The sequence below is a fragment of the Bacillus sp. 179-C3.3 HS genome, assembly GCF_047229225.1.
In the GTDB taxonomy this organism is placed as follows: Bacteria; Bacillota; Bacilli; order Bacillales; family Bacillaceae; genus Bacillus.
Genome location: NZ_JBFEFT010000001.1, coordinates 173,015 through 230,685, shown reverse-complemented (window position 1 = coordinate 230,685; position 57,671 = coordinate 173,015). Strand labels below are relative to the sequence as shown.

Annotated in this window: 57 protein-coding genes (2 of these 57 running past the window's edge); 18 read left to right on the top strand and 39 right to left on the bottom strand. The window is 41.2% G+C overall.

The features are described 5' to 3' along the window. Positions 1-1,049: the 5' portion of a peptide chain release factor 1 gene (gene prfA / locus AB1K80_RS01165; RefSeq protein ID WP_412854788.1), read on the bottom strand. It extends 19 nt beyond the left edge of the window; the window shows 1,049 of its 1,068 coding nt (coding positions 1-1,049); the start codon lies at positions 1,047-1,049; the stop codon falls past the left edge of the window. A gap of 205 nt (positions 1,050-1,254) precedes the next feature. On the opposite strand from prfA, the gene racA reads away from it, so the two are divergent. Then, positions 1,255-1,803 carry a chromosome-anchoring protein RacA gene (gene racA, locus AB1K80_RS01160; protein ID WP_412854787.1) on the top strand — a complete coding sequence of 183 codons (549 nt, stop codon included), beginning with the start codon at positions 1,255-1,257 and terminating at the stop codon, positions 1,801-1,803. Positions 1,804-1,846: 43 nt separating this feature from the next. Here racA and AB1K80_RS01155 read toward each other — a convergent pair whose 3' ends face one another. The 10 genes from AB1K80_RS01155 to AB1K80_RS01110 all read right to left on the bottom strand — a co-directional run bounded on the left by AB1K80_RS01155 (position 1,847) and on the right by AB1K80_RS01110 (position 12,220). Then, positions 1,847-2,803, bottom strand: a complete 957-nt coding sequence (locus tag AB1K80_RS01155; RefSeq protein WP_412854786.1) for an AEC family transporter — start codon at positions 2,801-2,803, stop codon at positions 1,847-1,849. Between the two features lie 86 nt (positions 2,804-2,889). Further along, positions 2,890-4,590 (bottom strand): oxaloacetate-decarboxylating malate dehydrogenase, encoded by a 1,701-nt coding sequence (malS, locus tag AB1K80_RS01150; RefSeq protein WP_412854785.1) that lies wholly within the window; start codon positions 4,588-4,590, stop codon positions 2,890-2,892. 276 nt (positions 4,591-4,866) lie between these two features. Next, complete coding sequence (locus AB1K80_RS01145; RefSeq protein ID WP_412854784.1) at positions 4,867-5,469, bottom strand: thymidine kinase; 603 nt, start codon at positions 5,467-5,469, stop codon at positions 4,867-4,869. Positions 5,470-5,556: 87 nt separating this feature from the next. Further along, positions 5,557-5,757: a 50S ribosomal protein L31 gene (gene rpmE / locus AB1K80_RS01140; RefSeq protein WP_003215407.1), complete on the bottom strand. Its 201-nt coding sequence runs from the start codon at positions 5,755-5,757 to the stop codon at positions 5,557-5,559. Between the two features lie 132 nt (positions 5,758-5,889). Continuing rightward, positions 5,890-7,173: a transcription termination factor Rho gene (gene rho / locus AB1K80_RS01135; protein WP_412854880.1), complete on the bottom strand. Its 1,284-nt coding sequence runs from the start codon at positions 7,171-7,173 to the stop codon at positions 5,890-5,892. A 358-nt stretch (positions 7,174-7,531) separates the two neighbouring features. Further along, entirely contained in the window at positions 7,532-8,497 is a 966-nt protein-coding gene (gene glpX, locus AB1K80_RS01130; RefSeq protein WP_412854783.1) for a class II fructose-bisphosphatase, read from the bottom strand. A 31-nt stretch (positions 8,498-8,528) separates the two neighbouring features. Then, positions 8,529-9,818 carry a UDP-N-acetylglucosamine 1-carboxyvinyltransferase gene (locus tag AB1K80_RS01125; protein WP_412854782.1) on the bottom strand — a complete coding sequence of 430 codons (1,290 nt, stop codon included), beginning with the start codon at positions 9,816-9,818 and terminating at the stop codon, positions 8,529-8,531. A 248-nt stretch (positions 9,819-10,066) separates the two neighbouring features. Further along, complete coding sequence (fsa, locus tag AB1K80_RS01120; protein WP_412854781.1) at positions 10,067-10,705, bottom strand: fructose-6-phosphate aldolase; 639 nt, start codon at positions 10,703-10,705, stop codon at positions 10,067-10,069. Positions 10,706-10,816: 111 nt separating this feature from the next. Continuing rightward, positions 10,817-11,674, bottom strand: a complete 858-nt coding sequence (locus AB1K80_RS01115) for a class II fructose-bisphosphate aldolase (protein ID WP_412854780.1) — start codon at positions 11,672-11,674, stop codon at positions 10,817-10,819. Positions 11,675-11,845: 171 nt separating this feature from the next. Beyond that, positions 11,846-12,220, bottom strand: coding sequence for a response regulator (locus AB1K80_RS01110; RefSeq protein ID WP_412854779.1), 375 nt, complete (start codon positions 12,218-12,220; stop codon positions 11,846-11,848). A 180-nt stretch (positions 12,221-12,400) separates the two neighbouring features. Between AB1K80_RS01110 and AB1K80_RS01105 the strand changes: the two genes are divergently transcribed. Continuing rightward, the gene (locus AB1K80_RS01105; RefSeq protein ID WP_412854778.1) at positions 12,401-12,931 is read left to right on the top strand and encodes a DUF2529 domain-containing protein; all 531 of its coding nucleotides are present in this window, start codon (positions 12,401-12,403) and stop codon (positions 12,929-12,931) included. A 36-nt stretch (positions 12,932-12,967) separates the two neighbouring features. Here AB1K80_RS01105 and pyrG read toward each other — a convergent pair whose 3' ends face one another. Then, the gene (pyrG, locus tag AB1K80_RS01100) at positions 12,968-14,575 is read right to left on the bottom strand and encodes a glutamine hydrolyzing CTP synthase (RefSeq protein ID WP_412854777.1); all 1,608 of its coding nucleotides are present in this window, start codon (positions 14,573-14,575) and stop codon (positions 12,968-12,970) included. A gap of 234 nt (positions 14,576-14,809) precedes the next feature. Next, positions 14,810-15,346 (bottom strand): DNA-directed RNA polymerase subunit delta, encoded by a 537-nt coding sequence (rpoE, locus tag AB1K80_RS01095; RefSeq protein WP_412854776.1) that lies wholly within the window; start codon positions 15,344-15,346, stop codon positions 14,810-14,812. 388 nt (positions 15,347-15,734) lie between these two features. Here rpoE and AB1K80_RS01090 point away from each other — a divergent pair, with 388 nt between their 5' ends. Then, entirely contained in the window at positions 15,735-16,214 is a 480-nt protein-coding gene (locus AB1K80_RS01090) for a DUF2798 domain-containing protein (RefSeq protein WP_412854775.1), read from the top strand. 61 nt (positions 16,215-16,275) lie between these two features. Here AB1K80_RS01090 and AB1K80_RS01085 read toward each other — a convergent pair whose 3' ends face one another. The 5 genes from AB1K80_RS01085 to AB1K80_RS01065 form a co-directional block, all read right to left on the bottom strand. Then, positions 16,276-17,418: an acyl-CoA dehydrogenase gene (locus tag AB1K80_RS01085; RefSeq protein ID WP_412854774.1), complete on the bottom strand. Its 1,143-nt coding sequence runs from the start codon at positions 17,416-17,418 to the stop codon at positions 16,276-16,278. 16 nt (positions 17,419-17,434) lie between these two features. Next, positions 17,435-18,547: an acyl-CoA dehydrogenase family protein gene (locus tag AB1K80_RS01080; protein WP_412854773.1), complete on the bottom strand. Its 1,113-nt coding sequence runs from the start codon at positions 18,545-18,547 to the stop codon at positions 17,435-17,437. A gap of 11 nt (positions 18,548-18,558) precedes the next feature. Continuing rightward, on the bottom strand, positions 18,559-19,422 hold the full coding sequence (locus tag AB1K80_RS01075; RefSeq protein ID WP_412854772.1) for a 3-hydroxybutyryl-CoA dehydrogenase: 864 nt from the start codon (positions 19,420-19,422) through the stop codon (positions 18,559-18,561). Between the two features lie 17 nt (positions 19,423-19,439). Further along, positions 19,440-20,615, bottom strand: a complete 1,176-nt coding sequence (locus AB1K80_RS01070; RefSeq protein WP_412854771.1) for an acetyl-CoA C-acetyltransferase — start codon at positions 20,613-20,615, stop codon at positions 19,440-19,442. 103 nt (positions 20,616-20,718) lie between these two features. Next, on the bottom strand, positions 20,719-22,830 hold the full coding sequence (locus AB1K80_RS01065; RefSeq protein WP_412854770.1) for a heterodisulfide reductase-related iron-sulfur binding cluster: 2,112 nt from the start codon (positions 22,828-22,830) through the stop codon (positions 20,719-20,721). Between the two features lie 144 nt (positions 22,831-22,974). On the opposite strand from AB1K80_RS01065, the gene cls (AB1K80_RS01060) reads away from it, so the two are divergent. The 3 genes from cls (AB1K80_RS01060) (at position 22,975) to AB1K80_RS01050 (ending at position 25,473) form a co-directional block, all read left to right on the top strand. Further along, the gene (cls, locus tag AB1K80_RS01060) at positions 22,975-24,171 is read left to right on the top strand and encodes a cardiolipin synthase (protein WP_412854769.1); all 1,197 of its coding nucleotides are present in this window, start codon (positions 22,975-22,977) and stop codon (positions 24,169-24,171) included. A 12-nt stretch (positions 24,172-24,183) separates the two neighbouring features. After that, positions 24,184-25,146 carry a UV DNA damage repair endonuclease UvsE gene (uvsE, locus tag AB1K80_RS01055; RefSeq protein WP_412854768.1) on the top strand — a complete coding sequence of 321 codons (963 nt, stop codon included), beginning with the start codon at positions 24,184-24,186 and terminating at the stop codon, positions 25,144-25,146. A gap of 72 nt (positions 25,147-25,218) precedes the next feature. After that, positions 25,219-25,473: a general stress protein gene (locus AB1K80_RS01050; protein ID WP_412854767.1), complete on the top strand. Its 255-nt coding sequence runs from the start codon at positions 25,219-25,221 to the stop codon at positions 25,471-25,473. Positions 25,474-25,543: 70 nt separating this feature from the next. On the opposite strand, the gene cls (AB1K80_RS01045) is transcribed toward AB1K80_RS01050, so the two are convergent. Further along, complete coding sequence (gene cls / locus AB1K80_RS01045) at positions 25,544-27,046, bottom strand: cardiolipin synthase (protein ID WP_412854766.1); 1,503 nt, start codon at positions 27,044-27,046, stop codon at positions 25,544-25,546. Positions 27,047-27,708: 662 nt separating this feature from the next. Between cls (AB1K80_RS01045) and AB1K80_RS01040 the strand changes: the two genes are divergently transcribed. Beyond that, the gene (locus AB1K80_RS01040) at positions 27,709-29,739 is read left to right on the top strand and encodes a P-loop NTPase fold protein (protein ID WP_412854765.1); all 2,031 of its coding nucleotides are present in this window, start codon (positions 27,709-27,711) and stop codon (positions 29,737-29,739) included. 233 nt (positions 29,740-29,972) lie between these two features. Here AB1K80_RS01040 and argS read toward each other — a convergent pair whose 3' ends face one another. The 3 genes from argS to AB1K80_RS01025 all read right to left on the bottom strand — a co-directional run bounded on the left by argS (position 29,973) and on the right by AB1K80_RS01025 (position 32,551). Continuing rightward, a complete protein-coding gene (argS, locus tag AB1K80_RS01035; RefSeq protein WP_412854764.1) occupies positions 29,973-31,646 on the bottom strand; it encodes an arginine--tRNA ligase in 1,674 nt (557 codons plus the stop codon). After that, positions 31,643-32,065, bottom strand: coding sequence for a DUF1934 domain-containing protein (locus AB1K80_RS01030; RefSeq protein WP_412854763.1), 423 nt, complete (start codon positions 32,063-32,065; stop codon positions 31,643-31,645). Before AB1K80_RS01030 ends, argS begins: the two co-directional genes overlap by 4 nt. Positions 32,066-32,203: 138 nt before the next feature. Further along, on the bottom strand, positions 32,204-32,551 hold the full coding sequence (locus AB1K80_RS01025) for a hypothetical protein (RefSeq protein ID WP_412854762.1): 348 nt from the start codon (positions 32,549-32,551) through the stop codon (positions 32,204-32,206). A gap of 87 nt (positions 32,552-32,638) precedes the next feature. On the opposite strand from AB1K80_RS01025, the gene AB1K80_RS01020 reads away from it, so the two are divergent. Then, on the top strand, positions 32,639-33,553 hold the full coding sequence (locus AB1K80_RS01020) for a hypothetical protein (RefSeq protein ID WP_412854761.1): 915 nt from the start codon (positions 32,639-32,641) through the stop codon (positions 33,551-33,553). 62 nt (positions 33,554-33,615) lie between these two features. Here the strand turns inward: AB1K80_RS01020 and speB are convergent, their stop codons facing one another. Next, complete coding sequence (gene speB / locus AB1K80_RS01015) at positions 33,616-34,488, bottom strand: agmatinase (protein WP_412854760.1); 873 nt, start codon at positions 34,486-34,488, stop codon at positions 33,616-33,618. A 69-nt stretch (positions 34,489-34,557) separates the two neighbouring features. Further along, positions 34,558-35,388, bottom strand: a complete 831-nt coding sequence (speE, locus tag AB1K80_RS01010) for a spermidine synthase (RefSeq protein WP_412854759.1) — start codon at positions 35,386-35,388, stop codon at positions 34,558-34,560. 205 nt (positions 35,389-35,593) lie between these two features. Here speE and AB1K80_RS01005 point away from each other — a divergent pair, with 205 nt between their 5' ends. Beyond that, the gene (locus AB1K80_RS01005; protein WP_412854758.1) at positions 35,594-37,663 is read left to right on the top strand and encodes a transglycosylase domain-containing protein; all 2,070 of its coding nucleotides are present in this window, start codon (positions 35,594-35,596) and stop codon (positions 37,661-37,663) included. Positions 37,664-37,786: 123 nt separating this feature from the next. Here the strand turns inward: AB1K80_RS01005 and AB1K80_RS01000 are convergent, their stop codons facing one another. Next, positions 37,787-38,305, bottom strand: coding sequence for a YwhD family protein (locus AB1K80_RS01000; protein ID WP_412854757.1), 519 nt, complete (start codon positions 38,303-38,305; stop codon positions 37,787-37,789). A 13-nt stretch (positions 38,306-38,318) separates the two neighbouring features. Then, positions 38,319-38,975, bottom strand: coding sequence for a site-2 protease family protein (locus AB1K80_RS00995; RefSeq protein WP_412854756.1), 657 nt, complete (start codon positions 38,973-38,975; stop codon positions 38,319-38,321). Between the two features lie 111 nt (positions 38,976-39,086). On the opposite strand from AB1K80_RS00995, the gene AB1K80_RS00990 reads away from it, so the two are divergent. Next, entirely contained in the window at positions 39,087-39,272 is a 186-nt protein-coding gene (locus tag AB1K80_RS00990) for a 2-hydroxymuconate tautomerase (protein ID WP_012011601.1), read from the top strand. Positions 39,273-39,321: 49 nt separating this feature from the next. On the opposite strand, the gene AB1K80_RS00985 is transcribed toward AB1K80_RS00990, so the two are convergent. The 4 genes from AB1K80_RS00985 to AB1K80_RS00970 form a co-directional block, all read right to left on the bottom strand. Further along, a complete protein-coding gene (locus tag AB1K80_RS00985) occupies positions 39,322-40,128 on the bottom strand; it encodes a zinc-dependent metalloprotease (RefSeq protein WP_412854755.1) in 807 nt (268 codons plus the stop codon). A 213-nt stretch (positions 40,129-40,341) separates the two neighbouring features. Then, positions 40,342-40,842: a YwgA family protein gene (locus tag AB1K80_RS00980; protein ID WP_412854754.1), complete on the bottom strand. Its 501-nt coding sequence runs from the start codon at positions 40,840-40,842 to the stop codon at positions 40,342-40,344. Positions 40,843-40,872: 30 nt separating this feature from the next. Continuing rightward, complete coding sequence (locus tag AB1K80_RS00975) at positions 40,873-42,174, bottom strand: HD domain-containing protein (protein WP_412854753.1); 1,302 nt, start codon at positions 42,172-42,174, stop codon at positions 40,873-40,875. 171 nt (positions 42,175-42,345) lie between these two features. Next, complete coding sequence (locus AB1K80_RS00970; RefSeq protein ID WP_412854752.1) at positions 42,346-42,567, bottom strand: DUF1450 domain-containing protein; 222 nt, start codon at positions 42,565-42,567, stop codon at positions 42,346-42,348. 240 nt (positions 42,568-42,807) lie between these two features. Here AB1K80_RS00970 and AB1K80_RS00965 point away from each other — a divergent pair, with 240 nt between their 5' ends. Continuing rightward, positions 42,808-43,614 (top strand): RsfA family transcriptional regulator, encoded by an 807-nt coding sequence (locus AB1K80_RS00965; RefSeq protein WP_412854751.1) that lies wholly within the window; start codon positions 42,808-42,810, stop codon positions 43,612-43,614. Positions 43,615-43,648: 34 nt separating this feature from the next. Here AB1K80_RS00965 and AB1K80_RS00960 read toward each other — a convergent pair whose 3' ends face one another. The 7 genes from AB1K80_RS00960 to pta all read right to left on the bottom strand — a co-directional run bounded on the left by AB1K80_RS00960 (position 43,649) and on the right by pta (position 49,168). Beyond that, positions 43,649-43,882, bottom strand: coding sequence for a DUF5970 family protein (locus tag AB1K80_RS00960; RefSeq protein ID WP_412854750.1), 234 nt, complete (start codon positions 43,880-43,882; stop codon positions 43,649-43,651). Beyond that, the gene (locus AB1K80_RS00955; RefSeq protein WP_412854749.1) at positions 43,872-44,747 is read right to left on the bottom strand and encodes a biotin/lipoate A/B protein ligase family protein; all 876 of its coding nucleotides are present in this window, start codon (positions 44,745-44,747) and stop codon (positions 43,872-43,874) included. Before AB1K80_RS00955 ends, AB1K80_RS00960 begins: the two co-directional genes overlap by 11 nt. 602 nt (positions 44,748-45,349) lie before the next feature. After that, positions 45,350-45,730, bottom strand: coding sequence for a phosphoribosylaminoimidazole synthetase (locus AB1K80_RS00950; RefSeq protein WP_412854748.1), 381 nt, complete (start codon positions 45,728-45,730; stop codon positions 45,350-45,352). A gap of 33 nt (positions 45,731-45,763) precedes the next feature. Beyond that, complete coding sequence (locus AB1K80_RS00945; RefSeq protein WP_412854747.1) at positions 45,764-47,326, bottom strand: ribonuclease YeeF family protein; 1,563 nt, start codon at positions 47,324-47,326, stop codon at positions 45,764-45,766. An 11-nt stretch (positions 47,327-47,337) separates the two neighbouring features. After that, positions 47,338-47,616: a YwqI/YxiC family protein gene (locus AB1K80_RS00940; protein ID WP_412854746.1), complete on the bottom strand. Its 279-nt coding sequence runs from the start codon at positions 47,614-47,616 to the stop codon at positions 47,338-47,340. Next, the gene (locus AB1K80_RS00935) at positions 47,617-48,024 is read right to left on the bottom strand and encodes a DUF5082 family protein (RefSeq protein WP_412854745.1); all 408 of its coding nucleotides are present in this window, start codon (positions 48,022-48,024) and stop codon (positions 47,617-47,619) included. It abuts the gene before it with no gap. A gap of 172 nt (positions 48,025-48,196) precedes the next feature. Continuing rightward, positions 48,197-49,168: a phosphate acetyltransferase gene (gene pta, locus AB1K80_RS00930; RefSeq protein WP_412854744.1), complete on the bottom strand. Its 972-nt coding sequence runs from the start codon at positions 49,166-49,168 to the stop codon at positions 48,197-48,199. Between the two features lie 238 nt (positions 49,169-49,406). Between pta and hemQ the strand changes: the two genes are divergently transcribed. Further along, positions 49,407-50,174, top strand: coding sequence for a hydrogen peroxide-dependent heme synthase (gene hemQ, locus AB1K80_RS00925; RefSeq protein WP_412854743.1), 768 nt, complete (start codon positions 49,407-49,409; stop codon positions 50,172-50,174). A 37-nt stretch (positions 50,175-50,211) separates the two neighbouring features. Here hemQ and AB1K80_RS00920 read toward each other — a convergent pair whose 3' ends face one another. Continuing rightward, positions 50,212-50,691, bottom strand: coding sequence for an Lrp/AsnC family transcriptional regulator (locus AB1K80_RS00920; protein WP_412854742.1), 480 nt, complete (start codon positions 50,689-50,691; stop codon positions 50,212-50,214). Between the two features lie 145 nt (positions 50,692-50,836). Between AB1K80_RS00920 and AB1K80_RS00915 the strand changes: the two genes are divergently transcribed. The 6 genes from AB1K80_RS00915 (at position 50,837) to AB1K80_RS00890 (ending at position 56,922) form a co-directional block, all read left to right on the top strand. Beyond that, positions 50,837-52,069 carry an MFS transporter gene (locus AB1K80_RS00915; protein WP_412854741.1) on the top strand — a complete coding sequence of 411 codons (1,233 nt, stop codon included), beginning with the start codon at positions 50,837-50,839 and terminating at the stop codon, positions 52,067-52,069. Between the two features lie 136 nt (positions 52,070-52,205). Next, positions 52,206-52,808, top strand: coding sequence for a bacilysin biosynthesis protein BacA (locus AB1K80_RS00910; protein WP_412854740.1), 603 nt, complete (start codon positions 52,206-52,208; stop codon positions 52,806-52,808). Between the two features lies 1 nt (position 52,809). Continuing rightward, on the top strand, positions 52,810-53,517 hold the full coding sequence (locus AB1K80_RS00905; protein ID WP_412854739.1) for a cupin domain-containing protein: 708 nt from the start codon (positions 52,810-52,812) through the stop codon (positions 53,515-53,517). Then, positions 53,514-54,275, top strand: a complete 762-nt coding sequence (locus AB1K80_RS00900) for a glucose 1-dehydrogenase (protein ID WP_412854738.1) — start codon at positions 53,514-53,516, stop codon at positions 54,273-54,275. Before AB1K80_RS00905 ends, AB1K80_RS00900 begins: the two co-directional genes overlap by 4 nt. 14 nt (positions 54,276-54,289) lie before the next feature. After that, complete coding sequence (locus AB1K80_RS00895) at positions 54,290-55,711, top strand: ATP-grasp domain-containing protein (protein ID WP_412854737.1); 1,422 nt, start codon at positions 54,290-54,292, stop codon at positions 55,709-55,711. A gap of 17 nt (positions 55,712-55,728) precedes the next feature. After that, the gene (locus AB1K80_RS00890) at positions 55,729-56,922 is read left to right on the top strand and encodes an aminotransferase class I/II-fold pyridoxal phosphate-dependent enzyme (protein ID WP_412854736.1); all 1,194 of its coding nucleotides are present in this window, start codon (positions 55,729-55,731) and stop codon (positions 56,920-56,922) included. A gap of 13 nt (positions 56,923-56,935) precedes the next feature. Here AB1K80_RS00890 and AB1K80_RS00885 read toward each other — a convergent pair whose 3' ends face one another. Next, positions 56,936-57,671: the 3' portion of an SDR family oxidoreductase gene (locus AB1K80_RS00885; RefSeq protein ID WP_412854735.1), read on the bottom strand. The gene runs 62 nt beyond the window's last position; only the last 736 of its 798 coding nucleotides appear in the window; its start codon lies beyond the right edge, outside the window; it ends in the stop codon at positions 56,936-56,938.

Here is a 57,671-nt window from a genome sequence, read left to right as displayed (position 1 = left end):
TTTCTTGCTTGGTCTTCCATAATTAATGCATCAATGACCTCGTCAAGTTTTCCTTCTAAAATTTGATCAAGCTTCTGAATGGTTAGCCCAATGCGGTGATCTGTTACACGGTTTTGCGGGAAATTGTACGTACGGATACGCTCTGAACGATCCCCTGTTCCAACAGCCGATTTACGTGTTTGATCATATTCAGCTTGTGCTTCACGCTGGAATTTATCATAAATTCTCGCACGTAATACTTTCATTGCTTTTTCTTTGTTTTTGATTTGTGATTTCTCATCTTGACAGGAAACCACGACGCCTGTTGGTAGATGCGTTAATCGAACAGCAGACATTGTCGTGTTAACACTTTGTCCACCTGGTCCGCTTGATGCGAATGTATCGACTCGAATATCCTTTTCATGAATATCAACTTCAACTTCTTCCGCTTCAGGCAAAACAGCAACTGTGGCAGTCGATGTATGAATTCGTCCACCTGATTCCGTTTCAGGAACACGTTGTACACGGTGCGCGCCATTTTCAAACTTCAGCTTGGAATAAGCGCCTTTCCCGCTGATCATAAAGATAATCTCTTTATAACCACCCGTTCCAGTGACATTCGCTTCCATAACTTCCGTTTTCCAGCCTTGCATTTCAGCAAAACGGCTGTACATGCGGTAAAGGTTTCCAGCAAAAAGAGCAGCCTCTTCTCCACCCGCTGCACCACGAACCTCCACAATAACGTTTTTATCATCATTCGGATCTTTCGGGATGAGCAAGATTTTCAGCTCAGCTTCTAAACGTTGCGTTTCATCTGTGAGCTCTGAGATTTCTTCCTTTACCATATCGCGCATATCGGCATCCAGTTTCTCTTCTAGCATCGCTTTTGCGTCACTTAGTTGGTCGGACGCCGCACGATATTGTCTATATACCTCAACAGTTTCTTGAATATCCGATTGTTCTTTTGAATATTCGCGAAGCTTCTTAGGGTCGTTCACCACTTCTGGATCACTTAAATATTCATTTAGCTTTTCATAGCGTTCTTCGATTGATTTTAAACGGTCTAACATGGTCTTCACCTCTGTTTTGTGCGTAACAGTCTAATTATAGTATAGCGAGGTATGACAGTCAAAAAAATTCTAAAACAATTTTCTCTGTCATTTCGCTAGAAAACACGATCTTTGGCGATTGATTACTTGTTTTGTCTAACGTGAAGGAACAATCCACTAATCAAGAGAATGATACTTGTAATTGAAAAAAGGGAGGGCATTTGGTTTGAATACAAATGAGGTTGCAAAGGAAATTGGTGTCTCTTCAAAAACGATTCAGCGTTGGGTCAAACAACTCAACATCCCTGTCGCCCGGAACGAACTTGGTCATTACGAATTTCATGAGGACATTGTGCAGCTACTTAAACAAGTAAAACAACAAATGAACGAGGGGGTACTTCTGCAAGAAGTTCAATTACCTTTTCATGAAGAAACGGTACATCAGTTATCTGCTACGATAGAGACGGATGCTTCCGCCCAAAGATTGGACGTATTAGAACACCAACTGAAACAATTGATCCAACAACAATCAGACGTCACTGCTTTTGAAAAACGTTTATGTGAGCTTGAGCAAACATTATCAAAAAAAGCAGATGAAGGTGTCTCTTATCAGTTGCTCCAACACAGAAGAGAGATTGAAGAATTAACTGCCACACTTGAACGCCTCACCAAAAAAGTCGATCAATCGCCCACAGTAAAAGAAGAAAAAGATGTGACACATACTGAAATCAAAAAGAAACGTGCACTCTTCCCGCTCTTTCATTCATTTCGTTAGAAAAGGCTGCTTCAATCAGCAGCCTTTCTCCATTTCCACCATTCTATACGGTGAGTGCAATAATAATTGGTAGTGAAATCAATGACATGATGGCACTGATCACAAATGCGGATGCGGTTTCCGCTTCTTGTTTTTCAAATCGTGTGGCGATCATCGCTGCCACGGCAGACCCTGGGAAAGCAACAAGCAATACAGCTTTTGTTATTTCATCAGACGAAAGGCCGATCATAACCGCAATAAAATACATGATAAGTGGTTGTACAGCTACTTTTAGAAAGGCGATACTAAATGCCGGTAAACTCAATTTAATTTTGCGAATACCAACGGTCACGCCGACCGCAAATAGCGCAACCCCTGACGTCACACTCCCAATTTCCTCTAACATGTCATGTCCAATTTCAGGTAGCTGAAATCCTAAAAGGACAAGGATAATACTGACTATCGGTGCGAGTGCAAGCGGCTCTGATAATCCATGGAAAATCGCTTTCGTTGTCATTTTTAAGAAGCTTTCGCCATCTTTAGCTTTTCCTTTTGTTTTTTCACCGACAGTTGACACAATAATAGCAATTGGATCAAGCAATGCATTTACAACTATTCCGGTAATTGCAATCGGAATTGCAACCTCTTGAGCCCCAAATAAACTTCCTAGGACGGGAATCCCCATAAATGCAAAGGTCGGTTGAGCCGAATTTAGCGAAAATACCGATGAATCGGTTAAATCATAACGAAAAGCAAATTTCGTGACGAGAAGAATCAGGATGTAAAACCCGACAATTCCTAATACCAATGCGATGAAAAATGGAATTTGACTATAAAATTCATCTTTTGACGTTGACAGAATGCTTGCAATAAAGTGCGCTGGCAAAGCATACTTTGTGACAAGTGTGCTGACACCTTTTGCAGACTTAGCGTCATAGCTGCCGAAGTTCCCTGCGAACCAACCCAGCGCGATAACGAAAAAAATCGGTGCTAGGAGGATCAAAATATTTAAAAAGTCCATTTTACTCTGCCTCCTTAAATCCTTAGCAAATATCTATGATAAACAGCACTGTTTAAGTTACCCTAAACAGTGCTGTAGTCACACCATTAAGCTCTTACAATCTTTTTATATTCCGGCGTCCACATTGCATCTTTGATGGCTTGTTCGATATTCTCAGGAATATGTCTTGCCACGCCATCTTCAATTGCTGCTTTCGCTACTTCAATTGCAACGTGTATTGATACTTCTTGTAATTTATCAATACTTGGCAATAGACCAGCACCTGGCTTTTCATGATCAACCATTTCTGCAATTGCATTAGCAGAAGCGACGAACATTCCTTTTGTGATGATTTCTGATGCTGTCACGATCGAACCAAGACCTAGACCTGGGAAAACAAACGCATTGTTTGACTGCCCAATTTCGTGTTCGATTCCGTTATACTCAACGTTTTCGAACGGACTTCCTGTTGCGACAAGCGCACGTCCGTCTGTCCATTTGAATAGGTTCTCTGGTACTGCCTCAGCAAGTGGTGTAGGATTAGACATTGGCATAATGACAGGTCGCTCTGTATGAGCTGCCATTTCTTTAATGATCTCTTCCGTAAATGCTCCACCTTGACCTGATGTACCAATTAAGATCGTTGGCTTCACTTGACGAACTGTTTCAGCAAAGGAGATTTGTCCTTTTTCATCACGAGCCCAGTCTTTCACTTCATCCGATGTACGAAGATATGGCTTTTGGAAATCAAACACTTCGTCCTCAAATTGATCTGTTAACAAGCCTCTGTAATCTAATGTCCAGAATGCACGATTTGCTTCTTCTTCAGATAGACCTTCAAGAACCATTTTGTCGCGCATTTGATCTGCAATACCGATACCAGCTGATCCAGCACCAAAGATCACGACTCGATGATCTTTCAATTGCGTACCTGTTTTCTTGACAGCTGCAAGAACTCCCGCTAAAGTAATGGCACCAGTACCTTGAATATCATCATTAAACGTCAGAATTTGATCGTTGTATTTCTTCATAATGTTACGTGCATTTTTATTTCCAAGGTCTTCCCAGTGTAGGAGTGCTTTCGGGAAGAACTTCAATGCTGCTTTTACATATGCATCAATGAACTCATCATACTTTTCACCTTGTACTCGTTTATGGTGATTTCCAATGTATAATGGGTCATTTAATAGTTTTTCGTTGTTTGTTCCAACATCTAATACGACTGGAATCACGCGGCTTGGATCAATACCTGCTGCAGCCGTGTACACAGCTAATTTACCGATGGCGATGTTAATTCCGCCAACTCCCCAGTCACCAATACCAAGAATGCTCTCAGAGTCAGTTGCAACAATTAAATCAATATCACCAGCTGTTGCATGTAAGTTTTCAAAAGCTTTTTCAATGCCATCAATGTTGTCGATTGAAAGGTAGACACCATGAGGTCTTCTGTATTCATGGCTGTATTCCTGAATGGCTTCACCCACTGTTGGTGTGTAAACAACAGGAAGCATTTCACGTAGCTTGTCCGTTAATAACTTATAGAACAATACTTCGTTACGGTTTTGCAAATCGCTCAAGTATACATTTTGACGAAGTCGATCTGGCTGTGCGAGGAACTGCTTGTACGCTCTCTCTGCTTGTTGTTCTAAAGTCAGAACAGTTGGAGGCAACAATCCTTCTAAGCCAAGCTCTTGTCTTTCTTCTTCTGAAAAAGCAACACCTTTGTTCAACGTTGGAATAGATAATACATCTTTACCTGTCAAAGTGGTTTCCAGGTAACCTTCTTTTGTTTTCTTCACGTTGTTCATCAAGAACTACCCTCTTTCTAAAGTATAAATAAAGTTAAATATTAACTAAAATAGCGACTAAGGGAAAAATCCTTCATCAAAAAAATTATGACAAGAAATCGAACTTTTCGTTTAAATGCTTTACACTACAGTTAGTCATTTTATGCCTGCTTCTATCAAAACGCAAGTATAGACAATTAGATAATTTTTTCATCATGTTTTTTAATTTTTTTAAGCAAAAATGATGGGTTTTCAGCCAAAAACTCAACGAACAAAACAGAGCGGCATTTGCTTTTTTTAATTGTCAAGTGTTGTACCAACGTCAAGCTTCGGTACTTCGTGGTGATGTCGGCATCGTGCTTCGTATGATTCTTGTGCACCTACTAGAATAATCGGATCATCGTAGGATGCGGGTTGACCGTCGATCAAGCGTTGTGTTCTACTCGCTGGGGAGCCGCATACCGAACAAACAGCTTGAAGTTTTGTTACAAGCTCTGCACACGCCATTAAATGCGGAACAACACCAAATGGCTCACCTCTGAAGTCTTGATCAAGGCCTGCAACAATGACCCGGTAGCCTTTATCAGCCAATTGCGTGACAATATCAATGATGGTCTCATCAAAAAATTGCACCTCATCTATGCCAATGACATCTGTTTTTTCTGATATGTGCGTTATTATGTCTTTTGGTGAGGCTACTGCAATTCCATCTACTGATGAACCGTTATGCGATACAACAGAACTAGCACTATATCGGTTATCAATCGCTGGTTTGAATATTTTCACTTCTTGTTTGGCAAAAGTGGCTCTTTTGACTCTCCGGATCAATTCCTCCGACTTTCCAGAAAACATACTACCGCAGATGACTTCAAGCCAACCGCTTTGTTTCATCACATACATAAGGTTTTCTCCCCCATTTTAAAGTTCCACCAATCCACGTAAAAAAACAGGCAAGAACGGATTCCTGCCTGTTTATTGTATCTATTATTACTTAAGACCGTATTTTTTGTTAAAGCGGTCAACACGTCCATCAGCAGAAGCGAATTTTTGACGGCCTGTATAGAAAGGATGGCACTCAGAGCAAATCTCGATACGTACCTCTTCTTTTACTGATCCAGTTTCAAACTCATTTCCACAAGCGCATTTGACTGTAGCTTTTTTGTAGTTAGGATGAATTCCTGTTTTCATCTACTGTCATCTCCTTCCGCCCTGAATCCAATTCGGAAACAGAGTTAATATCTCAGAAATAAATTCTGAAACGCACATGATAAAATTATAACAGCGTGAGTCTATGATTGCAAATGTATTTTTACGGAAAAGTTACCTTCTTGACGCAGACATATTTGCTTGCTTCCACTCTTGCGTTAAGATGTCGAAAAATTCTTGGTTTGTCTTTGTTTTTCTCATTTTACGTGTGAATTTTTCAGCGAAATCAGGTGTATCTGACATTGATTTTCTCATCGCCCATAGACGATCAAGGTGTTCTTTCGGCACAAGTAATTCTTCTTTTCTTGTTCCAGAACGACGAATATCAATCGCTGGGAAAATTCGTCTTTCAGCAAGGGTACGGTCCAGATGGAGTTCCATATTTCCAGTCCCTTTAAATTCTTCATAAATGACATCATCCATACGTGATCCTGTATCCACGAGTGCTGTCGCTAAAATCGTCAGGCTTCCCCCTTCTTCGATATTACGCGCCGCACCGAAGAAACGTTTTGGACGGTGGAAAGCTGCTGGATCAATCCCCCCAGAAAGCGTTCTACCACTCGGTGGAATCACCAGGTTGTAAGCACGAGCAAGCCTTGTAATGCTGTCCATTAAAATGATGACGTCTTTCTTATGTTCAACAAGACGCATCGCACGCTCTAATACGAGCTCTGCTACTTTAATGTGGTTTTCCGGTACTTCGTCAAAGGTTGAGCTAACAACATCCCCTGCAACAGAACGTTCGATATCTGTTACTTCCTCTGGGCGTTCGTCAATGAGAAGAACAATTAGTTCTGCCTCTGGGTGATTTTCAGAAATACTGTTGGCGATCTCTTTGAGCAAAATGGTTTTCCCCGCTTTTGGAGGAGCGACGATGAGTCCACGCTGTCCAAAACCAACTGGTGCCATCATATCCATAATTCTAGTAGACAGATGATTAGGCTGTGTTTCGAGAATCATTTGACGATCTGGGAATAGCGGTGTGAGTGCAGGAAAATGAACACGTTCCTTCGCTGATTCTGGGTCATCCCCATTCACCGCTTCAACATGAAGGAGGCCATAGTAGCGTTCGTTCTCTTTTGGAGGTCTTACCTTTCCAGACACCTTATCTCCGTTTCTTAAATCAAAACGTCTGATTTGGGAAGCAGAAATATAGATATCTTCAGAACTAGGGGAGTAGTTAATCGGTCGTAAGAAGCCAAAGCCCTCTGACTGAATGATTTCAAGAACCCCTTCCATAAATAAGAGATCCTCTTGCTCGGCATTCGCCTTTAAAATAGCGAAAATCAATTCTTTTTTTGTTAGTTTGCTGTAATAAGAGATTTTATAGCGCTTTGCTAACTCATACAGCTCTTTTAATTTCATATTTTCCAAAGATGAAATCGAAACATCTTTCAATATGGACACCACACTTTTCCAGTCAATGTATTTCTTTATGAATGCTTGACCTTGTATTTGATTTGTTTATTCCGTTTTTCATTGGGTTGACCTTGCTCTTTTGGTAACGCTCCCACTCGTTATATCATGAAAATAGGAACAATGTGAATAGAGCTTTTCAACTTAGAGAAGGATAATGAGTATATCGTCATGTTGCGGCAGTATTTAAACACGTTGAAGCTTAAAAGAAGTAAATTCGCAGGAAATTACGCAGCACTCTTTAGTTTTACCTCATTTGAAGAGAATATTCAACTTTAATCAGAAAATGATATACATTTGACAACTAGATGAAAAGCGGGTAATGAATACCCGCTTTCGTTTACGGACGAATGACAAGGTTCGGTTTTTTCTTTAAGCTGTGTCTGCCATCGACGAATCGAACAGTACCCGATTTCGCACGCATGACCACACTGTGCGTTGTCCCAACAGAGCCTTTGAATTGTACACCTTTTAATAATTCACCGTCTGTTACACCTGTTGCTGCAAAAATGGCGTCATCGCCTTTGACGAGGTCTTCCATTCTTAAGACTTTTCCAACATCGAGTCCCATTTTCACACAACGTCTTAGCTCTTCTTCACTTTGAGGAAGAAGCTTTCCGTGGATTTCACCACCAAGTGCTTTTAGTGCAACAGCAGAAAGGACACCTTCAGGCGCTCCGCCTGAACCAAATAGAATATCAACACCTGTGTGATCAAAAGCTGTATTAATAGCGCCTGCAACGTCACCATCATCGATCAGCTTGATTCTTGCTCCAGCTTCTCTCAGCTCAGCAATGATCTTTTCATGACGGTCTCTGTTTAAAATCGTCGCTACAACATCTTCAATATCTTTGTTTTTCGCTTTTGCAACAGCACGAAGATTATCAATGACAGGTGCTTCAATGTCGATGCAGCCTACTGCTTCTGGACCTACTGCGATCTTATCCATGTACATGTCAGGTGCATTTAACAAGTTGCCATGATCTGCAACAGCGATGACAGCTAGGGCATTCCATCCACCGCTCGCCACAATATTTGTTCCTTCCAATGGATCAACTGCCACATCTACGCGAGGTCCATAGCCGTTCCCAAGCTTTTCCCCAATATAAAGCATGGGTGCTTCGTCCATTTCTCCTTCGCCAATGACGACTGTTCCTTTCATTGGAATGGTGTCAAACACATCACGCATTGCACTTGTTGCAGCATCGTCTGCTTCGTCTTTCTTTCCTCTTCCCATCCAGCGGGCAGACTTTAATGCAGCTGCTTCTGTCACCCGTACTAGTTCCATCGATAAACTTCTTTCCATTTCGTCCATTTCTCCTCTCACAGTCAACGCCTTATGAATTTTGAAGTTCTTCTATCTCTTGGTCATTCAGCTTTTCTCGCCAGATGGTTGCACCTAAGCCTTCAAGCTTTTTCTCAAGCATACTATATCCTCTGTCTATATGCTCAAGCCCCGTAATCTCGGTCACACCATCTGCCATCAATCCTGCGACAACTAAACAAGCCCCTGCTCGCAAATCACTTGCTTTTACTTTTGCACCTTGCAGTTGAGTCTGGCCTGTTATAATGGCAGACCTTCCTTCAACCTTCATGTTTGCACCCATTCGGCGCAATTCGTCAATGTGCTTGAAGCGGGCAGAGTAGATCGTATCTGTGACAACACTTGTCCCTTTTGCTTTTGTTAACAGGGCGGTCATCGGCTGCTGAAGGTCAGTTGGAAAGCCTGGATACACAAGGGTCTTAATATCGACCGGCTTGAGTCCTTCGTTTCTGCCAACAATCAACATCTGATCATTACTCGTTTCAATGGTGAACCCCATCTCTCTTAGTTTCGCCGTAATTGATTCTAAATGAGTTGGGATCACATTATCAAGTACAACTTCATCTCCCATTGCAGCACCAGCAATTAAAAATGTACCTGCTTCAATGCGATCAGGAATAATAGAATGTCTACAGCCATGCAGGGTTTCTACACCTTCTATCCGAATGACATCCGTTCCGGCGCCTTTGATTTTAGCCCCCATGCTTGTCAGTAATGTCGCTACATCAATAATTTCAGGTTCTTTTGCGGCATTTTCTATGACTGTTTTTCCTTCTGCCAGCACTGCGGCGAGCATTATATTGATCGTTGCCCCTACACTGACAACATCAAGATAAATGCGGGCGCCCACTAATTTTTCAGCGCGCAAATAAATCGCACCCTGCTCATTTGTGACTTCAGCCCCGAGCGCTTCAAATCCTTTAATATGTTGATCAATCGGTCTAGGTCCTAAGTGACACCCTCCAGGCAAGCCGATGACAGCCTGTTTGAATCTACCTAACATCGCGCCCATTAAATAATAAGACGCACGAAGTTTTTTCACCTTGCCATTCGGAAGGGGCATACTGATCATCGTGGCAGGATTGACAACCATTTCACCTTTTTCAAATGTCACCTTACCGCCTATTTCCTCTAACAAATCACGTAATGTGTCAATATCTGATATGTGCGGTAGGCCCTCAATCGTAACTGGAGAATCTGCGAGAATGGTAGCAGGAATTAGTGCTACAGCACTATTTTTTGCACCACTTATATGTACGGTCCCACGAAGGGGATCACCGCCGGCAATGTTTAACTTTTCCATATTTATCTCCCTTCTTAAAGAAGATCACTGTTGGAGTTATCGTGTTTGTGGGTCGCGCTTTAAAAGGTCTTGTCCAAAATTTAGCCAATATCATGAGAAAGAATACAGGTTAAACAAAATTTGTCGGAAGAAAAATAATCGAAGCTTTGCGAGGCTGTGATGTTCTCTTCTTTGCACAAAACATTTCTAAGCGTTATTGCAGAAAAACTGCGGCAAACGGCAAGATTAGCTCCGCCTGCCACAATCACTTATTGATTCCAATCTGCTAAAAATTGCTCGATACCTGCATCCGTTAATGGGTGTTTTGTCAGCTGCTTAATGACTTTCAGCGGCATTGTGCCAATGTGTGCACCTCTAAGTGCAGCTTCTGTCACATGCTGCGGGTGACGAATGGATGCAGCAATGATTTGTGTATCTAATCCATGAACATCAAAGATGGTTTTGACTTCACTAATGAGATCAAGTCCGTTGTGACCAATGTCATCTAAACGACCGAGGAATGGGGAAACGTATGTTGCACCAGCTCTAGCTGCAAGCAGTGCTTGGTTCGCATTAAAGATTAACGTCACGTTTGTCTTAATCCCAAGATCCGTTAATGCTTTTACTGCTTTTAGACCATCTGTTGTCATTGGAACCTTGACTGTAATATTCGGTGCAATGGCCGCAAGCTCTTTTCCTTCTTCAATCATTTCTTCTGCTTTGAGAGAAATGACTTCAGCGCTGACAGAACCTGAAACGACGGCTGTGATTTCACGAAGGCGATCGTGGAATGAAACGCCCTTTTCTTTCGCTACTAAACTCGGGTTCGTTGTCACACCCGCTAAAACGCCAAGTTCGTGAGCCTCTTTAATGTCTTCAATATTCGCTGTATCTACGAAAAATAACATAACTGTGCCACTCTCCTATTCATAAATTGTCTGAAATATAAATTTGATTGCGCTTTCTCGAGATATGGAGAAAACCGCCTGTATTTCAGGCGGCTTTCGGTTCTCATGAGATTATGCTTGGTTAGAAGAACCAAATTCGCGCATTTTGCCGATAACTGTCGCTTTAATTGCGTCACGAGCTGGTCCAAGATATTTACGTGGATCATACTCATTTGTTTTTTCAGCAAGTGTTTCACGAACTGCTTTTGCAGAAGCAATTTGGTTTTCAGTGTTTACATTGATTTTCGCTGTACCAAGTGAGATTGCACGCTTGATGTCAGCAGTTGGGATACCTGTTCCACCATGAAGAACAAGTGGAAGACCAGTTGATTTACCGATTTCTTCCATTTCAGTGAAACCAAGGTTTGGTTCACCTTGATATGGACCGTGTACTGAACCTAAAGCAGGCGCAAGGCAGTCGATGCCAGTACGTTCTACAAGCTCTTGACACTCTTTTGGATCAGCATAAATAACGCCGTCAGCGATGACGTCATCTTCTTGTCCACCAACAGTTCCAAGTTCAGCTTCAACAGATACACCATGGAAATGTGCAAGCTCAACTACTTTAGCAGTTGTTTCCACATTCTCTTCAAATGGATGGTGAGAAGCATCGATCATAACAGAAGTAAATCCTGCATGAATTGCTTTTGCACAAGATTCAAAGCTTGAACCGTGATCTAAATGAATCGCAACAGGAACTGTTACATTATATTCTTCGATTAACGCTTTAACCATAGCGACAACCGTTTTGAAGCCACCCATGTAGCGCGCTGCGCCTTCTGATACTCCTAAAATAACTGGAGACTTCTCAGCTTCAGCAGCTTGTAAAATCGCTTGCGTAAATTCTAAGTTATTTAAGTTAAACTGCCCAACAGCATAACCTTTTTCCTTTGCATCTTTCAACATTTGTGTCATTGAAACTAAAGGCATGATGAAAAATCCTCCCTATGTAGCTAATTTGCTTGCTAAAAAGCTCTCCACCCTAGCATGACCAGAATTTCTCGCCATATGTACACTTTTAGCCAGATCGCTTTCTTCTTATCTAGGATACCAATTATTCGACAAATCGGCAACAGAATGAAACGATTCAATCATTTCCAATTACCCATTCGTTTCAAGTGGCAAGTATTCTTTAACGGCATCTCTAATTTCATCAATGTCAAATGGCTTTGCAAAATGCGTTAATGCGCCTAGCTCTTTGGATTCTTGAATCATGTCCAGTTCACCGTATGCTGTCATAATGATCACACGAATGTCCTCGTCAATTAATTTCATCCGTTTTAAAATTTCAATTCCGTCCATCCCGGGAATTTTCATATCAAGAAGGACGAGGTTCGGTTTATGATTTTTCACAATATCTAACGCCTGGAGTCCATTTGCCGCTTGAAAGGTTTGGTAGCCTTCTTTATGAAATACTTCGTTCAACAATATTCTAATCCCGTACTGATCATCGACAATCAATATTTTCTCATTCATTCGTTACACCCCATCGCTTTCATTTTTCGTCATAAAAAGAGCAGTTGTTAAATTATTCTGTTTGATTTTCACATTTCCTTTATTTATAATAGTTTACTTTACGACATTTTCTGAGTATTTTTCCTAATATTCTCTTTATATTCTATTATAAAATGATCTAACAGAAGGAGGAAATGAGTCTTGTTAAAAATTTTCACAACCCAATTATCAGGTATTTTTTCACGTATTGGAGATAAAGAAGCAGAAGCAATTGAAGACGGGGCACGCCTTCTTGCACAAGCCGTGGTGAGCGGACATTCCGTTTATTTTCATGGGAAGAATGAGCTTGCTGCTGTGGCCTTAGAGGCAATTGAGAGTCAGGAACCGTTTCCTGGTGCCAAGATACTACCTCATGATCCACAGGAGCGTAGTAGCCTCCATACAAGTGATAGAGTCCTTCTATTTTATTCTGATCCGGAAGATCAAGAGATCCAAACACTTGTAAAAGAGCTGCATGCACAAGGGACCCCAATTGTTGGTGTGGGTCCTGCACAAAAGGAACCGTCACTGATTGAAGAACATTGCGATGTTCATATCCATTTTCAACTCAAACAGCCACTTGTCCCCGCCGATGATGGAACAAGATTCGGTTATCCTGCCTTAATGACATGCTTATACGTGTACCACGCGCTCTCTTTTACGGTGAAAGAAATTGTAGAAGAGTATGAATAAAAAACTGCCGAGACGATTCTCGGCAGTTTTTTTATTTTATTTTGATTCAGCTGCTCGTAAAGAAGCACCGACGAAATCTCTAAATAATGGTTGTGGTCTTGTCGGTCTTGAAGTGAATTCTGGGTGGAACTGAGAAGCGAGGAACCACGGGTGATCCTTCAGTTCGATAATTTCAACAAGACGTCCGTCTGGGCTTGTCCCAGAGAATACAAAGCCTGCTGCCTCCATTTGTTGTCTATATTCGTTATTGAATTCATAACGATGACGGTGACGTTCGTACACCACTTCGTCATTGTAAGCAGCATATGCTTTTGTGCCTTCTTCTAGTTTACATGGATATAGACCAAGACGGAGTGTTCCACCTAGATCCTCTACATCCTTTTGCTCTGGTAGAAGGTCGATGATTGGGAATGCCGTTTCCGGATCAATTTCCGCTGAATGTGCTCCCTCAAAACCTAGCACGTTTCTAGCATATTCGATAGATGCTACTTGCATTCCTAAGCAAATACCGAAGAATGGCACGTTGTTTTCACGGGCATATTGTGTCGCGACGATTTTCCCTTCGACTCCGCGATCTCCAAAACCGCCCGGTACAATAATGCCGTCAATATCTTGAGCCAAGTCAGCCATTGTATCTGCCGTTACTTCTTCTGCATTGATCCATTTGATTTGAACATCTGCATCAAATGCGTATCCTGCATGACGAAGTGATTCTACAACAGAAATGTATGCATCTTGTAGCTCCACATATTTTCCTACTAGACCGATTGTGATTTGTTTAGATAGGTTTTGAACTTTATCAACAAGCGCCTGCCACTCATCCATCTTCGCATCTTGGCAATCTAGCTTCATATGCTCACATACGAGAGTATCCAATCCTTGTTTTTGCAAATCAAGTGGAATGGAGTAGAGTGTATCTGCATCCTGACATTCGATCACAGCTTTTGTATCAATATCACAAAATAGTGCAATCTTATCCTTCATATCTTGTGTCATTGGCATTTCTGTTCTGACAACAATGACGTTTGGTTGAATACCAAGACTGCGAAGTTCTTTCACACTGTGCTGTGTCGGTTTTGTTTTCAATTCGCCTGCTGCACGGATGTATGGTACAAGCGTACAGTGAATATACATCACGTTTTCACGACCGATGTCACTCTTCATTTGACGAATTGCTTCAAGGAATGGAAGAGATTCAATATCTCCAACTGTTCCCCCGATTTCAGTGATGACAACGTCTGCACCAGTTTCTTTCCCTGCACGGTAGACACGGTCTTTGATTTCATTCGTAATGTGAGGAATGACCTGAACAGTCCCACCTAGATAGTCTCCACGGCGCTCTTTCTTTAAAACCGTAGAATAGATTTTACCAGTCGTTACGTTGCTGTACTTATTTAAATTAATATCGATAAAACGCTCGTAGTGACCCAAATCAAGATCTGTTTCAGCACCATCGTCTGTTACAAACACTTCACCATGCTGATATGGACTCATTGTTCCTGGGTCTACATTTATATAAGGATCAAATTTTTGAATGGTGACATTCATCCCTCTGTTTTTCAGAAGGCGACCTAGCGATGCAGCCGTGATCCCTTTTCCAAGTGAGGAAACAACTCCTCCTGTTACAAAAATATACTTTGTCATTTCGTATGCTCCTCTCTTTTTCCCTTGCATGATTAGACATGCACAGCTTCATCCTTTAGAGTGTATCCCTAAATCTCTTGAAAAATAAGAAAGCTCCCTTTCAAATAAATGAAAGGGAGCGTAAATGAACGTATCATTACGTACTCTTTTTTAGAGAGCCCAAAATACATACTACATAGTTCACTCTCGAAAGTCAAGACGGTTTTTTCCTATTTTGAGAACCGATGGAAAGGGTTATTTCCCTTCCTTTTCGCCCTCTAAATCGTCTTCATCAATTTCAGTTAAGCCATCATCGTCTTCGACATCATCATCGTCAAATTCTTCGATATCTTCATCGATTTCTTCTTCATCCAATTCAAGATCTTCGTCCTCTTCAACAAGACCAAGATCTTCATCAAGCTCTTCGATTTCTTCTTCCTCTTCTAACTCATCGAAGTCTTCTTCCACAACAGCTGCTTTTGATTTTTTCTTTTTTGCTTTCGTTTTCACAGCTGGCTGAACTTCTTCTTCGATTTGATCCACTGGATACCAGCTACGAAGTCCCCATTTCTGATCACCTAGCGCTATAAAGCGACCATCTATATTTAAGTCAGTATAAAATTGGGCAAGTCGATCATCAAGATCCGATTTTTTAATCCCTTGCAAACGGACCATTTCTTCTATTAGTTCTGAAAACGTGATTGTTGATTTACTGTCTCTGAAAATTTCATAAGCAAGTTCAACTAAAGACATTTGTTTGAGCTGTTCCTGTGAGTATTCTTTCAAACTCAAGGTCAGACACTCCCTTTCTATTACATGTATGTATCCATTTATCAGTGAAATAATAAGTATTTATACCTTATTTTTACGACAAACCATACCTCTCATTATAAACAAATTAGGGGAGATTATGCCACCTTTATCGCAGTTAATTTTGGATTTTTTGTGTTTAGGCGTATGAATTGAGTCAACCATCTGTCTGAATTTGAATTCCCCCTCTTTCAACGTTCATTTTGATAGGCATTTGTTTCTCTTTCATACGCACATAGATGGCTTTTTTCTTGATAGGGACATAAACTTCACCAACAAGGGAATTTATTCCTTCACAATTTGTTCACTTACATCCATGTGATAACAAAAATTTATAATGAGGTGACTAATTTTGAGAGGTTGATTGAAGTTGCCAGTAACGAAAAAGGAAGATATTCAATTTGGTGTGTTTATGTGTTTTTGTATGTTTTCAGTCATGTTTTTTTACAATCTCGGCTTAAATGAAATGCTTGGACATATGACTTGGATAGACGGTGTGCTACTTTACGTGATCGGTTTTGCCGTCGCATTAATCATAGAATTGTGTGTTGTCGGACCTTTAGCGCAAAAGGTAGCGGTGAAAATAGCCCCTAAAGGGAAGAAGATCTATTTCATTCTCACCCTTTCGGTATGTATCGTCTGTGGGATGGTTTGTCTCATGTCTTTGTGCGCGTTTTTGATACAAGGAATTCTTCAAGGATTCCCATCAGCATCTATCCTATCTGATTATTTTTCTATCTTAGGGATGAATGCAATGATGGCGTTTCCCTTACAGCTATTGATCATGGGGCCTTTTGTCCGTTTTGTCTTTTTCAAATGGATGAAATCTAAACAGGCTGCAACCGTATAAAAGCTCCGGCTGATACGAAAGAAACAGACCACCTTGACGCAAGGTGGTCTTTGATCGCTTTTTACATGTCTAATAGTTTTCGTGAGATGACAAGTCGCTGGATTTCCTGCGTTCCTTCATAGATTTGGGTAATCTTCGCATCTCGCATATATCGTTCGACCGGGTAATCCTTTGTATAACCGTAACCGCCGAAAATTTGAACAGCTTCTGTCGTCACCTTCATGGCTGTATCACCTGCAAAGAGCTTGGACATGGCGGATTCTTTCCCATAAGGCAGTCCTTTCGATTCAAGCCATGCCGCCTGATATGTGAGAAGCCTTGAAGCTTCAATCGCTGTCGCCATATCAGCTAACTTGAAGGCAATCCCTTGCTGCTGAATAATCGGCTTACCGAATTGCTTGCGCTCCTTTGCGTATTGAACTGCTGCATCCAGCGCACCTTGAGCGATCCCAACAGCCTGGGCAGCAATGCCATTTCTGCCGCCATCTAGCGTCATCATGGCTATTTTGAACCCTTCTCCTTCTTGACCGAGACGATTCCGTTCATGAATACGGCAATCTTCAAAGAGGATCTCAGTCGTTGGTGAAGAGCGTATCCCCAGTTTGCTTTCTTTTTTACCAACGGAGAAACCGGGCGTATCCTTTTTCACAATAAAAGCTGTTGTATGTCGAGTTGTCGCTTCTTGATCTGTCACAGCAAAGACAATATAGTAATCGGCAATGCCGCCATTTGTAATAAAAATTTTGGCGCCGTTTAGCACATATTCATCTCCAGCTTTCACTGCGTGTGTTTTCATTCCGCCTGCATCTGAACCGGAACCGTTTTCGGTTAATGCATAAGCCCCAACCTTTTGTCCCTCCGCAAGCGGCCTTAAATAGGTCTCCTTCTGTTCATCCGTTCCAAATGTATAAATAGGCCATGAGGCAAGGGATGTGTGTGCAGACAGGGTGACGCCTGTTGAGGCACATACCCTTGATAACTCCTCAACTGCTATCACATAGGCTAAATAGTCACTGCCAATCCCGCCAACCGCTTCTGGCCATGGGATGCCTGTTAAACCGAGCTCCGCCATCTGGCGAAAAATAGCTGGGTCATACGTTTCTGTCTCGTCCCGCTCTGCTGCTGTTGGCTCGACTTCGTTTCTCGCAAAGTCTCTCACCATTTTTCGTATCATTTCATGTTCTTCACTTAATTGGAACTGCATCATGAGCCACCTCTATTCATATTAGCTGTTTACAAATGACCAATCTTTGAATTTCACTCGTTCCTTCATAAATCTCACAAACTTTCGCATCACGAAAGTAGCGTTCTGCGTTGTAACGTTTTGTATAGCCGTCCATGCCTAGAAGGTGGATGACCTCTGTACTGATTTCAACTGCCGTTTTGGACGCAAATAATTTGGCCATCGACGCTTCCTTCGTGACGGGCCGGTTTGCTTGTTTATTTGAAGCCGCTTGATAGACGAGCAGCTTCGCCGCTTCCCACTTAGCTGCCAAATCACCAAGCCGGATGGTCGTTTCAAGACCAGCTGGATGTTGCTTTAAATAAGAAATCGCCTCAGAAAATGCCGCTTCTGCTATCCCGAGACTTTGAGCTGCAATGCCAATTCTCCCAGCATTTAAGCTAGACATGGCAATGCGAAAACCTTCTCCTTCGGCACCAAGCAGTTGTTCTTTTGAGATACGGACACCATCAAAATGAAGTGTCACCGTTTTTGATCCGTGAAGCCCCATTTTTTTCTCATCTTTTCCTATAGTGAATCCTGGGGTGCCTTTTTCAACGATAAAAGCCGATATGTTCTTTTTAGCGGAAGATGGATCTGTCACCGCGAACACAAGGTACAGGTCTGCTTCTCCGCCGCTTGTGATAAATATTTTCGTTCCGGTTAACACATAGTGATCGTCTGACCGCTCTGCTTTTAGCTGAATACTCGAAGCGTCTGAACCAGCAGTCGGTTCTGTCAGACAGAATGCACCGAGCTTTTGCCCAGTTGCAAGGAGTGGAGCGTAGGATGCTTTTTGATCATTCGTACCAAACGCTAAGATGGGCATCGTGACAACGGATGTATGAACAGACACAATGACGCCGATGGTTGCACTCACTTTTGACAGTTCATGAATGGCGATCATATAGCTCATAAAATCTTCCCCTAATCCATGGTACGTAGTAGAAATGGGAATCCCCAGATAACCTTTCCTGCCCATCTCTGATAGAAGGCGTCGCGGAAATTCGCCTCGTTCCATCGCTTCAATTTCAGGGAATATTTGTTGACGCGCAAATGCCGATACCTGATCTCTCCAAAGACGCTGTTCTTCCGTTAGCAAAACATCCATCTTGACTCCCCCTATGAGTGATCGTGGTATGTGTAAAAACCTCTTTTCGTCTTTTTGCCTAGCCAGCCTGCGCTCACGTATTTTTTCAAGAGTGGACAAGGACGATATTTACTATCTCCAAGCCCCTCATGAAGGGTATTCATAATAAATAAACAAGTATCTAGTCCAATCAAATCAGCGAGACGTAACGGCCCCATTGGATGATTCATCCCAAGTGTCATGATGTCATCAATACTTTCCGCATCTGCCACCCCTTCATAAAGGGTATAAATGGCTTCATTGATCATCGGCATCAAAAGGCGATTTGAAATAAAGCCCGGAAAATCTTCTACTTCAATCGGTGTTTTATTTAGTTTTTTGGCAGTGTCATCAATCATTTGATATGTTTGGTCATTCGTTTGCAGGGCACGAATCACCTCCACCAACTTCATCACGGGAACAGGGTTCATAAAATGCATGCCTATGACTTTCTCCGGTCTTTTTGTTACTGCTGCTAATTCTGTAATTGGTAAGGACGATGTATTGGTGGCAAATATCGTTTCTTTCTCGGCATATTGATCAAGGGTTTCAAAGATGTGTTTCTTGACACTCATTTTCTCTGAAGCCGCTTCAATGACAAGATGCGCCTGCTTGACGTCCTTTAAATCTGTGGAAACAACGAGCCTTTGCGTAATATCCCGAACTGCTTGATGTGCCAGCTTTCCTTTTTCCGCTCGTTTCGTCAATTGTTTGGTCATGGATGAAATGGCGATATGAATCTGTTCTTCCGCTGTATCATGGAGCAAGACGTTATAACCTGATTGTGCAAACACTTGTGCAATGCCCGATCCCATTTGACCAGCGCCTACGACCATGACAGTTTCTTCTGTACTCATCTATCAACCCTCCTCGTTTATTCCACCTGAATCATGATGGCATCACCTTGCCCACCTCCACTGCAAATCGCTGCAATGCCGATACCGCCACCTCTTTCTCTTAATGCATGAATCAGAGTCAATATGATACGCGTTCCACTGCAGCCAATCGGATGACCTAGCGCAACTGCGCCTCCATTGATATTCATTTTTCGCCGGTCCAAGCCGAGGGTTTTTTCACAGGCTAACGCCACAGCAGCAAACGCCTCATTGATTTCAAATAAATCGATGTCTTCTAAACGTTTGCCGGTTTTCTGTAATACCTTTTCGATGGCAAATGCCGGTGTTTTTGGGAAATCCTTCGCCTCCACTGCGACCTGTGCATGCCCAAGTATCACCGCCATTGGCTTTTCGCCATGTTTCTCTGCATATGTGTCCTTCATTAAGAGAAGTGCACCTGCTCCATCATTCACGCCCGGCGCGTTTCCAGCAGTAATGGTGCCGGTCTGATCAAAAACAGGCATGAGCTTTGATAACCTCTCATATGACGTATCACGTCGCGGTGATTCGTCCTCTGATATGGAATGATGTCCTTTTTTCGTCTTAATGGTCACAGGCACCACTTCATGCTCGAAAAATCCGTTTTTTTGCGCTTCAATGGCTCGCTCATGACTTCTTAGCGCCCAAACGTCTTGTTCTTCTCTTGTAATCCCCAGTTCCTTGGCTACTAGGCTCCCATATTCGCCCATATGAACACCTGTAAATGAACAGGTTAATCCGTCTAAGATCATCGCATCCTGCACTGCACCATCGCCCATTTTGTATCCCCATCGTGCTTTTTTGAGAAGATAGGGAGCTTGAGACATAGATTCCATTCCGCCTGCTACGATCACTTCTGCATCTCCCGCTCGTATGAACTGATCTGCTGTACTGACACTCCGCATACCGGAAGCACAGACCTTGTTTATGGTTTGCGTTGGAACGGACCATGGAATATCAGCATATCTAGCTGCTTGCCTAGAAGGAATCTGCCCTTGCCCTCCTTGCAAGACACTTCCCATGATGACTTCATCTATTTGATGTCTGCCTGAAGCCTTCTCCAGTGCGGCTTTAATAGCCATCCCGCCCAATTCTCCGGCAGACAAATGACTGAAGGCGCCTCCCATTTTCCCAAATGGCGTTCTCGCGCCAGATACAATGACAGTCTTATTCATTTCTTCCCCTCCTGATTTGTTACCGCTTACATAAAAAGTGGAACAGTGAAGGCCTCATCTGATTGGTATGCCGATGAACATCACATTCATCGGCACATACATATTATGAAGCTTGCGTTTGAGTCTCTCCGAACACTGATTTTTCAAGAAGCTCTGCCACATCAAACGTACCCACTTGCTCCTCTACTTCCTTCGCTTTCGTCCCATCCCCAAGCATTGTTAAGCAGTATGGACAACCAGAGCTGATGATCGACGGCGCGACCTGCAATGCTTGTTCCGTACGAGCTGTATTAATTCTAGTCCCTGTTTCTTCTTCCATCCACATTAAGCCTCCGCCTGCTCCGCAGCACATACCGGTTTCGCGGTGGCGTTCCATTTCTTTCAACGTCACACCAGGAATGGCTTTTAAAATATCCCTTGGTGGATCATACACTTCGTTATATCTGCCTAAATAACATGAATCGTGGAAGGTAATGACCTCATTTACCTCATGTATAGGCATTAATTTCCCTTCTTTCACTAGCTCTGCCAATAATTCTGTATGATGGTATACTTCAGCCTCTAGCCCGAAATCTGGGTATTCATTTTTAAATAAGTTGTAGGCATGCGGATCAATCGTGACGATCTTAGTGACGCCATTTTTTTGGAACTCTTCGATGTTCTTCGTAGCAAGTTCTTGGAACAAAAATTCATTCCCAAGCCTTCTCGGTGTATCACCTGAGTTTTTTTCTTTATTCCCTAGAATGGCGAAGGAAACACCTGCTTGATTCAGCAATTTAGCAAAAGCGAGCGCGATCTTTTGACTCCTATTGTCATATGCGCCCATTGAGCCAACCCAGAATAAGTAGTCAAAGGTTTTGTCTTCTTTTTTCAATTCCTTCACTGTCGGTACATGTACATCTTCTCTAAGCTCACGCCAGTTTTCTCTTTCTTTGCGGTTCAATCCCCATGGATTTCCTTGTCGCTCAATGCTCGTCATCGCACGCTGTGCATCTGCGTCCATTTTCCCTTCTGTGAGCACAAGATATCGGCGCATATCAATAATCTTGTCGACATGTTCGTTCATGACCGGACACTGGTCTTCACAGTTTCGACATGTGGTACATGCCCAAATTTCCTCTTCAGTAATGACCTCTCCAATCAGAGAAGGTTGATACAAGCTGCTTGCTGCTGATTCCTCCGCTCCAGTACCCCTCGCCTGCATCGCCAATTGATTGCCTGTTGTTTGCCTGAAGGCAACCTGCGGTACCCAAGGCGTCTTAGATGTAATGGCAGCTCCTTTATTCGTCAAATGATCTCTTAACCTTAAAATCAAATCCATCGGTGACAGCATCTTCCCTGTACCGGTCGCAGGACACATGTTTGTACAGCGTCCACATTCCACACAGGCATAAAGATCGATTAGTTGAGACTGTCGAAAATCTTCAATTTTCCCCACACCGAAGGTCTCCTGTGTTTCATCTTCAAAATCGATTTTTTGTAACTTGCCCGGCGGATCTAATCTACTGACAAATACATTGACCGGTCCTGCAATCAGATGGGCATGTTTTGATTGCGGGACATACACTAAGAATGTCAGCAAGATGAGGAGATGCACCCACCATGCCACATAAAAAACCACTGTTGCTGCAAGTGGTGACAGCCCGCCTAATAGGAACGCAATCCCTGATGCGATCGGCTCGGTTGGTGATAGTGAATGTCCGTGCCAAATGATATTCATCCCATTTCCAAGCAAAACAGTCAGCATCAATCCGCCAATAAATAGCAGAACCAAACCCGATTTAAAACCCCTTTTTAACCGTACAAGCTTTTCCACATATCTTCTATGGAAAGCCCAAACAACCGCTACTAAGATCAAAAGGGTCACAATCTCTTGAAAAAAGGTAAATGCACCGTATAGCGGACCTAACGGGAGTCCGCTATCTGGCACGATCCCTTTGATAATAAAATCAATCGCCCCAAACTGAACAAGGATAAATCCATAGAAAAATAGCACATGGATGATGCCACTCTTCTTGTCCTTTAACAGCTTCTTTTGCCCAAATACATTGACCCATACACGCTCTAAGCGTTTCTTCATGTCTTGTTGAAACTCTTCTTTTTTGCCAAGACGAATATACGCCGCTCGTGTCCGAATGAGATAAATAAACAAATAAACAGCGTAAGCGGTCACTGCCGCACATGCAATCAAATGAATCATAAACAGATGATTCATCTTGCCTTCCCCCTTTCATTCCCCCAACTCCACTTTGTTCCGTTTCCATGTTGTACCTCTATCATAAATAATGAATGAGTATTCAGTCAATATTTTTTGTGTGTTTGGGTACACTAATGAAATATGTAAATAGGAGGAACGTTCATGATTGCATTGATCATTCTATTCATACTGATTTTATTGGCCATTCTCGTGTTTTTAGATCTCTATTTTGCGAAGACATATTTTTCTACCCATGCTTTCGAACAAACATTTGTGCAAACAAGCGGAGATGCCGTCTTTTATCATGATGGCGAGCCCTTTTTTCATCAGCTACTCGCAGATATCCAGCAAGCCTCTTCTTCTATTCATATGATGTTCTTTATTGTAAAGAACGACAAGATCGGGCAACAGATTTTGCACGCGCTCAAAGCAAAAGCGGAACAAGGCGTTTCGGTTTTTTTGCTCACCGATCGTTTAGGTTCCTATTCCTTTGATCAAAAAACGATTCACATGTTAGAAAAAAGCGGCATCCGTTTTTATTTTTTAAATACACCTCGATTTCCCTTTTTCATTTATCGTTTGAATATGAGAAATCACCGAAAGATCACGGTGATCGACGGGAAGATTGGATTTATTGGCGGGTTTAATATTGGGGATGAATATGTAGGAAAAAAAGGGCGTTTTGGCATTTGGAAAGACTATCATTTGCGAATGACAGGACAGGTTGTCGCGGATTTGCAGCACGTATTCCTCAATGATCTATACCGGTCAAGTGGTATTCAACAGCTACCATACGAGGTTTTCCCCCCACTGGAAAAGGGAACATTACCATGTACGACACGTGCAACAGCTGGCTTTTCTTTAGAAGCTTTATTTCTTCAAGATATTCAACGGGCGAAACAGCAAATCATCATCTGTACACCTTATTTCATTCCATCCTCTCCATTAAAAAAGGCGTTGCTAGATGCACGGAAACGAGGCGTCATGGTCGAAATCATCATCCCAATGAAGGCGGATCATCCTCTCGTGAAAGAGGCTGGTTTTCATTATTTGAAAGATCTCATTGCATCCGGCTGTCTTGTATATCGCTTTTACAAAGGGTTTTATCATTCGAAAGCGATCTTGATTGATCAAAGCCGATGCGTCATTAGCACGGCAAACTTTGATAAGCGCAGTTTGTTTTTAAATGAAGAAGTAGATGTGACCATTGATGATGTGGCCTTTACAAAACATGTTGAGGAGAAAATCCGTGAACATATGGAAGTGTCTGAAATCACGACACAAGAAAAATTCAAAAAACGTCCCCTTTTGACGCGTCCACTTGAGTGGATCGGTGCCATGTTTTCATATTTTTTATAAAGGAGATGACCTATGCGTTATCGATTTGGTTTTGTATCCAATGCCGTCACCTTGTGGGAAGCATCTCCTGCCAAAACGCTGACCTTTGCAAGATACAGCAAGCTTTCAACAGAAGACAGAACAGAGGCGTTATTACGGACAACTAAAGCCAATCTCGTCAATACGTTAAGAACGCTTTACTTTGTCATTGCCCATGATATTCCCCTTTATCGATTGTCCAGCTCGATTGTTCCACTGGCGACCCATCCAGAGGTTCGCTGGGACTTTGTGACTCCTTTTCGCAAAGAATTTCATGACATTGGCGAATTGGTCAAACGACACAACTTAAGGGTGAGCTTTCATCCGAATCAATTTACCTTGTTCACAAGTCCAAAGCCTGCGATTACAGAGAATGCCGTCATAGACATGACATATCATTACGAGATGCTCGAAGCAATGACGCTCGAAAAGGAAAGCTATATGAACATCCATGTCGGCGGTGCGTACGGTGATAAAGCCTCTGCCCTCCGCCGATTTGATGAAAACATCAAACAGCTTCCGAATCATATAAAGGCAAGGATGACCCTTGAGAATGATGACAAAACGTACACATCATTAGAAACGCTCGGTGTATGTGAAAAGCACGATATTCCTTTTGTTTTTGATTACCATCATCATGTGGCAAATAAGGATGACCACGCCGCGCTGGATGAGATCCTTCCGAGAATGTTCAATACGTGGGACAAGACCGGCATTCCTCCAAAAATCCACCTGTCGTCACCAAAATCAGAACAGGCGATTCGCAGTCATGCGGATGCCGTGGATATGTCTTTTGTCTTACCGTTATTTGAAGCATTGAAACCGTACAAGCAAGATGTGGATTTTATGATTGAAGCGAAAGTAAAGGACCAGGCACTGCTCCGTCTTGTCGAAGAACTATCTGCCATTCGAGGCAATCGGCGTATAGGTGGAGGAACGATTGAATGGAAATCATAGAGAAAGGTTTACTCACGTGCAAACGGGGGTAGAAAGCGATTGTAAGAAAGTAATGAACAGGAGGATATGAGGTTGTCTCAAATTTATTCAACCCGAATCGCTGCTAAAGCATTAAGCTTACATAAGCTAATATCTCTATTTGAAACATGTCAGCACGCCCAGCATCGTTTATATGTATATTCTAAAAAAACCATGTGTAATGTTAAAAATATTGTTGATCTTGAAGTCTTCAGACTCACCCATTTAGAATCGGACTGTTTAATTGTAGTAGAAGGAAAGAAAGCACAAGACCTCCTACAATCATTTGAAAAAGAGAAAACAGCATAACAAAGAGCAGCCCCTTGAGGCTGCTCTCTTTTTATCCTTCTTACTACCAGATATCGGTAGGATTCGCCTATCACAACACCCCTGAAAACAACCGGGCAAACGATTCCTTTAAACGCTCCTTCAAGCCTCTTTTATAAAAACGAACCGGTCCCATCTCCTCACATTCCTTCATATCTTCCTCATAATGCGCCATCAGTTGCTCAATTGGTTTCTTCGCCGCTGTAAAGACATTGACCTCAAAGTTGAGTTGAAAGCTTCTCATATCTACATTTGCCGTGCCGACAGAGGCAAGTTCTCCATCTGCAATCATGACCTTTTGATGCATAAAGCCTTTCTGATAGTGATATACCTTGATGCCTTCTTTAAGAAGCTCCGGAAAATAAGACCGTGTAGCATATTGTGTGAGAAAGCCGTCATTGGTCTCTGGTACCATGACACGCACATCGACTCCTCTTGTGGCAGCGATTTTCAGTGCGGTGCGAATTGACTCGTTTGGCACAAAATAAGGTGTAGCAATCCAGACAAATTGTTTCGCATTCGAAATAAGCGCATCATACAAGTCACTCATACTTTCCTTCATATCAGGACCAGTTGGCACAACCTGAATTACATCTTCACTTAGAACAGGATGAGGTGTATGGTACAACGGATCCTCGATGAGCACTTCATCTGATACGTACTCCCAATCTAGCATAAAAATGGAGTGGAGGGTCTGAACTGCTTCTCCCTTCAACATCGCATGTGTGTCACGCCAAAAGCCGATGCGCTCATCACGCCCTACATATTCCTTCCCGACATTTAACCCGCCGACAAATCCCGTTTTCCCATCAATCACAACAATTTTTCGGTGATTTCGGAAATTGAATTTTTGATTGAAGAAACCATATTTCAACGGCAAAAAGGAGGCGACCATCACTCCTGCTTGCTTTAATCGTTTGATATCTTTGCGGGAAAAGCGAATACTACCTGCCGCATCAAAAATAAAACGAACCTCCACGCCTTCTTTCACTTTTTCTATTAAAATCTCCATCATTTGACGACCAAGAAAATCAGATTTAAACATGTAATATTCAATATGAATGAACGTTTCCGCCTTTTTTAGCTCCTCAAAAATGCGCGGAAAGGTTTGGGCTCCATTTTTTAAAATGGTCATATCACTATTGGTATTCACATGCATACCGGTCGCCTTTTCTGTGTAATGAAAAAAGGCGAGCTGGTTATCCGTTAATTGTGTTTCATCCGGCTTGCTCTCAAGCTCCGATATTCTGCGTAATTTCTCCCGATTATACATTCTCTTTGATTTGAACAAGTGCCCCTTCACATAGAGCTGTCCAGAAAACAAATAAAACATATACCCGATGATTGGGATAAAAATCAGCACATACATCCATAGCAAAGTGTGCTGTGATGTGCGATTCTCCAACATGAGTGAGATGATACTAAATAAAATGATGGCGACATACGACACGATGTAAAGCTGAACGCTCCATTCTGGCACTGGCCACCAAAAGACCCCATATGCCCCGAATATCATAAAATATAAGAATAAAAACTCCAGTCTCCTCTTTTTCACATTCTCCGCCCTCATTCATTTCTGTCTTTTTCTCTTCCATACCCTTTGCACAGCTTGTATCAAACGCAGCATCTACTACTTTCTTTTAGCTTTTACAGACTAGAACGATTTGATTCGATATAATGGATAAATATGTGAATAAAAGGAGGTTTTTTTATGCGTACACCATCTTCTTTCAAAAAGGTAGCCACATTCGCGTGATTACTCCAAGTGGAAGTGCCAACATTTTATCGGAAAAAAGAAGGTTCAGACCAAAAGACATAAAATCTTTAGGGTTCACTGTTTCTTTTAAAAAGCACTTGTTTGAATGTGATCTGCATTCCACTTCTTCCATCAGCTATCTGAACTACATGAGGCATTCTCAAATGATGAAGTCGACGGCGTTTTGACAGCAATCAGAGGCTTTAATTGTAGTGTGTTTTACCCTATATATTGCATGGAATATCGTATATCCCTAATATCTAGGATGCCATCTTATTTGTAGAGATTGATAAATTGGCCCCTAACTAAAGTGCATTAGTTGAGAAGTGAAGCTGCGAATTTTTCAAAACTAAGTCGTCTATATATTCAAATGATATCGTTGTTAAATCTAATTTTCACAAAAAAGAGTAACAAAGAACAGAAATTACAAAAAATAAACTTTTTCATTAGAGGTGTTTTTTTTGCAGAAAGATTTAGAAATCAAATCATTAGAAGATGATCATTTAGATATCTCAGATAACGTAGATAAATTCATAGAACAGTACATTAATTCAAATTTTACAGGCTCAATATTATTAAATGGAAAGTGGGGGATCGGTAAAACAAGTTACTTAAATTTAATTAGGGAAAAATCCGATTCCAAAAGCACAAAATTTATTGATATCAATTTTTGGACTGACCCTTGGATCATTAAACCATTTGAATTATTCGCAAATAAACTATGTCCTGTCTACTATTGGATCGTAAAAACTTCACCTATTTTATTAGTAGCGTTTTTAGCATTTATACAGTTTATTTATAATATTATCAGCAAGTCAACAGATAATATTTCAAGAATGGACTTTTTTATATGGTCCGCTTTAATCCTTATAATAAGCTTACTCAATTTAATATTAGATAAATTCTCCACAGAAAGTATATTTGAATGGCTTATTAAAAAAAGGTTAAAATGTAAAAAATATCACAAAAAAGTGATTTTTATTTGTGATGATTTCGACAGGTTAGAATCAGATATTAGACAACAACTTTATGCTTACTTATCAAAATTAAATTCTTTTGAGAGAAGTATCTTAATAGTTGTAGGTGATTACAATAAAATTGTCCAAAATGAAGATGAGTCATTATTTACACAAAAAATTCTTTCGAACTTAGAGACTATGCCTTTAAATAATAGCGCTTCTCAAATTTGGATAAAAGTAATTGAGGAACGATTCAATAACGGCAATACAAATATAAATGTTATTGGTCTAACAGAATCAGATAGGTTATTAGTTCAAAGAATTCGAAATGTCTTTGTAGATGAAAAAAGAACATTCCGAGAAGCAAAGTTCTTACTTAATATTTTCTATAAAAAAATACCAATATCAACCAATCTAGGTGTTAATATTAGCGAACAGCTTGCTTTATGCTATTTTTATCAATTTCATTATAAAATTTACAAATGGTTAGTTGAGAATTTAAACATTTTATACAACGAAAAAACAATTCCACATAAAAATTTTGTCACTTCTACTTCTAAGACAGAAAAAACGCAACTTAACTTACAAGATACAATTGAAAATGATACAGGTGAGAAGAAGCAATCCAATTTATATGAACTCTTATATTTTATATTTAAAAAAAATGAAATTGATAAGTTCAACTTCCCTAGTATAAAAAACGAAAAAAACTTCGAATATTACCAGATTGAAAATATATTGAGTGTAACAACCTTGAATATTGAAGCAGTTGATGATGTATTTATAAATTTAAATAGCAATATAGATAAGTTGATTGAAATTCATTCAAAGGGTCAGATGGAGGATTTCAGCGATTTTTTAAGAAATCATTACCTTAGTTACAAAAGTAATACTCCCGAAACTAAAATATTATCCCTATTGAAAAATATAATAGTTTTTAAGATGAAAAATTTGGAGCAAGACACAGCTTTTTTAAAATTATCTATTTCAGATTCTATTATATATAATTGTTTAAATGCCCTAAAAAACAATCATAATAGAAAAGAAAATGAAATTTTTATAAATAATATTTTACCTCTAGATGAGTTGGATGTTTCTGAAAAATTAGAAATCCTCCCTAAATTTGTACCTGCACGTTCAGATGAACAATCAATAGAACAATTAAAAATAGTTAAGTTTATTTTTGAGAATTCCATCTTTAATATGAATAATGTTTTCAATATACTTACTGAAAGAAAACCGAGGAGTTGCTTTCTTTTCTATAAAGAATATCGATCACATTTAGATCAAAATTCAGATTACCAAATGATTTTCGACAAAATTCTAACTTTAAATGATAATGAATTCTTTAATTACCTAAAAGATAAATTATCCTATAAAGTTACCCATACAAACAACTCGGTAGCCAAAGCTCTGAGCTTAGGTGATATAAGTTATAATCAAGAATTTGAAATAAATCTAAAAGAAAGAATAGCTAATTTGCCGCCAGATCAAAATAATATTTTAGCAAAAATGATTAATCAAGAGTTTTAAAATAGCATTTAAGAACATTTTTTAGAAAAGGTGATTCAATCCCTCATCCCTTTTGTTAAGTAGTTGTAAATAGGACAGAGAGGAGGTTGCACTCATGTTCTCAGCCAATTAATTACTCGATTCTAATTCTAACATCATTAATATGCTTGGTTAATGTGCAACACTCACTGTCCTATAGCGGGTGTTTTCATATAAAAAGCCCCACTCTTTGAACAGAGCGGGGCTTTGATTCATTACATCTTTTCCGGTGCAGATACGCCAATCAGCTTTAATGCGTTGGCGAGTGTGATTTGTGTCGCTTTCATCAGTGAAAGACGTGCGGTTGTTTTTGTTTCATTTTCTACATCGATGACCTTTTCAGCATTGTAGAAGCTGTGAAGGGCTGATGCTAGATCATAGATATAGTTTGTGACGCGATGCGGAATACGCTTTTCAGCTGCTTCTGCTACAACTTCTGGGAAGCTGCCGATGATTTTCAGAAGATCGTACTCTTTTTCTGATTGAATGTGAGAAAGATCGGCTTTATCAAGATGTGGCTCGTAGCCTTTTTCTTCTCCTTGACGGAGCATGCTACAAATTCTCGCATGTGCATATTGTGCGTAGTACACTGGGTTTTCATTAGACGTAGAAATCGCTAAGTCTAGGTCAAAGTCCATATGTGTCGCTGCACTTCTCATCGCAAAGAAATAACGAGTCGCATCTAAGCCTACTTCTTCAATCAAATCACGCATCGTCACAGCTTTACCTGTACGCTTACTCATCTTCATTTTTTCACCGTTTTTGTATAGGTGAACGAGCTGAATGATTTCCACTTCAAGCTTGTCTGCTGGATAACCGAGCGCTTGGATCGCCGCTTTCATTCGAGGGATATAGCCATGATGGTCCGCGCCCCAAATATTAATAAGCTGATCAAAGCCTCTATCTAGCTTGTCTTTATGATAGGCGATGTCTGGAAGCAAGTAAGTGAAGCTGCCGTCCTTTTTAATGAGAACACGGTCTTTGTCATCACCAAAATCAGTCGAACGAAGCCATGTCGCTCCATCTTCTTCAAAGATATAGCCTTTTTCACGAAGCGTTTCTAGCGCCGGATCGATCTTCCCACTTTCATATAAAGACGTTTCAGAATACCATACATCAAATGGCACACGGAAATTCTCAAGGTCGACACGTAATTTTTCTAATTCGTATTTCAAACCATATTCACGGAAGAACTTGCGTCGCTCTTCTTCTGTCTCATGTACGAATCGATCACCAAACTCATCTGCAAGCTTCTGACCAATGCCCTTGATGTCTTCTCCTCTATAGCCGTCTTCAGGCATTTCTTTTTCAAGACCAAGTGCCTCAAAGTAACGTACTTCTACAGATAAAGCGAGATTATTGATCTGATTCCCTGCATCATTGATATAGTATTCACGGCTCACATCGAACCCTGCTTTATCTAAAATGTTGCAAAGAGAATCCCCGACTGCTGCACCACGGGCATGTCCAAGGTGAAGGTCACCTGTCGGATTGGCTGATACGAATTCCACTTGAACTTTTTGACCGGCTCCTGTATTCGTTTCACCATATGCCTCATTTGCTTCAAGAACCGCTGGAATGAGCTTTGTTAAATACTGATTGTTCATATAAAAGTTAATGAATCCTGGACCTGCGATATCTAGTTTTTCAATTGATGCTTTGCCCTTGTCAAACGCATTTACAATGTCTTCAGCGATTTGGCGAGGTGCCTTTTTGGCAATGCGTGCAAGCTGCATCGCCATATTCGTGGAGTAGTCTCCGTGTGTCTTCTCTTTTGGCACTTCTAGCAGGACATCTGGCACCTGACTTTCATCAGCAAGCCCTGCTTTGACAACTGCCGCAATGATTTCTTCCTTTAACGCATCTTTGACCTGTTCTGCGATATTCATGAACGTGAATCCTCCTTATATGAGATCGATAATGTATGTAAATGTTTTTGATTTTCACCTGTCAGCATATCGTATGTAATATGCAAGGAACCATTTTCAATGTCTCGCTCAATGCCGTGTGTATGTACATCAAGCTGAAGTGTACCAAATGGCATGGTGTAATGAGTGACTGTCGTTTCACCAATCAGAAAACGCTGCTTCATTTGAATCGCACCCGATCTCATCACGAAAATATCCTTTTCACTCATTTTTACGACTGTTTTCACTTGACCCATTTCATGTTCTTCATGATACGTGAGATACGTTTTGTCATTCTTCTCTTGATACGTTCCAGTTGTGCGGAATTCAATTGTTTCAGCTGGTTCCGCCTCTGGTTTCATCACTGATTTCACATGAATTGAAACTTGGTTTTGTGTCATATTGCACTTCCTTTGCTAAGACCCGTTTAACTAAAATAGTATACCATATTCACGATCGCCTATCATACCATCATTTCTCAACTTCCACAGGATTAAACTTCGTTTTTCCACATAAAAAAAGAGCAGGTCATCTGCTCCTTAGAAAAAAAGAAAAATAAAACTGATCACTAGAACGAGTCCAGCCTTTATTCCTAAATCTTTTCTATTGATTAAGTAAAAAAGTGACTGTATACCTGAACTTGCCAAAAATGCCTGAAAGACATCGAATGGAACAATGCGGGCTTGCTTAAACACAATCTGCATGAATAGCGCAATGCCAGTTAGATAGAAAAAACCTCGATCTTGAAACAGGGAAACGATCCCGTCCTTCGCCTCCTTTTTCGAGGCAAAAACCGGCGGCTCAGATACTAACTCTCTTTTCAGCGTGAGAAAACCCGCTCCTAACACACATAAAGCGAGTAATACCATACAAATAGCTGATAGCATTTTATTCCTCCATTTACTTATTTTATAAAGTATGTTAAATATTATATATGCAATCTATTAAAAATAAAATTGAAAAGAGGAGTTTTTATGAGAAAAAAGTTGTTCACATCAATTCCCATTTTAATCACTCTAGCTCTATTCGGTTCTATTATTCACCCTAAAACATCTGTAGCTCAGCAAGAAGTGAATCCTGCCCATGATATAGAAAATATTACAGGAATAAGCGACATTTTAAAATCAACCAAAAGTAACGATACATACACGTCCAGAAATACTACAAATGATTTTGAAATACCAAAAGATCCAGCAAAACCAATCCAACTTGACGTCTCTACGAATATCTCTTTACCTTCTAGCAATATCAAAGAAGGAGAATTATCCCCAAATGGTACAATCGTTTATAATCATCATGAGAAAGCAAATGCCCTGTACGCAGTTCAACCCACTAAAGATGGCCTAAAAAGTCTCATCCAAATTAATAATCAACATGCACCAAAAGAATATCGTTTTGACATGAATTTGCCTAAAGGAAGTAAATTGGTATCTGCCGCAGAGTACTTAGGTAAAGAGTTCGACACAGGAGAAGTGTATGTCGTAAACGAGAAAAACATGATTACTTCTATTTTTAGCCCCGCTTGGGCAAAAGACGCAAACAATCATGATGTCCCTACTCGTTATGAAACCGAAGGAAATACATTGATCCAAGTTGTAGAATTCAATGAAAACACTGCTTTCCCAATCATCGCCGATCCAGACTGGGGTAAAATTGCCGCATGTTCAGCAGCGATTACTTGGTTTATTGGTTCTAATTTATTTGCAGCCGCCAAAATTATCAAAGTAAAGAAATATATCAAAGAATTAGGTGGTCTTAAAGAAACTGCGAAATTATTAGCTGGCGCAACTACATGGGAGGAAAAATTAAAAGTTGGTGGTAGTGCTTTTAAAGGACTTGCTGCCGAAATCACAGGTGTTGCTGGTCTAGCTGTTTGTATCAATTGGTAATACATCCTATTTGAAAAAAGCCTGTACAACTCTTTTAAAAGTTGTACAGGCTTTTATTTATTTCACTTCACAAACCCAAGTAACATTTCACGCAATAGCTTACTCGCCGTATTCGCGGTTTGGTCTGAGTGATCGTAGACAGGTGCTACCTCGACAAGGTCCGCACCGACGACATGAACATCAGATCCTGCAATCGCATGAATCGATGCAAGCAGTTCCTTTGATGTAATACCGCCAGCATCAACCGTTCCAGTCCCTGGTGCATGGGCTGGGTCTAGTACATCAATGTCGATTGTGACATATACTGGACGTCCCTTTAACTTAGGTAATACTTCCTTTAATGGCTCTAGCACTTCAAATTTCGAAATATGCATACCCGCTTCTTTTGCCCATTCGAACTCTTCCTTCATACCTGAACGGATACCGAATGAGAATACATTTTCAGGTCCAATCAGTCCTGCTACTTTACGGATCGGTGTGGAATGAGAAAGCGGCTCTCCCTCATATTCCTCGCGAAGGTCCGTATGTGCATCCATATGAATAATCGCCAAATCAGGGTATTTCTTGTACATCGCACGGAAAACAGGCCAAGAGACAAGGTGTTCTCCACCCATCCCTAATGGAAATTTCCCTTTTTCTAAAATGCTGTCCACATATTCCTCAATGAGGTCTAAGCTTTTTTGTGCATTACCAAATGGAAGCGGAATATCACCCGCATCAAAGAATGGCACCTCATGCAGTTCTCGATCTAGGTAAGGACTGTACTCCTCTAAACCAATAGATACTTCACGAATGCGGTTCGGACCAAAACGTGAGCCTGGGCGGTAGCTAACCGTCCAATCCATTGGCATACCGTATAAAATCACTTTTGCATCTTCCCATGTCGGCTGACTTCCAATAAACACTTTACCTGAATATGCCTCGTCAAATCTCATGCAAACTCCTCCTTTTATGCTTTAAAAAAAGGCGCAAAGAATCGTTTGCGCCTTTCCGTTTTGTTTGGTTTATTTGATTAAATCACTCACAAATTTCGGCAGAACAAATGCCGCTTTGTGCAACTCTTTTGTGTAATATTTCGTTTCAATCTCAAAGAAACGGCTGTCCTCTACAGCAAGTGGATCATACTTCTTAGATCCGATGGTGAATGTCCAAAGACCACTTGGATACGTTGGAATGTTCGCAGTGTAGAGTTTTGTGATCGGGAAAATTTCCTTTACATCACGTTGTACATTCGTGATCAACTCTGGTGTGAACCAGGGGTTGTCTGTTTGTGCAACGAAAATGCCGTCTTCTTTTAGTGCCTTTGAAATTCCTGCGTAAAAGCCTTTAGAGAACAAGTTGACAGCTGGGCCCACTGGCTCTGTTGAATCGACCATGATCACATCATACTCGTTATCCGCTTCCGCAATGTGCATAAAGCCATCTCCGACTTTCACATCTACACGAGGATCATCAAGTTTTCCAGCAATCGATGGAAGGAATTTTTTCGAGTATTCAATGACTTTACCGTCAATATCAACAAGTGTCGCTTTTTTCACACTTGGATGTTTGAGGATTTCACGGATGACACCGCCATCTCCACCGCCGACTACTAGTACATTTTCTGGGTTTGGATGAGTGAAAAGAGGAACATGTGCCACCATTTCATGGTATACAAACTCATCTTTCTCTGACGTCATCACCATTCCGTCTAAAAACAGCATATTGCCAAACTCTTCTGTTTCCACCATTTCTAAATGTTGAAAATCTGTTTGTTCCGTATGAAGGGTTTTATTGACCTTCAATGTAATGCCAAAATTCTTCGTTTGCTTCTCTGTATACCAAAGTTCGCTCATTGTCCATCTTCCTCTCATCCAAATATCAATACACATTTATCATTAGCGCCTTATCGGCTATCACGCTAGACCGATTGTCCAAGAAAAAAGTATAGTGGATTCAATTCAAATTGTAAAGAACCGTATCAACTCTCATCACATTCACTTGTTTAAAACGTTTTTCTTTGTTCCATACTGATACAAAACCGTCAAATGGGGGCTTTACATGGACACAATCATGAGTAATAAAAAATTCCGCATGACCGTGAAAACGATTCGGGCCTGTTTTTTTATCGGCTTGCTCGCCTTTCTTTTTGCAGGGACTGTCTTTTTGACCATCCTCTTACTTGCAAAGTGGCAAGGCGCCCCTTCTGTTCAAGTTCCCCAATCCACAACCATTTATGCAGCAGATGGCTCTAAATTAGGAGAATCTAATTTTGGAGAAAAGAGATATTGGGTCTCATTAAAAGACATGTCTCCCCACATCAGGAAGGCAGTAGTTGCTGTTGAGGACAAAACGTTTTATCAGCATCATGGCTTTGATGTGAAACGGATGGCAGGTGCTGCGGTGGCTGACATTCGGGCAATGGCAAAAGTGCAAGGGGCCAGCACCATCACTCAGCAATATGCACGAAATCTTTACTTAGATCATGATAAGACTTGGAAGCGGAAGTGGAATGAAGCCTTTTACACCATCCGCTTAGAGCAAAACTATACAAAAGATGAGATTTTAGAAGGTTACTTAAATACGATTTATTATGGACACGGAGCATACGGGATCGAAGCTGCCTCCCGTCTATATTTCGGGAAAAAGGCAAAGGATTTAACCCTAGCTGAATCTGCACTACTCGCCGGAATTCCAAAGGGCCCTTCTCTCTATTCCCCCTATGTCAATCAAGAGAAAGCTGGCACGAGAAAAGATATGATTCTCAGGCAAATGCGAGAAGATGGAATGATTTCTAAAAAGGAAGCCGCTCATGCCGCAAATGAGAAGCTGTCTTATCGTCCGTTGCAACAGAAGCAGCTACAAGCAAAGCAAGCTCCATATTTTTATGATGATGTGATTCGTGAATTAAAACAACGCCTGCAATTAACAGACGAGCAGATTGAAACATATGGGCTTCATATTCAAACGACGCTAAACCCTGATTTACAGAATATCGCTGAGAACACGATCAAAGACATCATGAACCCAGGCTCAGCGATTCAAATCGGCTTTACCGCCATCCATCCCCAGACAGGTCATGTACTTGCCCTAGTCGGTGGAAGGGATTATGAGAAAAGCCCATTTAATCGGGTGACACAAGCCAAGAGGCAACCAGGCTCGACGATGAAGCCACTCCTCTATTATGTCGCCTTGCAACATGGTTTTACACCAGCCACGGTCATGCGAAGCGAAGAGACTGTCTTCGAACTAGAAGATCAAGGCAGTCGTGCCGCTTATTCACCAAGCAACTATCATGGATACTATGCCAATGACGGTATTACGATGCTTCAAGCACTGGCTCTCTCTGACAATATTTATGCTGTTAAAACCCATCTGTTCTTAGGCATGGAACAGCTTGTCCGTGCTGGCGAAATGTTTGGTATTCATGAACAACTCGATCAAGTGCCATCACTTGCCCTCGGAACGTCCCCTGTGAAACCAATTGAAATGACCAACGCTTACGCCATGCTTGTAAATGGCGGCAAACAAGTAAAGCCGACCTTTATCACCAAAGTCACGGATGCAAAAGGCAACGTACTTTTTGAGGAAAAACAAAAACGACAGCAAATACTAGATGAACAGGCGGCGTTTGTCACCACTGATATGATGTCAGGGATGTTCAATCAACAATTAAACGGATACACAAGTGTCACTGGACGGACCATTTTGAAGGATCTCACAAGAACGTATGGCGGAAAATCAGGAACAACCGGCGCCGACAGCTGGATGATTGGTTTCTCTCCACAGCTCGTAACAGGGGTGTGGACAGGCTATGATAAAGGACGCACCATTGACTCAGTCGAAGAAACGGCCTATGCGAAAAAGATTTGGGCCTCCTTTATGGAATCTGCCCTCATCGAGCAACCAGCCTCCTCCTTTATGCCGCCAGATGGGGTAAAAGGGGTGTATATCAATCCAAAAACCGGAGAGCTCGCCGGGCCAGGATGTGAATCAAAGGTGTTTACTTATTTTATAGAAGGAACTGAGCCAACAGGTGTCTGTTACGGCGCCGAAGAAAAAGCGACGGATCAAGAGCCAGCCCAAGACCAAAAGCCAAGAAAATGGTGGGACAAATGGCTACAACGATAAAAAGACATGAAAAACCCCGAGATGCACATCTCGGGACTCTCCATGTCCTAGCTTTAACTCCAGTTTACTGAAAAATCGGCAATAAATGGTCACCAATCGCCATTTTTCACAAAAATTTCACAATTACTCAGAGACAGCCAATCCTTCTTTCAATTCGTCAGTTGACGCTTCCCACAATGCCTCATTATGACTCTTTAGGAAATCAGCAAGCACTTTTTTGGATGCATCGTCCATATGATCGACAACGATTTTTCGTTTCATGGATTTATCCATTAAATTCACATGCTCCGGAAGTGATTTATATCCGCGACGAATAGAGCGATCGACTGTCATCTCACAGGCAGTTACCCCTGCATAGTAAGGGCCCTCTTCCCTGCGATCAATGGTGACCCATACGAGCCAGTATGGCTTGCCGTTTGGCACCTCTTCTTTGGTTTTCAAAAATTTGATGCCTTTCTCTACAGCACTTCTTGCATGCATCGCGCCAATATCAATGACAGCTTCCTTTTCTTCGACATCAATGATAACTGGTGAGATGTTATCAAGGCTTAGTGCGCCTGCGCCAAACCCTCCATGCCCGTCAGTGGCATCTGTTTTTTTAATGATATTAAAACCAATTGGTTTCTTTTTTTTACCTTCCATTTGATTAGACCTCCTAAAGCAGCGGTTTCATAATAAGAGTAAACCAAGAAATAATTTGGTCTCTCATACTGGCTAATGGACCAAATATAAATTGACCGAGCGGCGTAATGATAAATATAAGAAAGATAATGATCCCATATTGTTCAAACTGCGTCATTTTCGCACGGATGCCAGGACTGACGATGTCCTCGATAATACGATATCCATCTAGCGGCGGAATCGGTAATAAATTAAATAAAAATAACACGATGTTCAAGTTAATAAAGATGCGGAAAAAGTAATCGATACCCGGCTCAAAGCGTATGATCCACTCTCCTCCAAATTTTTGAAGAAGCACAAACACCACAAAGCCAACAAATGCTAAAACCAAGTTACTAAGAGGCCCAGCGATGGATACACAAATCCCTGCTAAGCGTGGTTGTTTAAAATGGTATCGATTGACCGGTACTGGTCTTGCCCAGCCAAACCCAGCCACAAAGATGAGGATCGTCCCGAAAACATCCAGATGCTTTAATGGATTTAAGGTCAGTCTTCCTTGATTTTTAGCTGTCGGGTCTCCGAAACGATACGCAACATATGCATGCGCCAGCTCGTGCATCGTGAACGCAACGACAAGCGTGATGGCGACATATGGAATCAGTTCTAATGGATAAACGAGAAATTGACCCAATGCATGAATCCCTCTTTCTTTCTATACAATGATTTACTTTATTCAGTATACTATAAGAAGTCCCTTAGACTAAAGGGAATCGTCGTACTGAAGAAAAAAGGAGGTTTCCACATGCCAATCGTAACCGTTCAAATGCTTGAAGGAAGAACTGACGAGCAGAAAAGAGCACTTGTAGAGAAAGTAACCGATGCCGTTGTTGAAACAACAGGCGCAGGGGCAGAAAAAGTATCTGTCATTATTGAAGAAATGAAAAAAGAACACTATGCCGTAGCAGGAAAGCGAATCAGCGACTTGTAAGCATATAAAAAGGACAAACACATCGGTGTTTGTCCTTTTTGTGAATCAGTTATCTGTACCACGCTTTATTACGGTTGACCTGACTTTTATGTGCCGCATCGAAATAATCAACTGTGTAAGAGTAATCGTAATTCATCAAGCAAACGATTCCGCTGCCTTGTGGATCATGTGGTAAACCAAAGTTATGTCCATATTCATGCGTAGCTGCTTTTGCCGTATTGGCTGTTCCTTGATCCAGGTTAATGCTGAACGCACTTCCACTTGGTGCACTATTGTATACATAAGCAATTCCCCCCGCATCAAAGCTTGGGTTTGCTGTAAATCCTGTCACAAAGTCATATCCTCTACCATCAAAACTACGCTGAAGATTTGATAACATTTGGCTTGAATTCGATCCAGAAGACGTCCAAGATCCTACTGCTTGTACCACAAAATCTACATCATGGTCACGGTTAAATGTCACGTCCGCTTGCTCTATGATACTCACAATTCTTGTCTGCCAATCACTATATTTCGCACGATATTGTGCATCGGCTACTGCATAAACCGTTACTTTTTGACTGCCTGTACTAGCTTTCGTTTTAATAGAGTCACCAGTATTCGCTTTAAAGGTTCGTGTCCCTACCTGCTTACCAGATTCATCTAAAACCTTTGTTGTCACATCTCGTTCAATAGAAGGTGCTGTCATTAAATCTTTAAAATCCTTTGCTTTTGGCAGTCCTTCACTTATATGTGTTTCAAATGGTCCATGATCATGATCGTGCCCTGCACTCGTTACTGGGGCTGAAGCTGCACTTACCCCCGGTAACAAACTACCTACCAATAAAAATGACAAAAAGACTGAACGTTTCTTCATTCCTATCCCTCCCTTATTTTCACAATATTCTATATTCACTGAAAACTAAGATTATCCTCCAACCGAGTCAAAAACAGGTAATTGGATACACATACCGACAAACAAGACACATCATATTCACTCATTTTCAGTTGATCATTCTCGCTAACCATAGAACTTTTGGTCTAAATTCGACAAACAAAAAAAAGCCCGAAAACTTTCGGGCCTTTTCATCTAGCTCAATTCCTTTAATTGTTCAATATAAGCAAGGGCTGATTCAAACTCTTCGTCTGTATATCGCTGCTTGCTTTTAATAGTAAAGACCTTTTCCTTCACCTCATCTTGAGGCAAGTGATCAAAGTATAATATCGTCGAGACAAGCTCAAGAAAACGAGATGGTTGCTCGTTCATCTGCTGTGTGACCACTTTGAGATCGGGCATGTCCACTTCACACTGGTCGAGGAATTCCTTCCCATTGTCCGTAAGTGAATAGCGATATTGATAGTATCCACCCTTCTTTTCTTTCATTTCGTTCAAAAATCCAAGATTGCACAGCTCTTCAATTCTGAGCGTCAACTCCTCTGAATAGGGGCCATAAAAATGAAAATCGTATTTCTCGTAAAAGGGCAAATCTAGCTTTTTTGCTATGTAAATCATTTTTTGCAGCTTTTTCCGTCCAACAATTTCCCCTGACTCCGAGAATACCTTCATCAACTTTGCATGCTCTTTCAACAAGTTCCCGACATCTCCTTTTTCAGTACTTCTTTATCCCAATCCAAGCAACTTCATGATCGCCTTCTTTTCTTCAGCTTTTTCCGACATATTCTCAATTAAGTCCATCGGGAAATAAAGTTTGTGATCGGTTCTTCGTTTACCGGAAATGGCGTCAACAATATCTGATTGTCTCGACAATTCTTTAATCTGACCACTTTGTGTCATGAGATGAATCGGCAGTCTTTCTTCTTCTTCCCCAGGCCTGTAAAAGTCATAGGGTAAATCAGAGGAAGAGTCGACCACTAAATAATATTCGGGATCAATCCCTGCATCCTTGAACAAGGCAGTCAGCTTAAAGTATTTCGTCATTTCTTCGTTTGGATTAAACTCTGTATATTGGAATAATCGGCGGTTCATAAAACGGCGGCACAAATCAGCCAGCACGTGATCTTCTTCGTCTTCCCACGCCTGAAAATAAAATAAAACAATCGGTTCGTCCAGCTTAATATAGTCCTCTGTGGTGACATTTCCTTCAAAGATCGAGTAGAAATGAACAGGGGCATGTGTAAATATATAGCCCGTTTCATGCAGCTCTTTTGCACGATGAAGGATTTTCGTTAAAATGACTTCCGCACTGCGTGTCACTGGATGGAAATACACCTGCCAGTACATTTGATAGCGACTCATAATATAATCCTCAACGGCATGCATCCCGCTTTGCTTGATCACAATCTGATCTTCTCTCGGACGCATCACACGTAAAATACGCTCCATATCAAAATGGCCATAGCTAACGCCTGTATAGTAGGCATCACGCTGTAAATAATCCATCCTATCGGCATCAATTTGACTTGATATCAAACTAACCACCTGTTTGTTTTGATAGGTTTTCGCAATGATTTCAGCTACATGCTTCGGAAAATCATCACTGACTCGTCGCAGCACTTCATTTACTTCCGTCTGCCCTAAAATGATCTCTCTAGTAAATGATTCATGATCTAAATGGAAGACTTTTTCAAAGGAATGAGAAAACGGACCATGCCCGAGGTCGTGAAGTAAGGCAGCACTAAGCACAAGCTCTCGCTCCTCCTCATCCCACTCTGGACGTCCCTTGAACACATCATCAACAATTCGTCTCACAATCTCGTATACACCGAGTGAATGATTGAATCGGCTGTGTTCTGCGCCGTGAAACGTCAAATACGTCGTTCCCAGCTGTTTAATTCGTCTAAGGCGCTGAAATTCTCTCGTTCCAATTAAATCCCATATTAATGCGTCCCGTACGTGAACATAGCGGTGCACAGGATCTTTGAATACCTTTTCTTCAGATAATTTCCCTTTTGGATACGCCATGATTTCGTCCCTCTTTTTTTTAAGACGTGTTTCTATTATATCGGGTAAGTTTCCCCGAAAACATCCTTGAATTTACTCGTGAATGTGTTCTCGAAAATGACTCGGACGTAAAAAGCCCGACCTGACTGGGACGGACCTCATTTTAGATCGACTGAACACATTCAGTGACATTTATTTGACTTTTTTTTGAACTTTCTCAAGTAATTCATCTTCTGTCAGTGCAGATAATGGGCGATTGTTCACAAACGCAAAAGCCTTTTTACGACCTGGACCACAATATGATTGACAACCAATCTCAATTTTCGCATCAGGGTCAACCGCTTTAAGTCGAGGCAATAACGTCTTTAGGTTCGTCGCATCACAATCGTCACATACGCGAAATTCATTAGCCATGGTCTTACGCTTCCTTTCAATTATGAAACTTCATTCTATATGAAACAGTTGGAAAACCAAGAGTTAAGAATATACCACCCAACATTGTACATCGAAGCGACTGGACATGCAAGGCGCATTCTCACACTGAATCCGTTCACATAAAAGCTAGTATTTTCCACTATCCTTTTAGCAAACTTGTATAAACCTTCTTGAACTTGGCTACTCTAATACCATCAAAACATATGGGGGTTTAAACACATGTCAAAACAAAGACAAGATGCTTGGTCAGAGGAAAATGATCTTCTTCTTGCCGAAACCGTCTTACGCCACGTCAGAGAAGGCAGTACACAGCTAAATGCATTTGAAGAAGTAGGAGACAAACTCAACCGTACCTCAGCCGCATGCGGATTTCGTTGGAATGCAGTGGTGAGACATCAATATGAAAAAGCATTGGCACTTGCCAAAAAACAGCGAAAACAACGCATGCGCGCACTCGGCAATGGACAGCCTGCGAAGAAACGTTTACTCTATCAGCCGCAAGTAGAAGAGACCATCACACATGAGGAATACGCTCAAGAACTAGAACCTGCAAAAGAAGAAACATTCGCACCGGCATCCGAAACAGCGGAACAGCTCCAGTTTGTTGATCAAAGTTATAATGAAGAGTTAGCTAGTTTATCACATTTATTGTCACAGGCTTCAAACGTGACGAAGACAGAGACACCGCCAGCATCCAATCCATTCCAACAACGTGCGGAACTGACGATCGAAGATGTCATTGATTTCTTACGCCGCTATGAAGGCGATGGACAACGATCCTCTGCACTACAAATGGAAAACAGCCGGTTAAAACGAGAAAACAACGAACTTTCACATAAAGTCTCACAGCTAGAAGCTGAAGTGAAAAAGCTTGAAAAGGATCAACTCACGATTCAAGAAGATTATGAAACACTTGTCAAAATCATGAACCGTGCAAGAAAACTAGTTTTATTTGAAGAAGACGACAATGCCGCACCAACCTTTAAAATGGATCGGAACGGCAATCTCGAAAAAATGGCCGAATAACAAAAAGTGCTCCCCATATACGGGAAGCACTTTTTTAAATACCTAAAAATAAGATGACACTAAACAGGATATTGATCAAAAACACAAACATAAAGATATATCTTACCTGTCTCACCTGAAAATCACCAAAAATAAATATATAAAGACCTGCGATGCCAAGCGTAAGGACTGGCTGAAGAAACGGCAATAGAAGCGAAATGCCGTAGCCAGCTCCAATAATGACTGGGAGCCAAAGGAGATAGAGGTAGCTACCGTTTTTAGATTTCATCGTGATCCTTCCTTTCTATTGAAGAAAAAACTTTCTCATTCCGCTCAATCATGCGCGTCATGTTTTTCTCAAATTCCAATTGTTCTTCTGTCGTAAAGCCAGATGCGATCAACTGTTCACTCAACTTCTGAAGCTCTTCTAGTAAAAGGCGCATAAGCAGCTGACAATCAATCGGTACACCTATTAATTCGGATAGAGAAGCCATCGTATCAGGCTTTATTTCAGGAAATACCGCCTTTACTTCATGCCGTTTATCCTGTAAAGCTGCGTCATAAAAACGACGAATCACATCCGCTCTCTCTTGACCGCTGCCATCTGCACACAAATAAATTTGCACGGCGACGCCCCCGCGTAATCTACGCTGAGAAATGCCTGCAAATTTTTTCCCATTGATGCTCAAATCATAACTTCCGGGACAATACGATCCGACAATTTCATACGCCTCAATGTCCACTTGATACATCGCCAGCATCCGCCGAATCAGCGCCACCATGGCATCATACCCACGGTCAATATCAATGCCCTTCTTTTGTTCTGCAAAAATTAACGACACATTCAATACACCATCGTCTAGCACCACAGCCAGCCCACCAGAATTGCGTACAATCACGCGATACCCCTCTTCTTCAAGCAGCCGTACTCCCTCTTGAAGGAATGGAAGTCTAGTATCTTGAATCCCAAGGACAATCGTATCATGATGCACCCAAGAACGGGCCGTCGCTGGAGAGAGCCCTTTCCCTACCGACGCACAAAGCGTATCATCCATCGCAAAGGACTGCTTCGCATCCACATAAGGACCAAGACTCGACTGATCAATGATTCGCCATGTCGGCTGTGTCAGTAACTCAATAGGTTCATTTTTCATCGCTTGCATATCCTCTCGTTCATAAACTGTGTTTATTATAACATGGGAGGAGTGGAGGGAATGGATGTTGGGAGAATAACATGTCAATTCGTTTCACAATGTCCTCAGTACACTATAGAAGCAACTCACTATTTATAGATAGCCTGCTTTTCTTTTTCAGTAAGGTTTTAAAAGTATGAGAAAAAACTTAATTCTACTTCTTTGAATTTTGTTCGTTGTACCATAAAAATTCAAAACCATGATGAGAATGTAGCACTACCCAATCAATAGTAAAACTAAATAATTAGCTTCCAAGGAGAATAATAATACTTCATCTCCAGATAGAACCTTTTGTTTTTTTATGATTCATCCACTGTATGACGGGTGCTATATATACAGTAATTGGTTGATCATCTTGAAGTGAAATTTCAAAAAACAATTCCTTACATTCTTTTAACTAATTAATAACACTGCCTACAGCTATTATTAACGAGATAGACCAAGATATTTAGTTCTATAAAAGAGTTATCACTTTTATATCCTATTTACAAGCTCTAAAGAACTTCATTAGATTAACTAAATATCCGAGTAAAAAGAAAGACGCTTGTTTAGCGTCTTTTAACTTAATTAGTAAAATCTTCGTCTATTTCTTTTTTTCGTTTCAAAAATACTTTTAATGCATCGTGTTCTCGCTCCATTAAACCATCGAAATGACTCTCATCCATCACCAACTCTTTATAACCCCACACTGCGGAAATATCATTATCCCTATTGAAATTAAAATACCATTCTAGTGGCAACTGCTTCTCTGTAACTTCAAATAACTCCGAGGGATACCAAGATGGAAAGTTGTCTTCTTCACTTTTGATTAAAAAATGTAAAGAAGAGTTCCATTCACAAATGCTATAAACGCTATATTGTTCGTCCTTTTTTAAATTGAAGATGGTTTCAGGGCTATAACCGATTTCATATGTTTTTTCTGATAATTCTAAGCCTATATTCATCTTGCATTTTACCTTCATTAATGTCACCTTCATTTATTTGAATTTAAAATCATCGAACTGGCCTGTTTTAGTGTTTTTTAAATAGTGAACTTCAATTCCATTCACATTCTTAGACATTTTAACCCAACCTTCATCTTTAGGCCAACGAGAGTCTGTCATCCCTTTTCTTAACGGGATAGGTTTGCCTGAATTAGGATTTGAGAGTACTTCCTTCATAGCCAATTGTTCATTTAAATTTTTTGGTTTTGTTCTGCCTGTAGTTCCTTTTCCTAAAGACACATTCTTATAAAGTTTATCAAGGTCTACAGACCCAAACTTGCTCTTGTTAGGGTTTTTAAGAACATCATTCGTAGTTTTAGAAGTCGTCTCAACCTTCTTCGCCACATTCTCACCTTTATTAATCTTAAAAACATATTTCCCAACCTTGAATAATTTCATGACTGGAATACTAATAACTTCCAAAAGAGTTCCTTCAAATGCCGAGTCAAGTTCTTGAGCATTTCCATTGCTTCGGCTATTTGGGATCTTGTCGACTTCTTCAATTATTTCCTCACCGTTTACGAAATACGTTCGGATGATTTGTTTATTGGCGTAAACGACATATCGACCGCCTATAAAATCAATGTCTGATGAGTCGGTGACGACTTCATCTGCAATGTCGAATTCTTTCAGTTTCTTGATGCCTTTTACATTGTGTAGTTTACCATTAACGACCCTGATGTCTCCAGATTTCCGTTTTTTTGCGAACGCGGCTTCTCTTTGTAATGGCGTAAGCGATGGGTCGTTTGCTTTTACTTGTTTTTGAATGTTTCGATGGTTCTCATTTCGAACCACCGTATCCACATTCGACCGCTCTTTTTCATTCAACTTCTTCAGCATAACCATCATTGGGTTTTCATCGGGATTGTCTATTTTTCGATCCAATTCGTTGAGGTTACTGCTGATTTTTTTGTCTTCTTCATTTTTGAGAATAGATCCTTTTTTGTAGCTCGTGATCTCGATTTTCGGACCAGTGAACATGCTGCCGAGGGTATTCATGTATTCCATCATTGTTTGGATCGAGTTATTGGTTTCATCCAAAGCGCTGGCTTGTTCTCTGTCAAAGGCATGGAGTGATCCAATGGTTTTTGAGATGTTCATCCATGCTTTTTGATAGCTTTGTTGGAAAGAAGATTCGTCCACTCTTTGTAAATCAATGATATGGCTAACCTTACCGATGGCGCTGTTGGCATCTGACACGATTTCAGAAATCGCTTGTTGGGCGTTTTTTAATCCTTGATCCAGCTCATGTTCGAGAAATGATTGTGAGATATAACCTTTTTCGTTTGATTCAAATGAGTGAAGTGCTGTTTTCATTTTTTTGAGCGCTGCGCTGTATTCCTCAATGGCGTCTTGAAAGAATTGCAAAAAGGGAATATGACACTCTGTATAAAACGCTTTTATCGCTTGTCCAGCTTCTCCCTTTAGTGCGCCATCTAATGAGATGATTTGATTGATTTGTTTTTCTAGGGATTTAATATCCTGTGATTGCTGCTTCAGCTGATTCAGCGTTTGGTCAATTCCATTCTTCAGCTCAAAGGCGTCAAGGGTTTTCATTCCATTCTCCTTTACTTTCTTTTAGTACTCGTTGCAATTGCTTTGTCTGTTTCCATCATGGTGTTGACGGCTTGTTCTGTTTGTGCAAGTTGTTTTTGGAGAATCTCTGTATACGATGTACTGAGATCGTTCAATTGCTGATTGATCTTTTCGATCTTTTTCGTGGTTGAGAGCTCATTTTTCCCTTTGAAGGTTTTTGGAAGTGCTGAATGGATGTGAGCGCCTGCCTGTTTTGCACTTTTTAATGTTTTTTTCACTTCACTGGCATCTATTTTGATTTCTCTGCTCATTTACTTCCCTCTTTTTTCTTCCAGTTGTTTTTGCTTCTCTTTTTCTATTTTCTTTTCAATTGAATGGACTTCACTTTTTAATGATTGGATATCCGATTTCAGTTCACTTATTTTTTCATCTATTCGGTCAATCAAATTTGTCAACTGAGTATTTTTTATCTCTTTTCCGGCCAATTTCATCTCATCGCGAATGTCATCAAATGCATCTGCGAGTTGTCCAAACCATGTTTTTGATGTCAATTCTGGAAGGGTGATGTTTCGATTCGCTTCCGTCAAGGCTGTTTTCGTCGCTTTTAGTTCTTTGCGACACATATTGAGTTCGATGATTTGTTCTTTTTTCATAGATATGTCTGCCTTTGCTGCATACAAGGCGGTCGTGTATCCTAAGATTACTCCAGAAATCGTCATACACCTCTATTCCTCTTATAGTCCTCCGTTATTTTACCATTTGCTAGCACATGAGGCATATGTTTGAAAACGAATTCAATGAAAAACGAATCATAGGTATTAGGTTTTTGTACCTATTTATACGCACAAAAAAAGCTAGTTTCATGAAGAAACTAGCTTTTGGGTTCTTACATTAAAGTGCTTGTGCTGCTGTAATAAGCGCAAGGTTGTAAACGTCTTCGGCATTACAGCCTCTTGAAAGGTCGTTTACTGGCTGGTTTAGACCTTGTAGGATTGGACCAACAGCTTCAAAGTTACCTAAGCGCTGTGCAATTTTGTAACCGATGTTTCCAGCTTCGAGGCTAGGGAAAACAAATACGCTAGCGTCTCCTTTGATGACGGAATCTGGTGCTTTACTCGCTGCCACTGAAGGAACGAACGCTGCGTCGAATTGGAATTCTCCATCAAGTACAAGTTCTGGTGCTTTTTCTTTTGCAATGCGAACTGCTTCAGATACTTTTTCTGTTTCATCTGATTTCGCTGAGCCTTTTGTTGAGAAGCTAAGCATTGCTACACGTGGTTCGATATCAAACATTTTCGCTGTGTTCGCACTTTCGATGGCGATTTCAGCTAGATCTTGGCTATCTGGTGCAATGTTGATCGCACAATCAGCGAACACATATTGCTCTTCGCCGCGAGCCATGATGAAGACGCCAGATGTTTTCTTTACGCCTTCTTTCGTTTTAATGATTTGAAGTGCTGGGCGTACTGTATCAGCAGTTGAGTGTGCTGCACCGCTCACAAGACCGTCTGCAAGACCTTTATAAACAAGCATTGTACCGAAATAGTTTTCATCAAGTAAAACTTTTCTGGCTTGCTCTTCTGTTGCTTTCCCTTTACGTCTTTCAACGAAAGCTTGTACAAGCTCTTCAAATCCTTCATATGTATGAGGATCATACACGTCAACACCATCAAGTGTAAGACCTAATTCTTTCGCTTTTGCTTCGACTTCTTCTTTCTTACCTACAACGATTGGTTGCAACACTTTGCCGTCTGCTAACTTTTGAACGGCTGTTAGAATGCGTTCGTCCATTCCCTCAGGAAAAACGATTTTAACTCCTTTACCTGCAACCTTTTCCTGAACTGTTGAAAAAATATCTGCCACTTCAATACCCTCCTTGATTTACAAAAAAAGCGTTCTCTTTTAAGCATACTCCTCTTTAGCTTAAATTCAAACTACCAACTTATATTATAGCGCTTACATGTTAAATTCTTATTTTTCAAAATAATTGACTTCCTTTTTGTAAAAACGCTTTTTTCGTTCATGTTTTGATCACATCCTCATTTGGGCAAACTATGTTATAGTTGGAACAGATGGAAAACTGTATTGAGGAGTGAACAAAATGAGCGATCAACATACAACAAACGAAGCAGCTCAAACACTAGATGGCTGGTATGCGCTGCATGATTTCAGAACCTTTGATTGGACAGCTTGGAAACTGCTAACAAGCGATGAGCGCCAAGCCATTATTCATGAATTCACAGGGCTATTAGACAAATGGAAAACGGCGGAGCAAGATAAAGTAGGAAGCCAAACAATCTATAGTATTGTCGGCCAAAAAGCTGATATTATGCTGATGATATTGCGTCCAACAATGGAAGAGCTGGGTGAAATTGAGCTTGAATTCAATAAGTCACGTTTGGCAGAATTCACAATTCCTGCTTACTCATACGTTTCAGTCGTTGAATTAAGCAACTACTTAGCAAGCGGCGATGGCGGCGACCCTTACGAAAATCCACATGTTCGTGCTCGCCTATATCCAGAGCTACCTTCTTCTCAGTATGTGTGCTTCTATCCGATGGATAAAAGACGTTCTGGCAATGATAACTGGTATATGCTCTCAATGGATGAACGTAAATCTCTCATGAGAAGCCACGGTTTAATTGGCAGAAGCTATGCTGGGAAAGTGAAACAGATCATTACTGGATCGGTCGGTTTTGATGATTATGAGTGGGGTGTCACTCTATTCTCAGACGATGTTCTTCAGTTCAAAAAACTGGTTTATGAAATGCGCTTCGATGAGGTAAGTGCACGCTACGGTGAATTCGGTTCTTTCTTTGTTGGAAACCGATTGGCAAACGATCAGTTAGCGTCTTATTTCCATGTTTGATTTATTTTAAGGCTTCGGATGTCCCGAAGCCTTTTTTTTATTTGTTGACTGTCATTTTCGGATCTTCTATTTCCCTCACACGTTCCTGTATTGGGTGTGAAAAGGAGAGCTCTGACAAGACAATATGGGAGACAGTCTTTGTAAACCCAGACACTTCTTGAATAAACGCTTCAATCTCTTCAAGTGAAGCAACTGACAGCTTAATGAAAAAGCAAGATGGTCCTGCTACACGGTAAGCAAAAAAGGCTCGGGGGTGCTGATCCATAAATGTCACAAAACGATGATACTCCCCATTTAATACGGTGACTTCCAGCAAACAGTCAATCACAAGCCCTAATTTTTTGTAATTGACCTGCACTGAATACCCTTCAATAATCCCCGCATCTTCTAATTTTCGCACTCTTTCTGCTACAGCAGGTGCTGACAAGTTCACTCGTTTGGATAACTCCCTCATGGATAGTCGTGCATCTTTTTTCAGTTCATTTAAAATATGTACATCAACATCGGTCGTTTTCATTCGCGATCCTCCTGATCTAAAATCGTTCCATTTGAAAAACATTATATGATCATACTTATGATATGAAATGTAAAATAAACCTAAATAATGGTAGAATTTATTTTAACGAAACTGTATGAAAAAGCAAGTATGGAGGGATCAACGGATGAAAGAATCATTAGACAGCTCGGCTTCTAAAACATTTCCCATCACACTTGCCATTGCGCTCACACTTGGCGTATTTGCAGCGGGATCGGAAGAATTGGTCATTTCACCACTGTTGCCTGATTTATCTCACTCTTTTCAGTACTCGATTGATATTCTCGCTCTTTCCATTAGTATTTACGGTTTGGCTGTTTTGGTCGGAGCACCGCTACTCGTCCCTTTAGGGGATCGATATTCAAGGGAATTGTGTTTGATGATCGGTCTTTCTTTCTTCTTAATTGGTACAGTCATGTGTGCGGCTGCACCTAATCTGGCGGTTTTCTTTGCTGGGCGTGCCATTTCCGGGCTCGCGACTGGTGTATTTGTCCCAACCGCCTATGCACTTGTTGGCGATCGAGTGCCTTATCAATACAGAGGAAAAGTCATGGGACTCATTGTATCAAGCTGGTCCCTTTCACTCGTGCTTGGGGTACCAATCGGAGCTTTTATTGGCCAAAGTTTGAACTGGCGTTGGACATTTTGGATTTTCGCGATCATGAGTCTCATTGTACTGCTGCTCGTCTTCCTCGAGTCAAGAAAACAAGTGGCTACACCCGAACAGACTTCACAAGAGTCAGTCAAGAAAACGGGTCCATTATGGGGGGCATTGAGGATTCACCGAGTCCCTGCCTATTTGACTGTGACATTTTGTAATATGCTTGGATTTTACGGGATGTACTCTTTCTTAGGCGCTTACCTGCAAAGTTTGTTTGATGGAGGACAGTCAACAGCCGGTCTTCTGATTATGGCATATGGCATTGGTTTTTCCATGAGTGTATTTACGGGTAAATTAGCGGATTGGTTCGGAAAAACGCGTTCTCTTTTCTTTATATTAGGTGGAATCACGTTCATTCTCGCCTTTCTTCCCTATGCGCCATTTTCATGGTTATTGCTGATTTTCGCCTTGTTTATTTGGGGGGCGATGCAAAGTTTATCTGTGACACTTCTCAGCACCATTTTAAGTGACTGCTCCGACACACATCGCGGGAAGGTCATGGCGTTTTACAGTCTAGCTTCTAATCTTGCCGTCATGCTCGGATCAGCACTCATGGGGCCAGTCTATGTTCATTTCGGCTACCATACAGTCGGGCTTGTTTGTGCCTTCATTACGTTTGCTGGTTTTATCATTAGCTATATCAGCTACAAACGTGAACGCAATTTACGACAATCAGATCAAAACACATTTGAAACATAACATCATGCTACTGCACATCTTTGTATGTGCAGTTTTTTACAAAACATTAAATTCCATTTAATATAAAATATGTTGACAATTACCAATTATATTTTTATAATCTAGTAAAAATTTAATAAGGATTGGATGGTAAAACATGATTTTAAAGAATGATGTTTTTCATTTCAAGGAAGAACCCAGCACTTTACCCAAAATGTTTACAGTGAATACACTAGGTCCCAAGGGGACAAGCAGTGAATATGCCGCAAAACATTTCATCTCTCATTCCACCACTACACTCGGAATACATACCAAACTATCCCTTTACGACTCGTTCGAAATTTGCATTGAACACACTCTCTCTAACGCACTTCAATACACTCTCGTTCCACACGCATACGAAGGAATCAAACACTTCTACATGAGGCCAGACCTCCAGCTTTTACAAATTTTCAGATGTGACACACCTATGTATGGTCTCGCTGTCCGACCGGATTTTCCATTTCAAGAACACATGCTACGCCATTTAAAAATTGTCTCTCACCCTGCACCCGTCAATTTGATTCAATATTTCATCCATCAAAATGCTGAATTTGAACTTGTAAATTCCACAAGTACCGCCGCCCAAAAGGTAAGAGACGGCGAGTTTGATATTGCATTAACCAATGAGGTTGCTAGAGCTACATACGGTCTTACCTTTGTTCAAACATTTAAAAGTATCCCAATGAGTTGGTCGATATTTGGAAAAGGAGAGATATAACATGCAAACAGAACAAAAGACGAAAGAACGATATTTCCCGCAAGCTAAAAAGATAGAGTGGGAGAATGGCATCACACAATACGCTACGGTAAGAGGGGATACCGAGGTGTTAATTTCATACGTTCCTCCTCATACGGTGATTGAACCGCATGAACATCCTGAAGCGCAAATCGGGATCGTGGTCAAAGGTGAACTTCTCATGACTGTTGGCCAATCAACACAATTACTCACCCCACTGGAATCAGCCTATATTGCACCACCATTTGTCCCTCATGGGGCTTCTAATCTGACGGATGAAGAAGTAATTGCAATCGATATCAAACGATTAAAAGAGGGCGAAGCCTATACAGCTCCCCCCACTTATTTCTTAGATATTTTTAAAACAAGAGACTTACTTCCAGGGATGGAGGTGACCTTTTTTGTTGAGGAGTGGATGGAGCTCATGATTGCGAATATTCCTGGAGATGGGGGCGAAATGCCTTTTCACAAACACCGGAATGAACAAATTGGCATTTGCATTAGCGGTGGATACGAGATGACGATTGAAGGTTTTACAGAAAATATGGCGTTTGGTACCTCTTATTTCTGTGAGCCTAAGGAAGACCATGGGGCCATTAATCCAATGCCAGAAGCGTCAAAGTCTATTAATCTCTTTTTCCCACCTCGCTACAATCGCTTGAAACCAAAAGCGTCTAAGGTGCAGAAATGAATATGACAGGAAAAGTCGTCCTCATCACAGGGGGCGCATCAGGCATTGGACTTGCTGCCGTCAAACTCTTTCTCACACAAGGAGCAAAAGTAGCGGTCGCTGACATCAACGCACAAAGCGGCACCCAGCTCTTAGATGCTATACAACACGAGCATCTTGCGTTTTTCAAAACGGATGTGACGAATGAGTCCGACTGTCAACACACGGTCAAAGCAGTGCTAGAGCAATTTGGCACGATAGATGTTTTGATCAACAATGCAGGCATTGAAATCGTTGCTCCTATTCACGAGATGACACTAGAAGATTGGAATAAAATTCTCCAAGTGAATTTGACCGGTGTATTTCTAATGAGTAAGCATACATTGCCCCATATGCTGAAAAAGAAAAGTGGAAATATTATTAACACCGGATCTGTTGGAGGGCTCGTTGGATGGCCAGACATTCCTGCATACAATGCAACAAAGGGTGGCGTCATTCAATTAACCAAATCAATGGCAGTTGATTATGCTCCTTATCAAATTAGGGTGAATTGTATCGCGCCAGGAATCATTGATACACCATTAAATGAAAAATCCTTTTTAGACAATCACTCAGAAAGCCTCGAGGTAATCAAAGAGGAAAAAGCAAAGGTGAACCCACTATTACGCCTTGGAAAACCCGAAGAGGTTGCTGGCGTGATGCTGTTCCTCGCCTCTGATTTATCCAGTTATATGACCGGAAGTGTCGTCACAGCAGATGGCGGTTACACCGCTAGATAAAAGGAGTGTTAGTGTTGAGTAAAAAAACTGTACTTGTTATTGCTGACCTAGGGGGATGCCCACCTCATATGTTTTATGAAAGTGTGGCAGCAGCCTATCATATCGTTTCATATATACCAAGGCCGTTTGCGATTACAAAAGGACATGCCGAACTAATAGAAAAATACTCGATTGCGGTCATCAAAGACCGTGATTATTTCGAAACGAATCCTTCTTTTGAACATCCTGACTCCATCTACTGGGCACATGACGATTATCCGAAATCAGAAGAAGAAGTTGTTGAAGACTTGGTCCGGGTGGCTTCTTTTTTCAAAGTAGATGCTGTGACGACCAATAATGAATTATTTATTGCACCAATGGCGAAAGCAGCTGAGCGTCTTGGGCTTCGCGGTGCCGGTGTAAAGGCAGCTGAAATGGCACGGGATAAAAGCCAGATGCGCGCGGCGTTCAATGCCTCAGGTGTAAAAGCGGTCAAAACTCAGCCTGTTACCACGTTATCTGATTTTCAACAAGCGATGGAGGCTATTGGTACACCGCTCATTTTAAAGCCTACATATTTAGCCAGCTCCATTGGCGTCACGCTTTTCCACGACCGTGCTGGCAGCGATCACCGTTTTTTACAAGTACAATCTTATTTACAAACCATTCCCGTTCCAAGCGCCGTGACATATGAAGCACCGTTTGTCGCTGAAACATATTTAGAAGGTGCTTATGAGGATTGGTATGATGCAGATGGGTATTCTGATTATGTCAGTGTAGAAGGATTGGTCGTTGAAGGCGAATACATCCCATTCGTCATTCATGATAAAACCGCTCAAATCGGGTTTACAGAAACAGCTCATATCACACCGTCCATCTTAGACGATGAGGCACAACAAATCATCATCGAGGCTGCAAGTAAGGCAAATGAAGGATTGGGCCTTGAAAACTGTGCCACCCATACAGAAATCAAGCTCATGAAAAATCGAGAAGCCGGTCTTATCGAAACCGCCGCAAGGTTTGCAGGATGGGATATGATTCCGAATATTAAAAAGGTATTTGGCGTAGATATGGCTAAGCTGCTGATTGATGTGTTAGTCGATGGGAAAAAGGCCACACTCCCAACACAGCTGTTGTCTGGTCATACATGTTATATAGCCGATTGCCATTTGTACCCTCAGCACTTCAAAGAAAGTGGACAACTACCACAGGACGTCACACATATCACGATTGATCATATTCATATTCCGCATGAAGCGCTCGTCGGTGATACAACCATAGTGAATGAATCATTACCTGTCAAAGGATCAGTGGTCGATCTTTCTCTATTTGAAGCCTTTAACGGCATTGTCTCACTAGAATTAAAAGGATCATCCTCACAGGATGTTGCCTTGTCTATCCGCAATATCCAAAAGCAAGCAACGATTCAGCTAATGGATGAGTTAGTGAGAGGATAGAAAGGGAGAATGATGTTGTGAAAATCCGACCATCTCGAATGATTGACCGGTTGCCCGAACAAAAATTCGGAACCGTATTTCAGAAAATCGCACATAAAATGCAAAATGGAGCGAACATTTTAAATCTTGGTCAAGGGAATCCAGATCTTCCGACTCCTCCACATATCGTCAGCGCCCTTCAAGATGGAGCGGACACCTTGCAATTTCAGCAATACGCTCCGTTTAGAGGTTATGACTTTTTCAAACAAGCGATTGCAGACTTTTATCTAAGGGAATTTGGCACTGTGATTGACCCAGACAAGGAAATCGCCTTAGTGAATGGTGGAAAAACGGGCCTTTATGTTCTAAGTCAGTGCCTTCTTGATCCAGGTGATATAGCACTCGTCCCCGACCCTGGATATCCTGAGTATCATTCAGGAATTGTAATGGCTGACGCCAAGCCATATTTTATCAAGCTTGATGAAAAAAATGGCTATTTACCGAATCTATCTTCCATTGATTCTGATGTGTTAAAAAAAGCAAAGGTTCTTTTCTTGAATTACCCGAATAACCCAACTGGTGCTGTGGCAAACGATGCCTTCTTTGAAGAAACGGCTACCTTTGCAGCTGCTCATGGTCTGCATGTGATCCACGACTTTGCTTACGGATCGTTTCATTATGGGCAAAAACCAGTAAGCTTCATGAATGCTTCACTTGGAAAAACGGTCGGCGTGGAATTATATTCTCTATCAAAAACGTTTAATATGGCAGGGTGGAGAGTGGCTTTTGTCGTTGGGAATGAGGAGATCATCGAGGCGATCAACGCTTTCCAAGATCATGTATTTGTCAGCATGTATGGGGGATTCCAACAGGCTGCGACCATCGCATTACAAGGGGATCATGTACATATTGAATCATTGAAAAATATCTACCTTGAACGAATGAATTTCTTTATTCGTCAAGCGGCGAAACAGCTTGGCTGGAAAATAGAACGTCCTGCCGGTTCCTTTTACTTATGGGCGCCCATCCCTGATGATTTCGAAGATTCCCATGCATTTGCACACTATGTATTAGAGCATGCGGATGTTGTTGTAACGCCTGGGGGAGTATTTGGCGCCAACGGGCAACGTCATGTGAGGATTTCAATGGTTGCCTCAATTGAACAGCTGGCATTATGTATTGATCGGCTCTCCATCCTGCCCATCTGCTTTCAGCAAAAAACCCGCATTTAGCGGGTTTTTGATTTTATATACTTTTCATCGAACCACCGTCGACGGATATTTGTTGTCCAGTGATATAGGAAGCTTCTTCTGATGCGATGAAAGCCGCTAATGAAGCCATTTCATCAGCAGAACCAACTCTTTGCATTGGAATACCTGATGCAACAGCCTGTACAGCCTCCTCCCTTGATATGCCCTGCTGACGCATCAGATTGTCGATAAATTGTGTATAACGATCTGTTGCAATAAACCCTGGATTCAAGCAATTCACCGTAATGCCATTAGACGCTAGCTGAGTAGCTGCGTTTTTACTCGCATTGATAATGGCTGCATTCATCATACTGTTTGTAAACATTTGTGCACCAGGTTCTTTCCATAGATTTCCGACAATTTGAATGATCCGCCCATATTCATGGATTTTCATCATGGCTGCCGCACGCTTCATCATATCGACATATGCAATGGCTTTTTGTGAGAAGGCTCTTATCATCTGATCACTCTCACATGAATCAAATGTATCGGGTGCCCCGCCAGGTATATTATTAATCAATACATCTAATCGACCAAACTCATTTTCTATCGCGTCAAAGGCCTCACGCCTTACATCCTCAATTGACATATCCCCACAGAATAGCGTGATCGGCTCTTTCGTTTCTGGCATCTCTTGCATTTGCTGTCTGGTCTGTTCAAGTGAAGATTCATTTCTCGCATTGATGATCACTTTGACATGATCTTGTGCTGCCAACTTCATCGCGATCGCC

Excerpts from the sequence above, each read along its gene's own strand:
- AB1K80_RS01155 (WP_412854786.1), bottom strand. The coding sequence starts at position 2,803 with ATGGACTTTTTAAATATTTTGATCCTCCTAGCACCGATTTTTTTCGTT.
- malS (WP_412854785.1), bottom strand. The coding sequence starts at position 4,590 with ATGAACAACGTGAAGAAAACAAAAGAAGGTTACCTGGAAACCACTTTG.
- AB1K80_RS01145 (WP_412854784.1), bottom strand. The coding sequence starts at position 5,469 with ATGTATGTGATGAAACAAAGCGGTTGGCTTGAAGTCATCTGCGGTAGT.
- rpmE (WP_003215407.1), bottom strand. The coding sequence starts at position 5,757 with ATGAAAACAGGAATTCATCCTAACTACAAAAAAGCTACAGTCAAATGC.
- glpX (WP_412854783.1), bottom strand. The coding sequence starts at position 8,497 with ATGGAAAGAAGTTTATCGATGGAACTAGTACGGGTGACAGAAGCAGCT.
- AB1K80_RS01125 (WP_412854782.1), bottom strand. The coding sequence starts at position 9,818 with ATGGAAAAGTTAAACATTGCCGGCGGTGATCCCCTTCGTGGGACCGTA.
- fsa (WP_412854781.1), bottom strand. The coding sequence starts at position 10,705 with ATGTTATTTTTCGTAGATACAGCGAATATTGAAGACATTAAAGAGGCT.
- AB1K80_RS01115 (WP_412854780.1), bottom strand. The coding sequence starts at position 11,674 with ATGCCTTTAGTTTCAATGACACAAATGTTGAAAGATGCAAAGGAAAAA.
- AB1K80_RS01110 (WP_412854779.1), bottom strand. The coding sequence starts at position 12,220 with ATGAATGAGAAAATATTGATTGTCGATGATCAGTACGGGATTAGAATA.
- pyrG (WP_412854777.1), bottom strand. The coding sequence starts at position 14,575 with ATGACAAAGTATATTTTTGTAACAGGAGGAGTTGTTTCCTCACTTGGA.
- AB1K80_RS01085 (WP_412854774.1), bottom strand. The coding sequence starts at position 17,418 with ATGCAGTTCCAATTAAGTGAAGAACATGAAATGATACGAAAAATGGTG.
- AB1K80_RS01080 (WP_412854773.1), bottom strand. The coding sequence starts at position 18,547 with ATGGATGTTTTGCTAACGGAAGAACAGCGTCTTTGGAGAGATCAGGTA.
- AB1K80_RS01075 (WP_412854772.1), bottom strand. The coding sequence starts at position 19,422 with ATGAGTACAGAAGAAACTGTCATGGTCGTAGGCGCTGGTCAAATGGGA.
- AB1K80_RS01070 (WP_412854771.1), bottom strand. The coding sequence starts at position 20,615 with ATGAATAAGACTGTCATTGTATCTGGCGCGAGAACGCCATTTGGGAAA.
- AB1K80_RS01065 (WP_412854770.1), bottom strand. The coding sequence starts at position 22,830 with ATGAATCATCTGTTTATGATTCATTTGATTGCATGTGCGGCAGTGACC.
- cls (WP_412854769.1), top strand. The coding sequence starts at position 22,975 with ATGATTGCATTGATCATTCTATTCATACTGATTTTATTGGCCATTCTC.
- uvsE (WP_412854768.1), top strand. The coding sequence starts at position 24,184 with ATGCGTTATCGATTTGGTTTTGTATCCAATGCCGTCACCTTGTGGGAA.
- argS (WP_412854764.1), bottom strand. The coding sequence starts at position 31,646 with ATGAATATCGCAGAACAGGTCAAAGATGCGTTAAAGGAAGAAATCATT.
- AB1K80_RS01030 (WP_412854763.1), bottom strand. The coding sequence starts at position 32,065 with ATGACACAAAACCAAGTTTCAATTCATGTGAAATCAGTGATGAAACCA.
- AB1K80_RS01025 (WP_412854762.1), bottom strand. The coding sequence starts at position 32,551 with ATGCTATCAGCTATTTGTATGGTATTACTCGCTTTATGTGTGTTAGGA.
- AB1K80_RS01020 (WP_412854761.1), top strand. The coding sequence starts at position 32,639 with ATGAGAAAAAAGTTGTTCACATCAATTCCCATTTTAATCACTCTAGCT.
- speB (WP_412854760.1), bottom strand. The coding sequence starts at position 34,488 with ATGAGATTTGACGAGGCATATTCAGGTAAAGTGTTTATTGGAAGTCAG.
- speE (WP_412854759.1), bottom strand. The coding sequence starts at position 35,388 with ATGAGCGAACTTTGGTATACAGAGAAGCAAACGAAGAATTTTGGCATT.
- AB1K80_RS01005 (WP_412854758.1), top strand. The coding sequence starts at position 35,594 with ATGGACACAATCATGAGTAATAAAAAATTCCGCATGACCGTGAAAACG.
- AB1K80_RS01000 (WP_412854757.1), bottom strand. The coding sequence starts at position 38,305 with ATGGAAGGTAAAAAAAAGAAACCAATTGGTTTTAATATCATTAAAAAA.
- AB1K80_RS00990 (WP_012011601.1), top strand. The coding sequence starts at position 39,087 with ATGCCAATCGTAACCGTTCAAATGCTTGAAGGAAGAACTGACGAGCAG.
- AB1K80_RS00985 (WP_412854755.1), bottom strand. The coding sequence starts at position 40,128 with ATGAAGAAACGTTCAGTCTTTTTGTCATTTTTATTGGTAGGTAGTTTG.
- AB1K80_RS00975 (WP_412854753.1), bottom strand. The coding sequence starts at position 42,174 with ATGGCGTATCCAAAAGGGAAATTATCTGAAGAAAAGGTATTCAAAGAT.
- AB1K80_RS00970 (WP_412854752.1), bottom strand. The coding sequence starts at position 42,567 with ATGGCTAATGAATTTCGCGTATGTGACGATTGTGATGCGACGAACCTA.
- AB1K80_RS00965 (WP_412854751.1), top strand. The coding sequence starts at position 42,808 with ATGTCAAAACAAAGACAAGATGCTTGGTCAGAGGAAAATGATCTTCTT.
- AB1K80_RS00960 (WP_412854750.1), bottom strand. The coding sequence starts at position 43,882 with ATGAAATCTAAAAACGGTAGCTACCTCTATCTCCTTTGGCTCCCAGTC.
- AB1K80_RS00955 (WP_412854749.1), bottom strand. The coding sequence starts at position 44,747 with ATGAAAAATGAACCTATTGAGTTACTGACACAGCCGACATGGCGAATC.
- AB1K80_RS00950 (WP_412854748.1), bottom strand. The coding sequence starts at position 45,730 with ATGAATATAGGCTTAGAATTATCAGAAAAAACATATGAAATCGGTTAT.
- AB1K80_RS00945 (WP_412854747.1), bottom strand. The coding sequence starts at position 47,326 with ATGAAAACCCTTGACGCCTTTGAGCTGAAGAATGGAATTGACCAAACG.
- AB1K80_RS00940 (WP_412854746.1), bottom strand. The coding sequence starts at position 47,616 with ATGAGCAGAGAAATCAAAATAGATGCCAGTGAAGTGAAAAAAACATTA.
- AB1K80_RS00935 (WP_412854745.1), bottom strand. The coding sequence starts at position 48,024 with ATGACGATTTCTGGAGTAATCTTAGGATACACGACCGCCTTGTATGCA.
- hemQ (WP_412854743.1), top strand. The coding sequence starts at position 49,407 with ATGAGCGATCAACATACAACAAACGAAGCAGCTCAAACACTAGATGGC.
- AB1K80_RS00920 (WP_412854742.1), bottom strand. The coding sequence starts at position 50,691 with ATGAAAACGACCGATGTTGATGTACATATTTTAAATGAACTGAAAAAA.
- AB1K80_RS00915 (WP_412854741.1), top strand. The coding sequence starts at position 50,837 with ATGAAAGAATCATTAGACAGCTCGGCTTCTAAAACATTTCCCATCACA.
- AB1K80_RS00910 (WP_412854740.1), top strand. The coding sequence starts at position 52,206 with ATGATTTTAAAGAATGATGTTTTTCATTTCAAGGAAGAACCCAGCACT.
- AB1K80_RS00905 (WP_412854739.1), top strand. The coding sequence starts at position 52,810 with ATGCAAACAGAACAAAAGACGAAAGAACGATATTTCCCGCAAGCTAAA.
- AB1K80_RS00900 (WP_412854738.1), top strand. The coding sequence starts at position 53,514 with ATGAATATGACAGGAAAAGTCGTCCTCATCACAGGGGGCGCATCAGGC.